General features: G+C 68.5%; 53 protein-coding genes and 3 tRNA genes (2 of these 56 only partly in view). 23 read left to right on the forward strand and 33 right to left on the reverse strand.

Annotated elements, in window-relative coordinates:
* On the forward strand, positions 1-589 hold the 3' portion of the coding sequence (locus tag C8K38_RS04170) for an FAD-dependent monooxygenase (protein ID WP_097210723.1). It extends 464 nt beyond the left edge of the window; the window shows 589 of its 1053 coding nt (coding positions 465-1053); its start codon lies beyond the left edge, outside the window; it ends in the stop codon at positions 587-589.
* Between the two features lie 514 nt (positions 590-1103).
* On the opposite strand, the gene C8K38_RS04175 is transcribed toward C8K38_RS04170, so the two are convergent.
* A tRNA-Leu gene (locus C8K38_RS04175) sits at positions 1104-1189 on the reverse strand.
* A gap of 162 nt (positions 1190-1351) precedes the next feature.
* Between C8K38_RS04175 and C8K38_RS04180 the strand changes: the two genes are divergently transcribed.
* The 7 genes from C8K38_RS04180 to pknB all read left to right on the forward strand — a co-directional run bounded on the left by C8K38_RS04180 (position 1352) and on the right by pknB (position 10966).
* Complete coding sequence (locus C8K38_RS04180; protein ID WP_097210724.1) at positions 1352-2644, forward strand: FhaA domain-containing protein; 1293 nt, start codon at positions 1352-1354, stop codon at positions 2642-2644.
* Between the two features lie 166 nt (positions 2645-2810).
* Complete coding sequence (locus C8K38_RS04185) at positions 2811-3275, forward strand: FHA domain-containing protein FhaB/FipA (RefSeq protein WP_077044015.1); 465 nt, start codon at positions 2811-2813, stop codon at positions 3273-3275.
* The gene (locus tag C8K38_RS04190) at positions 3272-4738 is read left to right on the forward strand and encodes a PP2C family serine/threonine-protein phosphatase (protein WP_097210725.1); all 1467 of its coding nucleotides are present in this window, start codon (positions 3272-3274) and stop codon (positions 4736-4738) included. Before C8K38_RS04185 ends, C8K38_RS04190 begins: the two co-directional genes overlap by 4 nt.
* A complete protein-coding gene (locus tag C8K38_RS04195; RefSeq protein ID WP_097210726.1) occupies positions 4738-6192 on the forward strand; it encodes an FtsW/RodA/SpoVE family cell cycle protein in 1455 nt (484 codons plus the stop codon). Before C8K38_RS04190 ends, C8K38_RS04195 begins: the two co-directional genes overlap by 1 nt.
* Positions 6189-7679 carry a peptidoglycan D,D-transpeptidase FtsI family protein gene (locus C8K38_RS04200; protein WP_097210727.1) on the forward strand — a complete coding sequence of 497 codons (1491 nt, stop codon included), beginning with the start codon at positions 6189-6191 and terminating at the stop codon, positions 7677-7679. Before C8K38_RS04195 ends, C8K38_RS04200 begins: the two co-directional genes overlap by 4 nt.
* Positions 7680-7682: 3 nt before the next feature.
* Positions 7683-9044: a serine/threonine-protein kinase gene (locus C8K38_RS04205; RefSeq protein ID WP_097210728.1), complete on the forward strand. Its 1362-nt coding sequence runs from the start codon at positions 7683-7685 to the stop codon at positions 9042-9044.
* Positions 9041-10966: a Stk1 family PASTA domain-containing Ser/Thr kinase gene (pknB, locus tag C8K38_RS04210; protein ID WP_097210729.1), complete on the forward strand. Its 1926-nt coding sequence runs from the start codon at positions 9041-9043 to the stop codon at positions 10964-10966. Before C8K38_RS04205 ends, pknB begins: the two co-directional genes overlap by 4 nt.
* Positions 10967-11058: 92 nt before the next feature.
* Here the strand turns inward: pknB and C8K38_RS04215 are convergent, their stop codons facing one another.
* Positions 11059-11616, reverse strand: coding sequence for a TetR/AcrR family transcriptional regulator (locus C8K38_RS04215; RefSeq protein WP_097210730.1), 558 nt, complete (start codon positions 11614-11616; stop codon positions 11059-11061).
* Positions 11617-11862: 246 nt separating this feature from the next.
* Between C8K38_RS04215 and C8K38_RS04220 the strand changes: the two genes are divergently transcribed.
* On the forward strand, positions 11863-13077 hold the full coding sequence (locus C8K38_RS04220; protein ID WP_097210731.1) for a cytochrome P450: 1215 nt from the start codon (positions 11863-11865) through the stop codon (positions 13075-13077).
* A 40-nt stretch (positions 13078-13117) separates the two neighbouring features.
* Complete coding sequence (locus C8K38_RS04225; RefSeq protein ID WP_097210905.1) at positions 13118-13495, forward strand: limonene-1,2-epoxide hydrolase family protein; 378 nt, start codon at positions 13118-13120, stop codon at positions 13493-13495.
* A 14-nt stretch (positions 13496-13509) separates the two neighbouring features.
* Here C8K38_RS04225 and C8K38_RS04230 read toward each other — a convergent pair whose 3' ends face one another.
* Together C8K38_RS04230 and C8K38_RS04235 are read right to left on the reverse strand one after the other, a co-directional pair.
* Positions 13510-14169: an aminodeoxychorismate/anthranilate synthase component II gene (locus tag C8K38_RS04230; RefSeq protein WP_077043331.1), complete on the reverse strand. Its 660-nt coding sequence runs from the start codon at positions 14167-14169 to the stop codon at positions 13510-13512.
* A gap of 83 nt (positions 14170-14252) precedes the next feature.
* Positions 14253-15005 carry a DUF881 domain-containing protein gene (locus tag C8K38_RS04235; RefSeq protein ID WP_097210906.1) on the reverse strand — a complete coding sequence of 251 codons (753 nt, stop codon included), beginning with the start codon at positions 15003-15005 and terminating at the stop codon, positions 14253-14255.
* Positions 15006-15228: 223 nt separating this feature from the next.
* On the opposite strand from C8K38_RS04235, the gene crgA reads away from it, so the two are divergent.
* Positions 15229-15492, forward strand: coding sequence for a cell division protein CrgA (gene crgA, locus C8K38_RS04240; RefSeq protein ID WP_097210732.1), 264 nt, complete (start codon positions 15229-15231; stop codon positions 15490-15492).
* 91 nt (positions 15493-15583) lie between these two features.
* Positions 15584-16063, forward strand: a complete 480-nt coding sequence (locus C8K38_RS04245) for a PH domain-containing protein (RefSeq protein WP_257017152.1) — start codon at positions 15584-15586, stop codon at positions 16061-16063.
* Positions 16064-16075: 12 nt separating this feature from the next.
* Here C8K38_RS04245 and C8K38_RS04250 read toward each other — a convergent pair whose 3' ends face one another.
* Positions 16076-16996 carry a rhomboid family intramembrane serine protease gene (locus C8K38_RS04250; RefSeq protein ID WP_097210734.1) on the reverse strand — a complete coding sequence of 307 codons (921 nt, stop codon included), beginning with the start codon at positions 16994-16996 and terminating at the stop codon, positions 16076-16078.
* A gap of 13 nt (positions 16997-17009) precedes the next feature.
* Entirely contained in the window at positions 17010-17570 is a 561-nt protein-coding gene (locus tag C8K38_RS04255; protein WP_179800473.1) for a peptidylprolyl isomerase, read from the reverse strand.
* A 16-nt stretch (positions 17571-17586) separates the two neighbouring features.
* Here C8K38_RS04255 and C8K38_RS04260 point away from each other — a divergent pair, with 16 nt between their 5' ends.
* Positions 17587-18075, forward strand: coding sequence for a hypothetical protein (locus C8K38_RS04260; RefSeq protein ID WP_143548392.1), 489 nt, complete (start codon positions 17587-17589; stop codon positions 18073-18075).
* Here C8K38_RS04260 and C8K38_RS04265 read toward each other — a convergent pair.
* The 21 genes from C8K38_RS04265 to dnaA form a co-directional block, all read right to left on the reverse strand.
* Positions 18002-18811 carry a CPBP family intramembrane glutamic endopeptidase gene (locus C8K38_RS04265; protein WP_143548393.1) on the reverse strand — a complete coding sequence of 270 codons (810 nt, stop codon included), beginning with the start codon at positions 18809-18811 and terminating at the stop codon, positions 18002-18004. The genes C8K38_RS04260 and C8K38_RS04265 overlap by 74 nt on opposite strands.
* A gap of 81 nt (positions 18812-18892) precedes the next feature.
* Positions 18893-20179: a lipase family protein gene (locus tag C8K38_RS04270; RefSeq protein ID WP_097210907.1), complete on the reverse strand. Its 1287-nt coding sequence runs from the start codon at positions 20177-20179 to the stop codon at positions 18893-18895.
* 321 nt (positions 20180-20500) lie between these two features.
* A complete protein-coding gene (locus tag C8K38_RS04275) occupies positions 20501-21157 on the reverse strand; it encodes a hypothetical protein (protein ID WP_097210738.1) in 657 nt (218 codons plus the stop codon).
* Between the two features lie 192 nt (positions 21158-21349).
* Positions 21350-21422, reverse strand: a tRNA-Ala gene (locus C8K38_RS04280).
* 7 nt (positions 21423-21429) lie between these two features.
* Positions 21430-21540, reverse strand: coding sequence for a DLW-39 family protein (locus C8K38_RS27345; RefSeq protein ID WP_209927981.1), 111 nt, complete (start codon positions 21538-21540; stop codon positions 21430-21432).
* A 27-nt stretch (positions 21541-21567) separates the two neighbouring features.
* A tRNA-Ile gene (locus C8K38_RS04285) sits at positions 21568-21641 on the reverse strand.
* A gap of 112 nt (positions 21642-21753) precedes the next feature.
* Positions 21754-23148, reverse strand: coding sequence for a DUF3566 domain-containing protein (locus tag C8K38_RS27350; RefSeq protein WP_097210739.1), 1395 nt, complete (start codon positions 23146-23148; stop codon positions 21754-21756).
* Entirely contained in the window at positions 23148-25661 is a 2514-nt protein-coding gene (gyrA, locus tag C8K38_RS04295; RefSeq protein WP_097210740.1) for a DNA gyrase subunit A, read from the reverse strand. Before gyrA ends, C8K38_RS27350 begins: the two co-directional genes overlap by 1 nt.
* 275 nt (positions 25662-25936) lie before the next feature.
* Positions 25937-26524 carry a GTP-binding protein gene (locus tag C8K38_RS04300; protein ID WP_097210741.1) on the reverse strand — a complete coding sequence of 196 codons (588 nt, stop codon included), beginning with the start codon at positions 26522-26524 and terminating at the stop codon, positions 25937-25939.
* Entirely contained in the window at positions 26505-26879 is a 375-nt protein-coding gene (locus C8K38_RS04305; RefSeq protein ID WP_077044017.1) for a DUF742 domain-containing protein, read from the reverse strand. The genes C8K38_RS04300 and C8K38_RS04305 overlap by 20 nt, the downstream gene beginning before the upstream one ends.
* A gap of 13 nt (positions 26880-26892) precedes the next feature.
* Complete coding sequence (locus tag C8K38_RS04310) at positions 26893-27303, reverse strand: roadblock/LC7 domain-containing protein (protein ID WP_077044018.1); 411 nt, start codon at positions 27301-27303, stop codon at positions 26893-26895.
* A 38-nt stretch (positions 27304-27341) separates the two neighbouring features.
* Positions 27342-30209, reverse strand: a complete 2868-nt coding sequence (locus tag C8K38_RS04315) for an ATP-binding protein (protein WP_097210742.1) — start codon at positions 30207-30209, stop codon at positions 27342-27344.
* A 313-nt stretch (positions 30210-30522) separates the two neighbouring features.
* Entirely contained in the window at positions 30523-32532 is a 2010-nt protein-coding gene (gene gyrB, locus C8K38_RS04320) for a DNA topoisomerase (ATP-hydrolyzing) subunit B (RefSeq protein ID WP_097210743.1), read from the reverse strand.
* 175 nt (positions 32533-32707) lie between these two features.
* Positions 32708-33661, reverse strand: a complete 954-nt coding sequence (locus tag C8K38_RS04325) for an alpha/beta fold hydrolase (protein ID WP_097210744.1) — start codon at positions 33659-33661, stop codon at positions 32708-32710.
* A gap of 16 nt (positions 33662-33677) precedes the next feature.
* Positions 33678-34784: a PDR/VanB family oxidoreductase gene (locus tag C8K38_RS04330; protein WP_373560235.1), complete on the reverse strand. Its 1107-nt coding sequence runs from the start codon at positions 34782-34784 to the stop codon at positions 33678-33680.
* A gap of 7 nt (positions 34785-34791) precedes the next feature.
* Positions 34792-35700: a metal-dependent hydrolase gene (locus C8K38_RS04335; protein ID WP_097210909.1), complete on the reverse strand. Its 909-nt coding sequence runs from the start codon at positions 35698-35700 to the stop codon at positions 34792-34794.
* Positions 35701-35804: 104 nt separating this feature from the next.
* Positions 35805-36392: a DUF721 family protein gene (locus C8K38_RS04340; protein WP_097210745.1), complete on the reverse strand. Its 588-nt coding sequence runs from the start codon at positions 36390-36392 to the stop codon at positions 35805-35807.
* 38 nt (positions 36393-36430) lie between these two features.
* Complete coding sequence (recF, locus tag C8K38_RS04345; RefSeq protein ID WP_097210746.1) at positions 36431-37621, reverse strand: DNA replication/repair protein RecF; 1191 nt, start codon at positions 37619-37621, stop codon at positions 36431-36433.
* On the reverse strand, positions 37622-38533 hold the full coding sequence (gene gnd / locus C8K38_RS04350) for a phosphogluconate dehydrogenase (NAD(+)-dependent, decarboxylating) (RefSeq protein ID WP_306455717.1): 912 nt from the start codon (positions 38531-38533) through the stop codon (positions 37622-37624).
* 34 nt (positions 38534-38567) lie between these two features.
* Positions 38568-39752, reverse strand: a complete 1185-nt coding sequence (gene dnaN, locus C8K38_RS04355) for a DNA polymerase III subunit beta (RefSeq protein ID WP_077043344.1) — start codon at positions 39750-39752, stop codon at positions 38568-38570.
* 745 nt (positions 39753-40497) lie between these two features.
* On the reverse strand, positions 40498-42078 hold the full coding sequence (gene dnaA, locus C8K38_RS04360; protein WP_257017159.1) for a chromosomal replication initiator protein DnaA: 1581 nt from the start codon (positions 42076-42078) through the stop codon (positions 40498-40500).
* Positions 42079-42671: 593 nt separating this feature from the next.
* On the opposite strand from dnaA, the gene rpmH reads away from it, so the two are divergent.
* From rpmH to C8K38_RS04385, 5 genes are read left to right on the forward strand one after another with little or no spacing between them, the layout of a single operon-like run.
* Positions 42672-42815: a 50S ribosomal protein L34 gene (gene rpmH, locus C8K38_RS04365; protein WP_077043345.1), complete on the forward strand. Its 144-nt coding sequence runs from the start codon at positions 42672-42674 to the stop codon at positions 42813-42815.
* Between the two features lie 21 nt (positions 42816-42836).
* Positions 42837-43214, forward strand: a complete 378-nt coding sequence (gene rnpA / locus C8K38_RS04370; protein ID WP_077039933.1) for a ribonuclease P protein component — start codon at positions 42837-42839, stop codon at positions 43212-43214.
* Positions 43211-43588 carry a membrane protein insertion efficiency factor YidD gene (yidD, locus tag C8K38_RS04375; protein ID WP_097210749.1) on the forward strand — a complete coding sequence of 126 codons (378 nt, stop codon included), beginning with the start codon at positions 43211-43213 and terminating at the stop codon, positions 43586-43588. The genes rnpA and yidD overlap by 4 nt, the downstream gene beginning before the upstream one ends.
* Positions 43589-43592: 4 nt before the next feature.
* Positions 43593-44675, forward strand: a complete 1083-nt coding sequence (gene yidC / locus C8K38_RS04380; protein WP_097210750.1) for a membrane protein insertase YidC — start codon at positions 43593-43595, stop codon at positions 44673-44675.
* Between the two features lie 20 nt (positions 44676-44695).
* On the forward strand, positions 44696-45277 hold the full coding sequence (locus tag C8K38_RS04385) for a Jag family protein (RefSeq protein ID WP_097210751.1): 582 nt from the start codon (positions 44696-44698) through the stop codon (positions 45275-45277).
* Between the two features lie 107 nt (positions 45278-45384).
* On the opposite strand, the gene C8K38_RS04390 is transcribed toward C8K38_RS04385, so the two are convergent.
* A complete protein-coding gene (locus C8K38_RS04390; RefSeq protein WP_097210752.1) occupies positions 45385-45798 on the reverse strand; it encodes a hypothetical protein in 414 nt (137 codons plus the stop codon).
* Between the two features lie 2812 nt (positions 45799-48610).
* Here C8K38_RS04390 and rsmG point away from each other — a divergent pair.
* From rsmG to C8K38_RS04410, 4 genes are all read left to right on the forward strand, one after another.
* Complete coding sequence (gene rsmG, locus C8K38_RS04395) at positions 48611-49282, forward strand: 16S rRNA (guanine(527)-N(7))-methyltransferase RsmG (protein WP_077039938.1); 672 nt, start codon at positions 48611-48613, stop codon at positions 49280-49282.
* A 67-nt stretch (positions 49283-49349) separates the two neighbouring features.
* The gene (locus C8K38_RS04400; protein WP_097210753.1) at positions 49350-50354 is read left to right on the forward strand and encodes a ParA family protein; all 1005 of its coding nucleotides are present in this window, start codon (positions 49350-49352) and stop codon (positions 50352-50354) included.
* Complete coding sequence (locus tag C8K38_RS04405) at positions 50351-51481, forward strand: ParB/RepB/Spo0J family partition protein (protein ID WP_097210754.1); 1131 nt, start codon at positions 50351-50353, stop codon at positions 51479-51481. The genes C8K38_RS04400 and C8K38_RS04405 overlap by 4 nt, the downstream gene beginning before the upstream one ends.
* A gap of 234 nt (positions 51482-51715) precedes the next feature.
* Positions 51716-52393, forward strand: a complete 678-nt coding sequence (locus C8K38_RS04410) for a hypothetical protein (protein WP_097210755.1) — start codon at positions 51716-51718, stop codon at positions 52391-52393.
* A gap of 32 nt (positions 52394-52425) precedes the next feature.
* Here C8K38_RS04410 and C8K38_RS04415 read toward each other — a convergent pair whose 3' ends face one another.
* From C8K38_RS04415 to C8K38_RS04430, 4 genes are all read right to left on the reverse strand, one after another.
* Positions 52426-53625, reverse strand: a complete 1200-nt coding sequence (locus tag C8K38_RS04415; RefSeq protein WP_097210756.1) for an N-acetylmuramoyl-L-alanine amidase — start codon at positions 53623-53625, stop codon at positions 52426-52428.
* A gap of 118 nt (positions 53626-53743) precedes the next feature.
* Complete coding sequence (gene trxA / locus C8K38_RS04420) at positions 53744-54067, reverse strand: thioredoxin (protein WP_072753054.1); 324 nt, start codon at positions 54065-54067, stop codon at positions 53744-53746.
* A 67-nt stretch (positions 54068-54134) separates the two neighbouring features.
* A complete protein-coding gene (gene trxB / locus C8K38_RS04425; RefSeq protein WP_097210757.1) occupies positions 54135-55124 on the reverse strand; it encodes a thioredoxin-disulfide reductase in 990 nt (329 codons plus the stop codon).
* Positions 55125-55168: 44 nt separating this feature from the next.
* Positions 55169-55789, reverse strand: a complete 621-nt coding sequence (locus C8K38_RS04430) for a TetR/AcrR family transcriptional regulator (RefSeq protein WP_097210910.1) — start codon at positions 55787-55789, stop codon at positions 55169-55171.
* Between the two features lie 280 nt (positions 55790-56069).
* Here C8K38_RS04430 and C8K38_RS04435 point away from each other — a divergent pair, with 280 nt between their 5' ends.
* Positions 56070-56360, forward strand: a complete 291-nt coding sequence (locus C8K38_RS04435) for a hypothetical protein (protein ID WP_097210758.1) — start codon at positions 56070-56072, stop codon at positions 56358-56360.
* Positions 56361-56368: 8 nt separating this feature from the next.
* Here the strand turns inward: C8K38_RS04435 and nox are convergent, their stop codons facing one another.
* Positions 56369-57379 carry the 3' portion of a 4,4'-dithiodibutanoate disulfide reductase gene (gene nox / locus C8K38_RS04440; protein WP_097210759.1) on the reverse strand. It continues 195 nt past the right edge of the window, so 1011 of the gene's 1206 nt are visible here — the last part of the coding sequence; its start codon lies beyond the right edge, outside the window; its stop codon occupies positions 56369-56371.

Raw genomic sequence — 57379 nt, forward strand, 5'->3', positions numbered from 1 at the left:
GATGGCCGCCTGGCGGGGCTGGGTGTCCGGCACCGCCGACAACTCCGCCGAGACCTGGGGCGACGGCGCGCTCTTCGGGATCAGCCCGCGCGACGGTGGCCTGACGAACTTCTTCGCCGCGGTCCGCATGAAACCGGACATCGCGGGAGTGGAGCCTGCGGAACGACCAGACAACTCCGACGGCGGCGCCGCCTTCCTGCGCGAGCGGTTCGGCAGCTGGCACCCCGAGGTCCGGGCGATCCTCGACCGGCTCGACACCGCCACGCTGCTACACCACGACCTCTACGAGAGCCCGGCGCTGCCGTCGTACGTACGGGGCAACGTGGCCCTGATCGGCGACGCGGCACACGCGATGGCACCGAACCTGGGCCGCGGAGCCTGCGAGGCGGTGGTCGACGCGGTGGCCCTCGGCAGGGCGTTGACCGAGAGCGCGGACGTGTCCGAGGCCCTGCGTCGTTACGACCGGCGCCGTCGGCGGCCCACCCGTGCGCTGGTACGCGCCTCGAGGACCATGGGGAAGATGGCGACCACCACCCGACTGACGCCGCTGCGGGATGTCGCGATCGGCCTGGCGACCAGGCTCGGATGACGCGGGACCGCGAAAGGACCCCGAAATGACGACTGACCGCAGCGATCAAGTCAGCTGCGGTCAGTGTTGACGTAACCATAGCGTGACCGGATCGTGACTCGCTGGATTGTGAGAGACGTCACGAGCTTTCGTGTCGATCACCGGAGTCGGAGCATCGGCGACATCGCAGGAGAACACCCCCGCGGCCGACGTGGAGCCCACGCGATACGTTCGCCCCGTGACGGGAACACCGTTGGGACACACTGCCGATCGGCGGAGCTTCCGACGTCGGCAAGAGCCGGGTCGCAGCCCAACTGGCCGATGAGTCAAAGGACTACGCCTCGCGGGAGCCCCGTAGCGGGGTGCAGCGGCATCGGGCGCAGCTCGCATCGGGCGGGTGTTGAACGCCCCATCTGACGCGATGAGTTCGGCCACGGCCTCTTGAGAGACATATGGGCCAAATCAACCAAAAAAACGAGGCCACGAACTCTTTCGAGTTCGTGACCTCGTTCGTCGCAGTTCATCGAACTGCTCATGGTGGGCGAAGGGGGACTTGAACCCCCACGTCCCGAAGGACACTGGCACCTGAAGCCAGCGCGTCTGCCATTCCGCCACTCGCCCGAGCGACGCCGGAAACATTAACACGTGGCGGTCGGGAATGACGATTCGCCCCTTCGACCTGCGAAGGAAGCGATCACCCACACCGGCATCGGGCAAAGGTAGATATCATGCAGTGGCGGCATCGAGGCCGCGACACGCCACCGGGACCGGAGAGGAGCCACGATGGGGATCGTCCAGCGATTCGAGCGCAAGCTGCAGGGCGCCGTCGGGGATGCCTTTGCCCGGGTCTTCGGAGGCGGCGTCATGCCCCAAGAGGTGGAATCCGCACTCCAGCAGGAGGCCACCGACCGGGTTCAGCACCTCGATGGCGGACACCTGCTGGCCCCCAACATGTACGTGATCACCATCAACGAATCCGATCACGACGAACTGGCGACGGACCGGGACTTGACAGTCAAGGCCTTCGCCCGACACCTTGAGGGCTTCATCCGCGACCAGGGATGGCAGACCTATGGCCCCATCACCGTGCGGTTCGAACCGAGCCCGGCGTTGCACACGGGCCAGTTCCGGACCAGCGGGACGGTGGACCCCGACGCGGGGCGGCCACCGGCTCGTAGCCCAGGCCCGGAAGTGCACGCAGTCCCGCTACCTCGACCCTCCGCTCATCCGAACCCAGGAGCTGGCCCCATGACGCAGAACTCAGGCTACGACGCCAACCGCGAGCCCGCGGACAACGAGGGCCGGCCCGAATACCAGCCGGCATACGCCTCGAACGGGTACGCCAACGGCAACAGCTACCCCAGCGAGCAGCCGCGCAACAACGGCTACGCGAGCGAGCAGCCGCGCAACGGCTACGAGCGCCCCTACGGCGGCGGCTACCAGGATCCGTACGCGCAGGGCGGCAACGACCCGTACGCCCAGCCGGCGAACGATCCCTACGCGCAGGGCGCAGGCGATCCCTACGCGCAGCAGGGCGGCAACGACCCGTACGCCCAGCCCGCCAACGATCCCTACGCGCCGCAGGGCGGCTACCAGCAGGGCGCGCCGGCCTACCCGCCGCAGTCCCCCGGGTACCCGCCGCAGCAGCAGGGCTCCGGCTACCCGGCCCAGCAGGCCCCGCAGAACTACGACTACCAGCAGGGCGCGTACGGCCAGGACTACCCGGCCTACGACCAGCAGCAGTACGGCGCGGGCGCGGGCGCGTACTCGGGCTTCGATGCCGACCGCACCTTCACGGTCACCCTGCAGCTCGAGGACGGCAGCGGCCGCAACTTCCAGCTCCGCGAGGGCCGCAACGTGATCGGCCGCGGTCAGGAGGCACAGTTCCGGCTGCCCGACACCGGAGTCTCGCGTCGCCACATCGAGATCCGCTGGGACGGCCAGGTCGCGATGCTCTCGGATCTCGGCTCGACCAACGGCACCACCGTGAACGGCGCCCCGGTTCAGGATTGGCAGCTCGCCGACGGTGATGTGATCCGCGCGGGCAACTCCGAGATCCTGGTCCGTATCCTCTGATCCGCCACGGCGGTAACAGCCGAACCAGCGGAAGCCTCTTCGGATTCCGTATGGTGGTTGCGCACCCATATAGCGATCGACACAGGCCGCATCGCCATAGGATGCTGCCTATAAAATGCAGGAGTTCGGGACCACCCGATCGCCACGAATGAGGAGGTGGACCGCCGTGCAGGGACTCATCCTGCAGTTGACCAGGGCGGGCTTCCTGCTGTTGCTGTGGCTGTTCGTCTGGGGCGTGCTCCGTGCCCTGCGCAGTGACGTCTACGCAGCCTCGGGTGTGCGTGTCCCGCCCCGGTATTCGCGGAGCGCCTCGGTGCTGCCCTCGTTCGGCAAGCCGAAGGTGGCCAAGTTCCTCATCGTCACGCAGGGCGCGCTGGCGGGCACCCGCATCACGCTCGGCGCGCAGCCCGTCCTGATCGGCCGAGCCGACGATTCCACCCTCGTGCTCACCGACGACTACGCCTCCACCCGGCACGCCCGGCTGTCCCAGCGCGGAACCGACTGGTACGTGGAGGATCTCGGATCGACCAACGGCACCTATCTGGACCGCGCGAAGGTGACCACCGCGGTGCGGGTGCCCCTCGGCACCCCGGTTCGCGTGGGCAAGACCGTGATCGAGCTGCGCCCGTGACCCTCGTCCTCCGTTACGCGGCCCGCAGCGACCGCGGCCTGGTGCGCTCGAACAACGAAGATTCCGTGTACGCGGGCGCCCGGCTGCTCGCGCTCGCCGACGGCATGGGCGGCCACGCCGCAGGCGAGGTCGCCTCCCAGCTGATGATCGCGGCCCTCGCGCATCTCGACGACGACGAACCCGGCGAGGACCTGCTGGGCAAGCTCGAGGCCGCCACCCGCGCGGGCAACGCCGCCATCGCCGATCAGGTCGAGGAGGAGCCCGAACTCGACGGCATGGGCACCACCCTGACCGCGATCCTGTTCGCGGGCACCAAGCTCGGCCTGGTGCACATCGGCGACTCGCGCGCATACCTGCTGCGCGAGGGCGTGCTCACCCAGATCACCCGCGACGACACCTTCGTCCAGTCCCTCGTCGACGAGGGACGGATCACCGCCGAGCAGGCGCACACCCACCCGCAGCGTTCGCTGATCATGCGGGCGCTGACCGGCAACGAGATCGAGCCGACGCTCACGGTCCGGGAGGCCCGCGCGGGCGACCGGTACCTGTTGTGCTCCGACGGACTCTCCGATGTCGTCAGCGACGAGACCATCTCGGAGGTGCTCGGCGAGGGGGAGCACGGCGAGTCCGCCGACCGGCTGATCGAACTGGCGCTGCGCAGCGGCGGACCGGACAACGTCACGGTGGTGGTCGCCGACGTCATCGACCTCGACTACGGCCAGAGCCATCCCATCGTGGCGGGCGCCGCCTCCCACGAGGACGAGGACGACTCCCCGCCGCCGGACACCGCCGCCGGACGGGCCGCCGCCATGCGCCCGCCGCGGGCGACCCCGCGCCGGGTGACCGGCCCGGTCGACACCGAGGCCGCGAAGCCGAAGCGACGACTGACCTGGATCCTGTTGGGACTGGGGCTGATCGCCGTCGTGGTCGTGGGACTCGTTGTCGGGCGCAGCCTGATCCGCAGCAACTACTACGTGGGTGCGGATGACAGCCGGGTGACCGTGCTGCGCGGCGTCCCCGGTTCCGTGTTCGGGTACTCGCTGCAGGAGGCGAACCTCGTCGGGTGCATCACCAACAGCGGCTCGCTGAGCCTGGTGACCCCGGACGCGGAGCCGACGAACTGCACCCTGCTGATGGTGGACGACCTGCAGCCCTCCGCGCGTGAACAGGTGCGCGCCGGCCTGCCGTCCGGGAGCCTCGACGACGCCAAGCGTCAGATGAGCCGTCTCGCCACCGCCGACCTGCTCCCGGTGTGCCAGAGCGTCACCGCCGCGCCCCCCGCGCCCCCAGCTCCCCCGGCGACCGGTGCCCCCGCCGCGCCGACCATCCCGGCCTCGCCGCCCACCCAACCGCCGCCGTCCGCGGCGCCGCCGACGCCCACCACCACCGCGGCGCCGCCGCTCAGCCCCTCCGAGTTGGCTCAGGCACAGGTGCCCGGGCAGAACTGCAGGACCGGCCGCTGATGTCTGTCTCCGCGGCACCGTCGGGGCCCTCCTTCCCGAGTCCGGCCGGAGGGTTCGCGCCCGCACCCGTGCAATCGAACCGACGCAACGTCGAACTGGTGCTGATCTGCTGCGCCATCGCGATCACCACCCTGTCGCTGATCCTGGTCGAGGCGAGCCAGGAGCAGAAGATCACCCTCGACCTGGCCAAGTACGCGCTCGCCTATGCGGTCCTGTTCGTCATCGCCCACCTCGCGGTGCGCAGGTTCGCGCCGCACGCCGACCCCTTGCTGCTGCCGATCGTCGCGCTGCTCAACGGTCTCGGACTGGTGCTCATCCACCGGCTCGACCTCGCCGACGCCGCGACCGCGGCCTCCTTCGGGTGGGAGATCCCCTCCCCCGACGCCAATCAGCAGGTGCTGTGGACCGCGCTCGCGATCGCCGGCTTCATCGCGGTGCTGGTGTTCCTCGAGGACTACCGACTGCTGGCGCGCTACAGCTACACCCTGGGCCTTGCCGGCCTGGTGCTGCTCGCACTCCCCGCGGTGCTGCCGTCGTCGATGTCCGAGGTGAACGGCGCGAAGATCTGGATCAAGTTGCCGTTCTTCAGCATTCAGCCCGGAGAATTCGCCAAGATCCTGCTGATCATCTTCTTCGCCTCCGTCCTGGTGTCCAAGCGCGAGCTGTTCACAACGGCGGGCAGGCATTTCTTCGGCATGGACCTGCCGCGCGCCCGTGACCTCGGGCCGATCCTCGTCGCCTGGATCGTCTCCATCGGCGTGCTGGTGCTCGAAAAGGACCTGGGCACCTCGCTGCTGCTGTTCGGCACCGTGCTGGTGATGCTCTACATCGCCACCGAACGGGTCGGCTGGCTGCTGATCGGCGGCGGGCTGCTCGCGCTCGGGTTCGTGTTCGCCTATCAGCTCTTCGGCCACGTCCGGGTCCGGGTGAACACCTGGCTCGACCCGCTCGGCGACTACAACAACACCGGGTATCAGATCTCGCAGTCGCTTTTCGGGCTCGCAACCGGCGGGCTCGCCGGAACCGGCCTCGGCAGCGGGCGGCCGTCCCAGGTCCCGTTCGCGAAGACCGACTTCATCGTCGCCACGATCGGCGAGGAGCTCGGGCTGATCGGCCTGGCCGCCGTGCTGATGCTGTTCCTGATCTTCGTCATCCGCGGGCTGCGGACCGCGCTGGCGGTGCGTGACAGCTTCGGCAAGCTGCTCGCCGCCGGGCTCTCGTTCACCGTGGCGATCCAGGTCTTCGTGGTCGTCGGCGGTGTGACCAAGCTGATCCCGCTGACCGGCCTGACCACCCCGTACATGTCGTACGGCGGCTCCTCGCTGCTGGCGAACTACCTGCTGCTGGCGCTGCTCATCAAGATCTCCGACTCCGCGCGGACCCCACCGAAGCCCACGAAGAAGGGACCCGCCCCCATCGCGGACGCACCGACCGAAATGCTGAGGCGCCCATGAACACGCCCCTGCGCCGCGTCGCGATGGCGGTCATGGTCATGGTGGTGGCACTCCTGGCCAACGCCACGTACGTGCAGGTCATCAAGGCCGACGACCTGCGCACCGACCCGCGGAACTCCCGGGTCCTGCTCGACGAGTACTCGCGTCAGCGCGGACAGATCTCGGCGGGCGGTCAGGTGCTGGCCGCGTCGGTCCCCACCGACGACCGGTACAAGTACCTGCGCACGTATCCGCCGAACCCGGCGGCACCGTCGAGCCCGTTCGCGAACGCGCCGGTCACCGGCTTCTACTCGATGCTCTACGGCAGCACCGGACTCGAACGCACCGAGGACCAGGTGCTCAACGGCTCCGACAACAGACTGTTCGGGCGACGGTTCTTCGACCTGGTCTCCGGCCGCGACCCGCGCGGCGGCAACGTGGTCACCACTCTCGACCCGGTCGTCCAGCAGGTGGCGTACGACCAGCTGACCGCCAAGGGCTACACCGGCTCCGTTGTCGCGATCCGGCCCAGCACCGGCGAGGTGTTGGCGATGGTGAGCACGCCCAGCTACGACCCGAACCTGCTGGCCAGCCACGACGGCGCGGTCAGCACCGAGGCCTGGGAGGCGCTGAACGAGGACGAGGACAAGCCGCTGCTCAACCGGGCCATCTCGCAGACCTATCCGCCCGGCTCCACGTTCAAGGTGGTGGTCACCGCCGCCGCGCTGAGCAACGGGGCAAACCCGGAGGAGCAGCTGACCGCGGCGCCGAACATCACGCTGCCCGGCACCAACACCACGCTGGAGAACTACAACGGCAGCACCTGCGGCGGCGGTCCGACCGCCTCGCTGCGGGAGGCCTTCGCGAGGTCCTGCAACACGGCGTTCGTCGAGCTGGGCATCCGGACCGGCGCCGACGCCCTCAAGGACGAGGCCGCCGGATTCGGCATCCAGCCCGATTCGCCCGGCATCCCGATGCCGGTCGCGGACGGCACCGTCGGATCGATCCCCGACGACGCCGCGCTCGGGCAGTCCAGCATCGGTCAGCGCGACGTCGCGCTGACCCCGCTGGAGAACGCCGTGATCGCCGCGACCGTCGCGAACGGCGGCGTCCGGATGCAGCCGCACGTGGTGGCCCAGCTGCAGAGTCCCGACCTGTCGAACCTGGCGACGACGCACCCCGAGTCGCTGGGTCAGGCGGTGTCCCCGCAGGTGGCCGCGACGCTCACCGACCTGATGGTCGGCTCGGAGAACAACACCGGCGGCGGCAACAAGATCCCCGGCGTCCAGATCGCGTCCAAGACCGGAACCGCCGAGCACGGCAACGATCCCCGCAACACCCCACCGCACGCCTGGTACATCGGGTTCGCCCCGGCGGCGAACCCGGAGATCGCGATCGCCGTGCTCGTGGAGAACGGCGGCGACCGCGCCCTGGCCGCGACCGGAGGCTCGGTCGCGGCACCGATCGGGCGGGCCGTCATCGAAGCCGGACTGCGGCAGGGGGGCTGAGTCATGAGTCTGAACAACGGCGCGGTGATCGCGAACCGATACCGGCTGCAGCGGCTGATCGCCACCGGCGGCATGGGCCAGGTCTGGGAGGGCGTCGACAACCGCCTGCACCGCCGGGTCGCGGTCAAGGTCCTCAAGTCGGAGTACTCGGCGGACCCCGAGTTCCTGGAGCGCTTCCGCACGGAGGCCCGCACCACCGCCCAGCTCAACCACCCCGGCATCGCGGGGATCTACGACTACGGCGAGACCCTCGACAGCGTCGGCCAGTCCACCGCGTACCTGGTGATGGAGTTGGTCAACGGAGAGCCGCTGAACGCGGTGCTGGGGCGTGTCGGCCGGCTGGCGCTGCCGCACGCGCTCGACATGCTCGAGCAGACCGGCCGCGCCCTTCAGGTGGCGCACGAGGCGGGCGTGGTGCACCGCGACGTCAAGCCCGGCAACATCCTGATCACCCCCGCCGGCCAGGTGAAGATCACCGACTTCGGCATCGCGAAGGCCGTCGAGGCCTCCCCGGTGACCCGGACCGGCATGGTGATGGGCACCGCCCAGTACATCGCGCCCGAACAGGCCCTCGGACAGGACGCCTCGCCTGCCAGCGACGTGTACTCGCTTGGCGTCGTCGGCTACGAGGCCCTCTCCGGCCGCCGGCCGTTCGTCGGCGACGGCGCGCTGACGGTGGCGATGAAGCACGTTCAGGAGGTGCCGAGCCCGCTGCCTGCGGATCTGCCGCCGAACGTGCGCGAGCTGATCGACATCACGATGGCCAAGGACCCGGCCGCGCGGTACGGCAGCGGCGGCGAATTCGCCGACGCGGTCGCGGTGGTCAGGTCCGGCGCGCGGCCGCCGCTGCCAGGGGCGGGCCTGCCGCCGCGGCCGATGACGGGGGCGGTGCCGCCCATCGTCGGGACCCAGATGTTGCCGACGTCCCAGCGCGAATATGCTGGCCCCGATTCCGGGTCGGTGCCGGCGGTGGCGACGGGCATGACCAAGGGACAGAAGATCCTCGCGTGGGGCGGCGGCGGCCTGCTGCTCGCGGCCCTGCTGATCTCCGTGTGGATTCTCCTGTCCGGCGGTGACGGAGCGCCGAGCAATCCGACGCCGCCGCCGGTGACGACGACGCGGCCCGTGGTCACCACCACCACCCGCCCGCCCGTGACCACCACGACGGAGCGGACGACCACGACCGAGGAACCGACGACCACCACGACGGAACCGACCACCACCACCACCGAGGAAACTACGACCACCACGGAGCCGACGACCACCACGACGGAACCGACCACGACCACCACGACAGCGCCCCGCACGACCACCGCCACGACCACGCCGGACGTCCTCGAACCGGCCCCGCAAGGACAGCCATGACCACACCCCGCAAGCTCTCCTCCCGCTACGAGCTGGGCGAGATCCTCGGCTTCGGTGGCATGTCCGAGGTGCACCTCGCCCGCGACATGCGCCTGAGCCGGGATGTAGCGATCAAGGTGCTGCGCGCCGATCTCGCCCGCGACCCCACGTTCTACCTCCGTTTCCGCCGTGAGGCGCAGAATGCGGCGGCACTGAACCATCCGGCCATCGTGGCCGTCTACGACACCGGCGAGGCCGAGACCGACGGCGGTCCGCTGCCGTACATCGTGATGGAGTACGTCGACGGCGACACGCTGCGCGACATCGTCCGCACCGAGGGCCCCATGCAGGCCCGGCGCGCGATGGAGGTCATCGCCGACGTGTGTGCGGCGCTCGATTTCAGCCATCGCAACGGGATCGTGCACCGCGACATCAAGCCGGCGAACATCATGATCAACCGCGCGGGCGCGGTGAAGGTGATGGATTTCGGCATCGCCCGCGCGATCTCCGATGCCTCCAGCCCGATGACGCAGACATCCGCGGTGATCGGCACGGCGCAGTACCTCTCGCCCGAGCAGGCGCGCGGCGAGCAGGTCGACGCCCGCTCGGACGTGTACTCGCTCGGCTGCGTGCTGTTCGAGATCCTCACCGGCGAGCCGCCGTTCAAGGGCGATTCCCCGGTGGCCGTCGCCTACCAGCATGTCCGGGAGGACCCGGCCCTGCCCTCGAGCGTGAATCCGAACGTGCCGCGCGAGCTCGACTCGGTGATCCTCAAGGCGATGAGCAAGAACCCGGCCAACCGGTACCAGAGCGCCGCCGACATGCGCTCCGATCTGGTGCGGGTGCTCGGCGGTCAGCGTCCGGGCGCACCGATGGTGATGAACGACGAGGACCGCACCACGATCCTCGGCGCGGTGGACGCACAGAACCGGTACGGCGCGGCCCCCGTCTCGCCCCCGCCGGTGGCGCAGGCGGCCGCGCCTGCGCCGGAGGACGGCCAGCCGCGTAGTCGTAAGGCGGTGCGCGCGGTGCTGCTGTCGCTGGCGGCCCTGGCCGTGATCGGCATCGTCGGCGCGTTCCTGTGGTCGCTCGGCCCCGGCTCGAAGGCCGCGCAGGTCACGGTCCCGAACGTCGCCAACCAGTCCGCGCAGGACGCCCAGAACGCACTGCAGGATCTCGGTTTCCGGGTACAGAGCCAGCCGAAGCCGAGCGATAACGTGGCCTCGGGCAACGTCATCGCCAGCATCCCCGTCGCGGGAACCAGGGCCGACGAAGGCACCACGGTGACTCTCGACGTGTCAACCGGTCCGCAGGAGGTGGAGGTCCCGACGCTGACCGGCATGACACAGGCGCAGGCGGCGCAGGCGCTGAACACGATCGGCCTGCAGTTGGACTCGACGGTGAGCACCGCCGCGTCGACGCAAGACCAGCTGGACAAGGTGGTCGCGCAGAAGCCGGAAGCCGGGTCGAATGTCGCGCTGGACGGCGCCGTGAAGATCACCCTCGGCAGCGGACCGGAACAGATCCGGATCCCGAACGTCGTCGGCCAGACCCTCGACGTCGCGCAACCGAACATCGAGGGCGCGGGCTTCAAGGTCCAGGTCGAGAACATCGACTCCGGCAAGCCCAAGGGCGAGGTCGTCTCCACCGACCCGACCGGCGGCAGCGCGGCGGCCAAGGGCGCCACCGTCAAGATCCGGGTGTCGAACGGCAACATGGTCACGATGCCCAACCTGAACAACCAGAGCGTGTCGCAGGCGCTGGACTCACTGCGGCGCGCGGGTTGGACCGGATCCTCGAGCCAGCTCGTCCAGCATCCGGAGGCCACCCTGGAGACCGATCAGGTCGGCAAGGTGGTCACGCAGGCGCAGCCGGCGGGCTCGGAGATCTCCAAGACCTCGACCATCTCGGTCGGGATCGGTCAGCTCGGCATTCCCCGGTAGCCGATAACCCGTTCCGTTGAGGGGCATCTTCGTGCGGTTCGACCGCGCGAGGGTGCCCCTCACGCGTAGGCGCGGCGTCCCGGACGCCACTGCTACCGAAAGGCCGGTTCGACGAACCGTTCGACGATCCGGCGTTCGGCCGCCGGGTCGCCTGCCGGCACGGTGAGCAACGAGATGACCACCCGCACGATCCACTGCGCGGCCTCCGCATCGGGCACGATGCCCGTCAACGCCGTGGCTACCCTGCCGAGTTCGGGAGACGACGCGAGGTAGTCGTCGCCGCGGCCGGTGCGGGAGTTCGTCAGCCACTGTGACAGCGCGGCATCCGCGCGCACGGCCGCGACGGAGATCAGGATCGCCTCGACGATCCGGCGGGAACCGCTCAGCGGTTCGACCTCGGCCGCGACCCGCAGGGCCACCGCCGCGGCGGCCGCGGAGACGACGCCCCCGACCAGAGCGGACTTGCCGCCGACGTAGCGGTAGAGCGTCGCGCGCGAACATCCGGCCCTGGCCGCGACATCCTCGACGCCGACCTGGTCGATCCCCCGCTCGAGGAACAGCTCGGCCGCTGCGGCATGGATCCGCTCAACCCCGATCGCGCGCCGGTTCCCGCCTGCCAGCCAGTCCTTGGCCGGATCCGATTCACGCACGGAACACCTCCTGGCGGCGTCTCACCGAAGTCTCACGGTGAGACGAAATTGTCTCTCAGTCTATAGCGGAGGCGGAGATGCAACGTCGTGAGCAGCGTGGGGCCGTCACCTTCTCCACGGCGTGAGATTTCCTGTTTGAGCAGGTCACGATGCCTGATCTCAACTTTTTCGAGCCCTTGACAGGCCACCGTCGGCAGGTGGACGGTGGTGGCGCTGAAACAGGTTCTACTAACGGTGGGAGATTCGATGACCGCGTTGCCACTCGAGGGGATCGACCTCTTCGATCCGGCGAATCTCGACGACCCGAACGGGCTGTACCGCACACTCCGAGAGAACTCACCCGTCCACCGGGTCCCGGGAACCGACTTCTATCTCGTCTCCACCTGGGTTCTGGTCACCGAGGCGGCGGCACGCGTCGACGACTTCTCCTCCAATCTGACCGGGGTCCTCGTTCAGCAGGCCGACGGGCCGCCGGTGACCTTCGACATGGACGGCGGCGGCCGGGCGGTGCACGTGCTCGCGACCGCCGACGACCCGACGCACGCCCACCACCGCAAGCTGGTGCTGCAGACGCTCGGCAAGAGGATCCGCGCGCTGGGCCCGACGGTCGATCTCCTGGTCGACCAGCTGTGGGCCGAGGGCGTGCGGGACGACCGGATCGACTACGCGACCGACATGGCCGACAAGCTGCCCCTCGCCCTCATCGCCCATCTCGTCGGCCTGCCCGAGAGCGACGTCCCGCAGCTCCTGACCTGGGCGTACGACAGCACGGAACTGCTCGGCGGAGTGGTCACCGCGGACCGGCTCGGGCAGCTCGTCACCTCGTCGGTCGAGCTCGCCGGCTACCTGCACACCCACTTCGTCCGGGCCAAGGACGATCCGAAGGACGACCTCATGGGTGTGCTGGCGCGCGCCTGCGCGACCGGTGACCTGACCGACGACGTCGCGGTGCTGATCCTCGTCCAGTTGGTCGGCGCGGGCGGCGAGTCGACGGCCGGGCTGATCGCCAGTTCGGCACGGCTGCTCGCCACCCACCCCGACGTCCAGCGCGCACTCCGCGACGATCCCTCCCTGATCGACCCCTTCCTCGACGAGGCGCTCCGGCTGAAATCCCCGTTCCGGGCGCACCACCGGCACGTCGTCGCGGACACCACGCTGGGCGGGGTCGCGCTACCCGCGGGCAGTCACGCCCTCCTGCTGTGGGGGTCGGCGAACCGCGATCCCGCCCGGTTCGAGCGTCCCGACGAGGTCGTCCTCGACCGCCCGGGCATCCGCTCCCATCTCGCCTTCGGCAAGGGTGCCCATTTCTGCATCGGGTCGGCGCTCGCGCGGATGGAGGCCCTCGCCGCCGTCACCCCGCTCCTCGAACGCAGCACCCGGATCTCCATCGCCGACGAGGCGAGCTGGGTGCCGAGCATCTTCGTGCGGCGCCACCTCCGGCTGCCGCTCCAGATCAGCTGACCGACAGCCCGACACGATCCCGACAGGACATCGAATGAACATCTCTCCGAGCGACCTCGTCACGGCCTTCTGCGCGGAATGGAAGGCGGGTGACGCGGCGTCGATCGCTGGATATTTCAGCGAAGACGCTGTCTACCACAACATTCCGATGGAACCACTGTTCGGACGCGCGGCCATCGCCGACTTCCTGGACGGCTTCATTTCGGCATTCGGAGGAATCGAGTTCACCATCCACCACCAGGCGTCGAACGGGACCGTCGTCCTCAACGAACGCACCGACCGGTTCACCCTCGGGGACAAGCACGTGGAATTGCCCGTGATGGGTGTCTTCGAGATCGAGGCGGGCGAAATCACTTCGTGGCGAGACTATTTCGACCTCGCCCCGATCACGGAGCTCATGTCCGGGCATGCCGACTGAGCTCGGCGCACGGCTCAGTTGTGGGTGAGCGCGGACCCCAGCGCCTGGGCGACCTCGGCCTCGAGCGTCGAGACGAGCGCCTCCGGCGGCCGCTGCCCGCACACCTCTAGCCAGTTCGCCAGCATCCGGTGGCCGCCCTGGGTGAGCACCGACTCCGGATGGAACTGGACGCCGTGGATCGGCAGCTCCCGGTGCCGCATCGCCATCACGATCCCGGTGTCGGTGTGCGCGGTGGCGATCAGCTCGTCCGGCATCGTCTCCGGCAGCACCGTCAGCGAGTGGTAGCGGGTGGCGGTGAACGGGTCGGGCAGCCCGGCCAGCACCCCGGTGCCGTCATGACTGACCTGGCTGGTCTTGCCGTGCAGCAGTTCCGGTGCCCGGTCGACGGTGGCGCCGAACGCTGCGCCGATGGACTGGTGGCCGAGGCACACCCCGAGCAGCGGGGTGCGGGCCGCCGCGCACGCCGCGACCAGGTCCATGCTCGCGCCCGCCCGCTGCGGCGTGCCCGGTCCCGGGCTCAGCAGCACCCCGTCGAACTGCGCCGCGACGGCGTCGCGGTCGGCCAGCTCCGGGTCGTCGTTGCGCCAGACAGTGGCCTTGGTGCCGAGCTGGCCGAGGTACTGCACCAGGTTGAACACGAAGCTGTCGTAGTTGTCGACGACCAGGATGCGCATTCCAGCAGGATATGCGGCTTCGTCGCCCGTGCGCGATCTGCACCCCACCTGGGGTACGGATCACGCACGAGCGGCGCGGCGGCCTAGTTCGCGAACTTGGTCCGCAGCTGACCGGTGTAGGCCGGCACGGTGAACGTCTCCGACGCCTCCTGGGTGTACCCAAGCCCGTAGCGGACCGCGTACTGCTTGAAGGTGCGCACGCCGGGCTCGGCGGCGAGCGCGGCCTCGATCCGGGCCGGGTCGCCGATCGCCGTCATCTGATACGGCGGGCTGTAGGTCCGCCCGTGCAGCAGCAGCGTGTTGCCGATACAACGCGGCGCCGAGGTGTTGACGATGCGCTGGTCCTGCATCCCGACCGCGACCGCCCCGCCAGCCCATAGCGCGTTCAGCACGCTCTGCACATCCTGCTGGTGCACGACGAGATCGTCGGGCGAGGCTCCGGCGGGGAACTTCCCGTCGGAGTCGCGGGGCGCGTCGGTGAGGGTCACCCGAACGCCGGGTCCGGTGACCGCAGCCAGGCCCGCCGCGGCCTCCAGCGCCCGGCTCTGCTCGAGGACGCCTGCGACATCGGAGTCGGAACCGGCCGCCTCGTCCTGGAGGGCGGCCAGCTGCGCGGCCAACCCGTCGCGCACCCCCGCCGCGTCATCCACGTCCGCCTGCGCGCTGCGCACGAGGTCGGAGAGCCTCGTGGTGTCTCCGCGCCGCAGCTCGTTGCCCTCCGAGACCGCGCGGGTGGTCGCCAACAGCAACCCGGTGACCACGCAGACCACCGGGACGCAGATCTTCCAGAAGAGTTGCCTGCGCGGCGCCGCGTGCGCCGCAGGCCGGTGGGACACGGTCGGATCGGGTGCGGTCGGATCGGGTGCGGTCGGATCGGGTTCGGTCACAGCCGCCCGCCTCCTCCCCTGTCCGCTCGCAGGTCCAGCCAGCAGACCCTGCCCGGGCACGTCTGTGCTCGGCTAGCGTGTACTCACCACCGGTAATCTCGAATCTACCTGGTGGGCGTCGACGCCGACGCCGACGCAATCGCACGATCCACACTGAACCAACGAGGACGTCATGCCCAAGTCGAAGGTCCGCAAGAAGACCGACTACACGATCAATCCCGCGAACCGCACGCCCGTGAAGGTCAAGGTCGGCCCATCCAGCACGCTCTACGTGTCGGTGATGCTCGGCTTCATGCTGGTCGGACTCGCGTGGCTGATCGTCTACTACCTGGCCGCGGACCAGATCACCTGGATGAACGACCTGGGGGCCTACAACTTCCTGATCGGCTTCGGATTCATGGTTGTCGGCCTCATCATGACGATGAGATGGCGCTGAGCTGGGGATATCCCCATTCTGACCGCGTCAATTACATCGTTGTCATTCATCCCCAATGTGGATAAACCCTGTGGATAACTGTGGAGAGCCTGTGCACAACCCCGAAAACCCTGTGCACAACCCCGAGCTCGCATGGTCCACACCCACCGGTGCGCTGATCGCGACCGGTGTCGGCGGGGTGGCCATGCTCCTCGCCGCCGCGGCGGTGGCGTCGGATCCGGCGGGACGGGTGCTGATCGGCCTCGGCGCGCTCGGGCTACTGGTGATCACCGCACTGGGGCTGCGCCAGCGGCCGCGGCTCGCCGTGCTCGACGGCGCGAGGGGGATCGCGGTGCAGCGGCTGACCGGACGCCACGAGTACCCGGCGTCGGAGCTGAGCCGGGTCCGGATCGTGCGCTATCCGCGGCTGGGCCGTCGGGTGCCGATGCTGGAGATCGACGTGCGCCCGCCCGGTGTCGACGACGACAAGCTGATGATCTTCGGTCGCTGGGACCTCGGTACCGATCCCACCGATGTCTTCGAGGCGCTCGCCGGCCGCGGGCTGGTGCCGCCGGAGCGGCCGCGCCCGTAGCCGGCGAGGCGACTACATCCCGAGTTCGGACCGCAGCTGCGCCATCCGCAGCGCGATGACGCCGACCGAGACGACGGTGACGGCGGCGAGGCCGCCCCAGCCGAGCGTGCGCGCCTTCTGGCGCTCCGCGGGGGTGCCGAGGCTGCCGGGGGCGAACATCAGCGCCGCGGTGGCGGCGGCGCCCGCGACGAGCCCGCCGAGGTGCCCCCACAGCGAGATCCCCGGGATCGTCACGCTGATGATCACGTTGAGGGCGATGATCGCCAGGACCGGGCCGGGGCTGCGCTTGAGCCGCAGCAGGATCACCGCCTGCGCGCCCATCAGTCCGAAGACCGCACCCGAGGCGCCCGCGGTGACGGCGTTCACCTGGAAGGCCATCACGGCTGCCGAGCCACCGAGGATCGAGACGAGGTACACCGCGACGTAGCGGGAGCGCCCGAGGATGATCTCGGTGTCGCGGCCGATCACCCAGAGCGCGAACATGTTGACCAGCAGGTGGACGGCACCGAAGTGCAGGAAGCCGCTGCCGACGACACGAACCAGGTCGCCGTCGGCGACCGCGGGCGGCCAGAGCGCCCAGCTGGTGAACAGCGGCGAGCCGAGGTGGTTGTTCGCCACGTTGCCGGACTGGAGCACCGTGATCGCGTAGATCAGGACGTTGAGCCCGATCAGGACGTAGGTGACGATCGGGGTCGGCAGGCCGGTCCGGAGCTGCGCACCGGCGACGGTGCGGGCCGAGCGGGTGGTCTTGGCGTCGGCGGCGATGCAGTCGACGCAGTGCTGGCCGACGGCGGCCGGTCGCAGGCACTCGACGCACGCGGGACGGCCGCAGCGGGTGCAGGAGAGCGCGGTGGGCCGGTCCGGGTGCCGGACGCACCGCGGTTGGGGCGGGGTGCCGTCACCGGCAACGCCACCCCAACCGGGGTTGGTCATCTCGCGGTACCGATCAGGAGATGGTGATGCTGTTGATGACGACCGCCTCCAGCGGGCGGTCCGTGCGGTCCACCGAGGTTCCGGAGATGGCGTCGACGACCTTCTTCGACTCCTCGTCCACGACCTCACCGAAGATGGTGTGCTTGCGGTTGAGGTGCGGGGTCTTGCCGGTGGTGATGAAGAACTGCGAGCCGTTGGTGCCCGGGCCTGCGTTCGCCATGGCCAGCAGGTAGGGCTTGTCGAACTGCAGCTCCGGGTGGAACTCGTCGCCGAACTGGTAGCCGGGGCCGCCACGGCCGGTGCCGGTCGGGTCGCCGCCCTGGATCATGAAGCCGTCGATGACGCGGTGGAAGACGGCGCCGTCGTAGAACGGTCCGGTCTTGCCGCCCGAGGCGTTCTCGGTGCTGTAGTTCTGGGTGCCGTCGGCGAGTCCGACGAAGTTCGCGACGGTCTTCGGCGCGTGGTTGCCGAACAGGGCGATCTTGATGTCGCCGCGGTTGGTGTGCAGCGTTGCGGTTGCGGTCTGATTCGGTGAGGTCACTCCACCATGGTGCCATTCCGCCGTACGGAACATGTGCGACAGTGGACAGATGACTCGCGCGACGAAGTCCACCCCGGTTTCTGTCCCCGCCCCGGCCGAGCAGGCGCCCACCCTCGAGGTGGTACCCCCCGCCCCCGAATCCACCACGCTCAGTAGCGCATTGAGGCTCGCGCAGCTCGCGGCGCTCGGGTTCGCCAGGGGAACGGGAGGTGTCGCGAAGGGCACCGGAGTGGTGGCCAAGGGCACCGGAGCGTTGAGCCTCTATCTCGGCCGTCAGGGCTACACCCTGGCCAGGAAGGCACTGTCGTCCCGGCCGAAGGCCGTCCCCGCCCTCGCGCTGGTGGACGAGCAGGCCGTGGCGGCCGTGGCCGCCGAGCAGGTCAAGGGTCGCGGCCGCAGGCGCGGCAGGCGTGCGCTGCTCGTCGTCGGTCTCGGTGCCGCCGTGGCGGCGGGCGCCGTGTACCTCAAGGAGCGTCGGCGCGAGGTGCCGCCTGTCGCCCCCGCTCCGCCGAGCCTGCAGGATTTCGAGAACTCCTGAGCGCCGCTGTCGCCGCGGCACAGCCCGCCGCGGCGACGGCCATCGACGACCACAGCATGGGCTCACGGCCGCCGGCGTCGCCGAACGCCAGCAGGCCGAGATTGACGGCCGCGTGGAACACGGTGGCGATCAACAGGCTGCCCTGACGCCCGTTGTCGAGGAGCACCGCGAGCAGGACGGACATCGCGATCGTCGCCGACAGGAAGGCCGCCGCATAGGCGGCGCCCGCCGCGAACACCTGCACGTGCCACACCCCCCAGACGGTCCCGACGAGCACGCCGGTGATCAGCATGGAGTGCCTCGTGCGCAGGTAGGGCTGCAGGAACCCCCGCCAGCCGAGTTCCTCCCCGTATGCCCCGACGCACTGCGCAAGGACCAGCAGGCCCAGCGGCGCCGCGCCGGCGCGGACGGCCGAGAAATCGGGGCCTGCGCCGAGGGACACGAGCACCGCCGCCGGCAGCGCCAGGATGATCACAACCGAGCCGCTCGCGGCCGCGAGGATGGCCGGGTCGGGCCGCCACAGGCTCACCGCGAGCGGCGGCCGCCATCTGCCCCGCCACACCAGCAGGACCGCCGCCACCGCGATCGCGGGTGCGAACTGCACCAGTTCGAGCAGGTCCGGGTCGGGGCCGGTCACTGCCTGGAGCGCCACGAGGACGCCGCCCGCGAGAAACGCCACCAGCACGTACACCGTCGTCGGCGCCCACCTGCGGGGCGGGGCTGCGTGGGTCGTCATGCCACGAGCATCGCGGCTCGCCGACGGCAGCACATCACCCCACGGTATCGGTGGCCCCTGCTACCGGAGGGCCAGGAGGCGTCAGGATGAACAGGTGCTCGGTGCCGGTCGATCGTGGAACCGGTCGACCATGTAGGTCAGTGCCTCGGGCAGTCCGAGGACAAGCGGCGCAGCGTGGTTGATCACGGAGCCAGGCAGGACGCTCGGGAGCGGGTTCTCGGTGAACTGCACCGTCGCGCCGCGACCGCACCAGGCCCCGGCCAGCTGTTCGGCCTGGCCGAAGGGCACCACGTCGTCGTGGTTGCCGGACTGGATCAGCACCGGCCCGGTCGGCGTCCTCGTGCCGATCCGCTGTCGCTCCAGCAGTTCCTTCGCCAACGGCAGCCGGTCGAGCACCACGGAGAGCGATTCGCCGCTGCGGGTGTACTCGTTGGTCTTCTGGAAGGCGAAGCGCGCACCGGTCTCGATGACGCAGTAGTTCCGCGTCTCCGCCAGCATCGCCTTGCCCTTCTCGTTGAGCTCCGCCTCGATGAGCGGCCGGGACTCGGGGTAGGCCTGGGCCAGACCGTTGATCGCGTAGCCGATCGCGCCGGTGAGGAAGGAACCGTCGATCTGCGCCAGGGTCGCGGCGAGGTCCGCGGGGGGCGCCCCGGCGTAGGTGCCCTTCACCTGCAGTTCCGGCGCGTAGTCGGCGGCGAGCTCGGACGCGGCCGCCGCGGCGCCGCCACCCTGCGAGTACCCCCAGAATCCGACCGGGCCTGCCGGGGTGATCGAGGTGCCGGGCAGGTTCTTGGCGGCACGGGCCGCGTCCAGCACCGCGTGCGCCTCGGCCGCGCGGTTGACGTAGGTGTGCATGCCCGGCGTGCCCAGGCCGTCGTAGTCGGTGACGACGACGGCGATCCCCTGCAGCAGCAGCCCGTTGATGCCGAGCACCTCGTACTCGGTCATCAGGCCGATCGGTGCCTGGTAGGTCAGGAGCTGGTTCAGCAGCTTGGAGGGGGCGCACTGGTCGCCCTGGCCGTGGGTGCCGACCGCGAGGCTGACCAGGGGCCGGGGTCCGGGGCCCTCCCACTGCCGCTGCGGCTCGAGGTAGGTGCCGGTGACCGCGTTGGCCGCGCCGTTCGCGTCGGTGCTGCGGTACATGATGCGCCGTCCGTCGGCGGGGAACGCTCCGTCTGTTCCCGGCACCCGGAGCGCGAGTTCGGACGGCTCGCTGCGGATCAGGTCGCCGGGTGCGCTCGCCGTCAGATCGGCAGGCGGCGTGTAGAAGTCCGCGGGCGCCGCGGCGGCGGCGGGCGCCGCGATCGCGGCCACGACCACCGACAGGGCGGCCGCCACGACCGCACCCCGCCACCCGATTGCGCGCACACTCTTGTCCACCGTCGACTCCGCCCCGTGTTCGTTGACTCCGAACACGAAGCCGTACGCACGGTAACACATACTTTTCGCGCGACGGTCGGGCCGATTCGGGCTCTCGGACATGCGACCGCGCGGCACCGAAACCAATTGCTGCACAGGTTTGTTCACAATTGCACAGGCACGGCACCGGTCGCCGAGTGTGCAGCTACCGTCCGCCCCTCTCGGCATTTACGCCGACACCTGCACACTCGGCGATGCACAGCGCACAGCCCGCGACCAGGAGCTGATCGCGGGCTGTGTGTTTGTCGTGTGTTGCTGTGCGGGCGCAAATCAGGGCGCCGCGGGTGCCGGCATCCCCGGCAGGGTCGGAAGCGGCCCGACGAAGTTGAAGAACGCCGCCCGCAACGGTTCCCCGCCGACCATGTCCAGCCCGATCACACCGCCGATGAGCGAGCCGATGAGCGATCCGGGGAAGCAGCCGGCGAGCACGCCCACCACGCAGCCGACGAGGAGCCCGATGATCCCGCCGACGGTCTGCCCGACGATCCCGCCCATCTGAGCCTTCTGGATCTCCCCCATCAGGCGCTGTTGGTCCGCGGGGTTGTCCCAGGCGACCGGTTGGACGGCCGAGGGAAGCAGTGTCGGCGTCAATGTCAGGCTCCGGCCGCCGTCACCGATCGCGGGCGCGATCGCGTGCGTCTCACCGTTCACCCGGTACGCGAGGGGAATCGTGCCGATGGACGATCCGTCGCCCCGGAGCACGCTGACCCCGGTCCCGTCGCCGGAGACCCGGAACACGCCCGCGTCGAGCAACGTGACGACCGAGTTCCCGCCCGGCGTGAGTCCCGTGGTGTATCCGACGCCCTGATCCCTGCCTTGCATCTGAGCACCGACCAGCGCGGCTGGGTCGGCGTGCGCGGTGACCGCCCCGGCGCCCATCGCGGCCGTCACGAACAGTGCAGTGGCGACAATCTTCCTGAGTTTCATGTCGGCTCCCGGGTTCGGTTGCGATTTCCCCCAGCCGAACAGTAGTCGAGCGCATGTGATCTCGAACACAATTCGATGAACTTGCCCCGGCATGCGATCCGCTCGTGACCTTCGCCCCTGTCAGCAAAAAACACCCCCCACCGGAGAGTGAGGGGTGTTGATGTGACGCTGTGTCCGATTGTGTTGCTGCTGTGGAGCCTAGGAGATTCGAACTCCTGACATCTGCCTTGCAAAGGCAGCGCTCTACCAACTGAGCTAAGGCCCCGTCCGCGCTAGCGGCTGGTGACCTCGTGCCATACATCCTGGCTGCGGCGCTGCGACCGCAGCTTCGTCAGCCCGAAGAGAACGGTCACAACGGCTGCCGCGAGAAGCAGTACCTTCATGCTCGAACCCTTCGTCGGCACGGGGAGTGGGCCTAGGAGGACTTGAACCTCCGACCTCTTCCTTATCAGGGAAGCGCTCTAACCGCCTGAGCTATAGGCCCTTAACCTCGGTCCGGGAGACGCATCGAACTTGTCTCCCTGAACCGAGGCATGAGATTACCCCACCGACCGGCCGCGACCAAAACCGGCCCGGCGGGGAACCGAAACCCGTGGTCAGTCGCGGTCGGCGAGGGTCACTTCGACCCCACCGACAAGGTCCGTGCAGAGGTTGTAGATGAACGATCCGATCGTCGCGAGGGCGGTGAAGAGCACCACGTTGATGGCACCGATCAGCGCGGCGTAGCCGAACACCTGTCCCGCGCTGACAAGGCCCTCGTCGCCCGTCTCCGAGACGATGTCGGTGAAGGCGTTGTTCAGGCGATCCCAGACACCCATGCCGTCGAGCACGACGTACAGGAATCCGACGGCGAACATCCACACGAAGAACAGCGCCACCGAGATCACCAGGGACACCTTGAGCGTCGACCAGGGGTCGACCTTGCGCACCTGGATGGTCGCGCGCAACGGGTCGCCCGCGACCGCATCGATCGGCACCGCAACGAGCGCGGGCTGCGCACCCGCCTTGGGGCCCGCGCCTGCTGCCGCCGCGGGGGCGTCGCCGGGCAGCGGATGCTTGACCGCGGACAGGTCCGGCAGGTCCTTCGCCAGATCGGAGCGGTCGATGTGCCGGGTGGGGCCGTCGATCACCGCCGACTTGGCCTTGGCGGCCTCCTTGCGGGCCGTCTTCGCCGCGTCGGCACCCGACGGAGCTCCCGCCGCGGGCTTACCGGCCGCAGGAGCACCGGGACTAGTGCCCTGGCCGCTCGGGGTCGAGACCGGACGCGTGGCGGGTGCGCCCGCCGGAGCACCCGGACGCGTCGCCGGACCACCCGCGGGCGTCGCGGGGCGCGCACCCGAACCGCTCGTGGGCGATGCCGGACGCGTACCCGGTGCACCCGCGGGGGCACCCGGACGCGTTGCGGCGCCGCCGGTGGGCGACGCCGGACGCGTACCCGGCGCGCCGGCCGGAGCACCCGGACGCGTGCCCGCGCCGTTGGCCTGGCCGCCGTTCTGCTGCGGACGCTGGCCGGGCGCCTGGGTCGGAGCCTGGGTCGGCCGGCCACCCTGCGGGGCGGCCGGTGCGGCGCCGCCCTGCGGCGGAGCACCTGCGGGCCGCGATCCCTGCGCGGGCGTCGCCGGTGTCGTGCCGGACGGCGGAGCCTGCGCCGGACGGGACGGTCCGGTCGGCTGCTGCCCCTGCGGCGCCTGCCCCTGCGGGCGCGGCGGTGTCTGGCCCGTGCCCTGTGCGGGCGGGGCCGGACGGTCCTGGCCGGGAGCCGTGGCGGGGGCCTGCTGCGCGGGGGCGGCAGGCTGTCCTGGTGCCGACGTCGCCGCCGCCGGAGCGTCGGTCTTGGCGGGCGCCTGCGCGTCGGGCTTGGCAGGCGCCGGGGTCGAGGGCGCCGGTGACGGAGTCCCGTTCGTCCCCTCCGGCTTACCTGCCTGCGGCTGAGCGCCCGGACCGGCAGGTGACCCCTGCCGGTCGCTGCCGGGCTGGTTGGGAGTGCTCACTAAGACTCCTTCGATCCGTCACTCGCGGCGGTGTCGGACTCATCGGGTTCATCGGCGTTGCGCGCGATCGCGAGCAGGGTGTCACCGTCCCCGAGATTCATCAACCGCACGCCCTTGGTCTGTCGGCCGGCCTTCCGCACCTGCTTGGCCGCGGTGCGGATCACTCCCCCGCCGGAGGTGATGGCGTAGAGCTCGTCGTCGTCGTCGACGATGAGCGCTCCGACCAGGGTGCCACGACGCTTGTCGTACTGAATCGTCAGCACGCCCTTGCCGCCGCGGCCCTGGACCGGGTAGTCCTCCATCGCGGTGCGCTTCGAGTACCCACCCGAGGTCGCGACCAGGAGGTAGGTGCCGTCACGCACGACGTTCAGCGAGAGCAGTTCGTCGTCGCCGTTGAAGCGCATGCCCTGCACGCCGGAGGTGGCGCGGCCCATCGGCCGCAGCGCCTCGTCGGTGGCGGAGAAGCGGATCGACTGACCCTGCGCCGACACCAGCAGCAGATCGTCCTCCGAGGAGGCGAGCACCGCGCCGACCAGCTCGTCCTCGCCGCGCAGGTTCACCGCGACGATGCCGCCGCTGCGGTTGGAATCGAAGTCGGTCAGCTTCGACTTCTTGACCAGGCCGTTGCGGGTGGCGAGCACCAGGTACGGGGCGTCCTCGTAGGTCTTGATCTGGATGATCTGGGCGATCCGCTCGTCCGGCTGGAAGGCCAGCAGGTTCGCGACGTGCTGGCCGCGTGCGGTGCGGCTGGCCTCGGGGAGCTCGTAGGCCTTCGCCCGGTACACCCGGCCCTTCGTGGTGAAGAACAGGATCCAGTCGTGGGTCGAGCTGACGAAGAAGTGCTTGACGATGTCGTCCTGCTTGAGCCCGGCGCCCTGGACGCCCTTGCCGCCGCGCTTCTGCGACCGGTAGAGATCGGTCTTGGTGCGCTTGGCGTACCCGGTCTCGGTGATGGTGACCACCACGTCCTCGCGGGCGATCAGGTCCTCGTCGTTGACGTCGCCGTCGGCCGCGATGATGCGGGTCCGCCGGTCGTCGCCGTACTTGTCGACGATCTCCTTGAGCTCGTCGCGCACGATCGCGCGCTGACGCTCCGGCTTGGCCAGGATGTCCTGGTAGTCCGCGATCTCGCGCTCGATCTCGGCGAGTTCGTCGATGATCTTCTGACGCTCCAGGGCCGCGAGGCGGCGCAGCTGCATCGCGAGGATGGCATCGGCCTGGATGTCGTCGACGGTGAGCAGCTCGATCAGCCCGGCCCTGGCGATGTCGACGGTCTGCGAAGCCCGGATGAGCGCGATGACCTCGTCGAGCGCATCGAGCGCCTTGACCAGGCCGCGCAGGATGTGGGCCCGCTCCTCGGCCTTGCGCAGCAGGTACTTGGTGCGCCGGACGATCACTTCGAGCTGGTGCGTGGTGTACAGACGGATCATCTGATCCAGCCGCAGGGTGCGCGGCACCCCGTCGACGATGGAGAGCATGTTGCAGCCGAAGCTGGTCTGCAGCTGGGTGTGCTTGTAGAGGTTGTTCAGCACCACCTTCGCCACCGCGTCACGCTTGACGGTGACGACGATCCGCATGCCGACGCGGTCCGAGGACTCGTCGTGGATGTCGGAGATGCCTGCGATCTTCGCGTCCCGCACCTGCTCGGCGATCGAGGTGATCAGGTTGTCCGGGTTCACCTGGTAGGGCAGCTCGGTGATCACGATCGTGGTGCGCCCCTTGGCGTCCTCCTCGATCTCCACCACGCCGCGCATCCGGACCGAGCCGCGGCCGGTGTGGTACGCGTCGCTGATGCCCTGGCCGCCGACGATCAGGCCCGCGGTCGGGAAGTCAGGTCCCTTGATCCGCTCCATCACCGCCGCCAGGGTGGCTTCCTCGTCGGCCTCGTAGTTCTCGAGCGCCCAGTAGATGGCCTCCGCGACCTCGCGCAGGTTGTGCGGCGGGATGTTGGTGGCCATGCCGACGGCGATGCCGCCGGAACCATTGATCAACAGGTTGGGGATACGGCTGGGGAGAACCGTCGGCTCTTGCGTCTTGCCGTCGTAGTTCGGCGCGAAATCGACGGTGTCGTGGTCGATTTCGCGGAGCATCTCCATCGCGAGCGGCGTGAGCCTGCACTCGGTGTAGCGCATCGCGGCCGCGCCGTCGTTGCCGCGGGAGCCGAAGTTGCCCTGGCCGTCGACGAGCGGGTAACGCAGCGACCACGGCTGGGCCATACGGACCAGGGTGTCGTAGATCGAGGTGTCGCCGTGCGGGTGGTAGTTACCCATCGTGTCGGCGACCGGTCGCGCGGATTTCACGTAGCCGCGGTCCGGGCGGTACCCGTTGTCGTACATCGCATAGAGCACGCGGCGGTGCACGGGCTTGAGGCCGTCGCGCACGTCCGGCAGAGCACGGCCCACGATCACGCTCATCGCGTAGTCGATGTAGCTGCTCTGCATCTCTTGCTGAATGTCGACGGGCTCGATGCGGTCGTGCCCCGTCCCCTCAGGCGGCAACGTGGTGTCGGTCATGAGCTCCTCTTCTACTCGGCTTCGCGTCTCCTCGCGGACTGGCCGCCTCGCAGGATGTCGCGCAACCACCCGAGTCTATAGGTGCAGGTCAGCTAGACCCGGCATCACTCGCGGATTGTCGGCAGTTACCACGGCGAACACACCGCGACGGCACTCGAGTCCGCAGGTCGATCGGCCGATCGCCGGGTCACCGAAGTCGGACCCGGCCCCCCGTCGAGGACGGGAGGCCGGGGTTGGCGCCGCGCATCGCGGCACCGAAACTGGCGTGAAGAGTGTTACCCGACCGGCTGACCGAGCCGACGCAGGGCGTACTCGGTGATCGCGACCAATCCGCCCTTGGCCGACTCCCGATCGCGGGCGTCGATGGACATGATCGGCACGTCGGCCGACACCGCGAGAGCCTGCCGGATGTCCTCGAGCGGGTAGCGCGGCGCATCGTCGAACTCGTTGACCGCCACCAGGAACGGCAGCTTGCGGGCCTCGAAGAAATCGACGGCGGCGAAGCTCTCGTCGAGCCTGCGGGTGTCGATCAGCACGATCGCGCCGATGGCGCCGCGGATCAGGTCGTCCCACATGAACCAGAATCGGTGCTGTCCCGGCGTCCCGAACAGGTACAGGACCAGGTCGTCGGCCAGGCTGATGCGGCCGAAGTCCATCGCGACGGTCGTGGTGGCCTTCTGCGGGACCCCGGTGAGGTTGTCGACGCCGTCGGAGGCGTTCGTCACCAGCGCCTCGGTCCGGAGCGGCACGATCTCGGAGACGGCCCCGACCAGGGTTGTCTTGCCCACGCCGAATCCGCCGGCGATCACGATCTTTGTCGAGGTGACCCGATTCTGCTGGGCGCTAGATTTGGCGAAGTCCACCGAGGACCCTTTCGATGAGTTCCCGACGCTCGCTGTCGCTCGCGTCTTCTTGCAGAGTGGCCAGGATTCGCAGGTGGCCGGCCTCGACGAGGTCCGCCACCAGCACTCGCGCGACCCCGATGGGGACGCCAACCCGGGCGGCGATCTCCGCGAGGGAGGGCGATTGCGCGCACAACACCACGATGGTCGCCTCGATGTCGCCCAGCTCCCAGTTCCGGTTCTCCGGATCGGGCAGAACCTGGATCAGCGCCTCCAGCGCCAGCTCCACCGCGGGTTTCGTGCGCCCTGATGTGAGGGAGTACGGCCGGACCAGGCTGGGCCCGGTCCCCGTCTCTGCGTTGTGCTGCTCGTCCATGGCCACCTCGGAATCAGGTCCCGATACCGGCTCGCGGCGTCGCCTGCACCGAGGCGCCGACGCGATCGACCAGGAGTGCCATCTCGTAACCGACCTGGCCGATGTCGCAACCCGACGAGGTCAGCGTGGCGAGGTGTGAGCCGTCACCGACGCTCATCAGCAGCAGGTACCCGTGCTGCATCTCGACGACGGACTGGAGGACGCCGCCGCCCTCGAACAGCCGGGAGACCCCGGCCGACAGGCTCGCCAGCCCCGACGTGACCGCCGCGAGCTGCTCGGCGCGGTCCAGCGGCAGGTGCGCACTGCCGGCCATGAGCAGGCCGTCCGCCGACACCAGCACCGCGTGCGAGACGCCCGGCACCTCACGCGCGAAGTTCGAAACCAACCAATCGAGCGAGTAGCCGCCCGCGGATCCCTGATCCATGTTGAGCGCGGATCCCTGATCCATGTTCATCTGTCTCCTTAGATGCTGTTGCGTTCGGCATGGCTGGCGGCACGACCGTCGCGGATGCCCTTTTGGTGGCGGCTGAGCTTCTCGCGGATGGCGTCCGGGTCGCGCAGCTTGGCAGTGATCTTGTCAGCCCCGTTGACTCCACCCGGAACCAACTGGTGTCCCGGCTGCCGCTGCGGGAGTCCGGACTCGGTGTGAGCCTCCACGCGAGGGGCGCTGGCGCGCTGTGCGGCGTTCCAGCCCTCGTCCGCGGCCGAGGTCCAGTTCTTGCTCCCCTCCCCCGGCGTCGGCGTCGCCAACCAGTCCGAGACGATGCCGGTCGAGACCATGCCACTGAAGATCGGCGTCGTCTCCTGCGGGTGCAGGATCGGGCGCAACGGCTCGACATTCGCGCGCGGCTGGAAGAACGACGCGGTCTTCTGCGAGTTGACGCGGTAGCGGTGCTGCGTGGTGCCCGCGGGCTCCATCCCCTCCGCCATCGTGGCCGGTGCGGCCGGCGCCGATTCGACGACCGGGGTGGGCGCGGCTGCCGGGGCCGGAGCGCTCACCTCCGGATTGAGCTGGGGCAGACCGGTCGTCGCGCCGGGGGTGCGCTGCGGCAGACCGCTCGCGCCGGGGGTGCGCTGCGGCAGACCGGCGGTCGGGGCCAGCGGGCTCGGCTGCGGCGACGGGCTCGGTGCGGATGTAGCGGATGTACTCGGTGCGGACGGGCTGCTCTGAGCCAGATCCTCCTGTGCGGCCGAGGCGCGCTGCGCCAGAACCCCCAGCATCGCCGGGGTACGCCGCGGCAGTCCGTTCGGCTCGGCCGGAGTGCGCTGGGGCAGACCGCTCGGCTCGGCCGGAGTGCGCTGCGGCAGCCCGCTCGGCTCGGCCGGAGTGCGCTGCGGCAGCCCGATCGGACCAGTGGTCAGCGGTCCCGGACCCACGGTGACGGTGACAGGGACGGCAGGTTCCGCAACGGCGGGCTGCTCCCCGGTGACGGGGTAACCGTCGGAATCGACCACGCTCTGTGGACCCGTCATCCCCATCGACATCGGCGAGACGAGTGCGCTGTGCGGGACGTGCACACTGACCGTCACGCCCTGATTGCGGGCGGTGTCGAAGGTCGGTCGCATCCGCACCGTCAGGCCGTGGTGGTCCGCGAGCCGGCTGGCCACGAACAGACCCATGTGGCGGGCCGTCTCGGGGCTCACCTCGCCACCCGAGGCGAGGCGGTCGTTGATGGCCGCCATCTCCGCCGCGGGGATGCCGATTCCGCGGTCGGTGATCTCGAGCAGGAGCCCGCCGTCGACGGCACGCGCGAAGTTGAAGGTCACCTTGCTGTCCGGCGGGGACGCCCGCAGCGAGTTGTCCAGCAGCTCGGCGAGCAGGTGCACGACGTCGATGGCGACGGTGCCGCTGATCGCGCCCTGCGGCGTGGCCTTCACCTCGACCCGCTGGTAGTCCTCGACCTCGGACATCGCGGCGCGCACGACGTCACCGACCTGAACCGGAGCGGAATGGCCGCGACGGGTCCTGGTGCCCGAGAGGATCAGCAGGTTCTCGCCGTTCCTGCGCATGCGGGCGGCGAGGTGATCGAGCCGGAACAGGCTCTCCAACCGCTTGGGGTCCTTCTCCTCGAACTCCAGGTTCTCGATCAGTCCGAGCTGCTGGTCGACGAGCGACTTGCTGCGTCGGGCGAGGGTCTCGAACATGTCGCCGATCTGCAGGCGCAGGTGTGCCTGCTCGCCGGCGAGCTTGAGCGCCTGACCGTGCATGTCGTCGACGGCACGCGCGAGCTGTCCGATCTCCTCGTTGGTGTGCACCGGAATCGGTTCGAATTCGGTCACCGCCGTGACGTCGCCGACCTTGATCTGCTCGATCGCCTTCGGAAGGTCCTCGTTCGCCACCTGGAGCGCCCCGCGCCGGAGTCGGCGGATCGGGCGGATCAACGATCGGGCAACCAACAGGCCGAGCGCGATCGTCGCGAGCAGCGTTGCGAGCACCACGGCGGCGTCGCGCATCGCCGCGGAACGGGTCTCGCTCGCCTTCGCGGCGACCTTGTTGGTGATCGAGCTCGTCGAGTTCTTGATCAGGTTGGTGTAGATCTGCTGGCTGGCGATCATCGAATCGCGCAGCTCGAACAGGGGCGGCTGACCGGAGGGCGCGGCGGACACCATGTCGGTGCGGTCCTTGACCGCCTGACGCAGCGTGGTCAGGGTCGGGTCGTCCTCTGGAAAGTACCGGGCCAGGACGTCGATGAGGGCCAACTCGGAACCGTTGGCCGAGATCAGCGCGGTATTGGGGGCCTTCGGGTTCTCGACGAGCGCGAGGATCGCCATCGTCTGTCCGAAGAGGCGGCGCTGCGCGGCCCAGGCGTCGACGAGCCGGTTCCCCTCTTTGAGGATCGTGTCGTCACCGATGGGGGAGATGACATCCGAGACGGTCTTGGCCGCGTCGTCCTGGATCGCGACAGTGCGGGCCGCGACCTCCTCGACGCCCATGTTCGCGATCTGCCCACGGAGCGCCTCGGTCTCGTCGATCAACCGTTCCACGTTGGCCACCACGGCGGGGTCCAGGTCGGGGTTCGCCGCCGTCTCGCGCATCGCGGCCATCATCTCGGTGACCTGTTCGGCGTCGGACGGGGATCCCGTGCGCGAAATGGCACCGCCGACGTACAGACCGAATGCGGTGTCCATGGCCAGCAGCGGCGCGACGATGGAGGTCTGGTCCGCCGCCTCGCTGAAGTGGGCGGCGGCGCTGAGCTCTTCCTGTACTCGGAGGGCACCGAGCACCATGGCGACGGTGACCGGGATCGCGACGACCGCGGTGACCTTCCAGCGCAGGCGCCATCCCTCGAGGTTCCACAGCCTGTTCGGCGGCGGCGTCTCAGTGTTCATGTTGCAAACTCACTTTCCTCCCAGGTCCGGCACGACGGCCTGCATTCGTGCCGTACGCCCGATCGCGGAAAGCGAGTTCGCCGGGGTACGAGTCGAGACAGACGCCTAGGCGGTACAGAAGTGTAGATGCCCAAGCGTTACACGTCGACATTTGAATGTTCCCAAGAAGTTATCGTTTCGTTATACAGGTAGTTGAAGCCGAGAAAATTGCGGCGTAACCGGCATCACTGACACCACTGGCACCACAACCAAATCAGCCGGGTCATGCGTTGTGACTCACATCACTATGCATGACCCGGCCGATGGGATGAAATCAGACGTCGAGGAAGCGGACATCCTTCGCATTTCGGGTGATGAAGCTGCGCCGGGCCTCGACGTCCTCGCCCATCAGGACGCTGAACAACTCGTCGGCGGCGGCTGCGTCGTCGAGCGTCACGAGACGGAGCACCCGGACGCTCGGGTCCATCGTGGTCTCCCACAGTTCCTTGGCGTTCATCTCGCCGAGGCCCTTGTAGCGCTGGATGCCGTCGTCCTTGTTGATCTTCTTGCCCGACTGCATGCCGGCCTCGAGCAGGCCGTCGCGCTCACGGTCGGAGTACGCGAATTCCGGCTCGGACCGCTGCCACTTCAGCTTGTACAGCGGCGGCTGCGCGAGGTAGACGTGGCCGTGCTCGATGAGCGGCCGCATGAAGCGGAACAGCAGCGTCATCAGCAGCGTCGAGATGTGCTGGCCGTCGACGTCGGCGTCGGCCATCAGCACGATCTTGTGGTACCGCAGCTTCGCGATGTCGAACTCGTCGTGGATGCCGGTGCCGAACGCCGTGATGATCGACTGGACCTCGTTGTTCTTGAGGACGCGGTCGATACGGGCCTTCTCGACGTTGATGATCTTGCCGCGCAGCGGGAGGATCGCCTGGTACATCGAGTCGCGGCCGGACTTGGCCGAGCCGCCTGCGGAGTCGCCCTCCACGATGTAGATCTCGGACTTGCTCGGGTCATTGGACCGGCAGTCGGCCAGCTTGCCGGGCAGACCGCCGAGGTCGGTCGCACTCTTGCGGCGAACCAGCTCGCGGGCCTTGCGGGCCGCCAACCGGGCCTGCGACGAGGAGACGGCCTTGTTCACGATCGTCTTGGCGTCCGCAGGGTTGGACTCGAGCCAGTGCGAGAGGTGCTCATTGCACGCCTTCTGCACGAACGACTTGACCTCGGTGTTGCCGAGCTTGGTCTTGGTCTGCCCCTCGAACTGCGGCTCGCTGACCTTCACCGAGATGATCGCCGCCAGACCCTCGCGGATGTCGTCGCCGGAGAGCGCCTGGTCCTTCTCCTTGACGAGCTTCTTCTCCTTGGCGTACTTGTTCACCGTCGCGGTCAGCGCGGCGCGGAAACCCTCTTCGTGAGTGCCGCCCTCATGGGTGTTGATGGTGTTGGCGAAGGTGTGCACGGACTCCGAATAGCCGGAGTTCCACTGCATCGCGACCTCGAGCTCGTGCCCTGTGCCCTTCGCGGTGAACCCGACCACCGAGTTGTGGATCGACTGCTTGGTGCGGTTGATGTGCCGCACGTAGTCCTCGAGACCGCCGGGGTAGTGGTAGGTGCGGGTACGCACCGACTGCACCTCGGGCGTCTTGGTCTCGCCCGTCTCGTACTCGACCTCGGCGGCGACCTCCTCGTCGGTGATCCGCTCGTCGGTGAGGGTGATGGTCAGGCCCTTGTTGAGGAAGGCCATCTCCTGGAGCCGTCGGGCGACGGTCTCCGCACTGTAGGTGGTGGTCTCGAAGATGTCCGGATCCGCCCAGAACCGGGTGGTGGTGCCGGTCCGCGAGGTGGCCTCACCCTGGACCAGCTCGCCTGGCACCGCCATCGAGTAGGTCTGCGACCACTCGTGACCGTCGCGCGCGATGGTGAGCTCGACCTTGGTCGACAGCGCGTTCACCACCGAGATACCGACGCCGTGCAGGCCGCCGGAGACCGCGTACGAGTCGGAGTCGAACTTGCCGCCGGCGTGCAGCTGGGTCATGACGACCTCGACGGTGGGGACACCGGAGGCGTGCATGGCGACCGGGATGCCACGGCCGTCGTCGACGACCTGGATGCCGCCGTCCGCCAGGAGCGTGACCCCGACGGAGGTGGCGTAGCCCGCCATCGCCTCGTCGACCGAGTTGTCGACGACCTCCCAGATCAGGTGGTGCAGGCCCCGCTCACCGGTGGAACCGATGTACATGCCTGGGCGCTTGCGCACCGCCTCGAGCCCCTCGAGAACGGTGATGGAGGAGGCGCCGTAGTCCTGGTTGGGAGTGCTCTTGTCTGATTTCTGGGCAGCCACGGGCGGGTTGCACTCCTTCTCGTCTCCAAGGCGGTCGCGGCCTGTCGAGCGTCGGCCGCGGGGTTCCCGGCCCATCTTACTGTCACGTGCGTGGTCGGGGCCGCCAATGACACCCCTGACGTCCCCGTGGGCGCATTTTCGACCTCTCCGGTAGGTCGGAAGCTGGGTGGCGCGATCAGGAGTTGGCGGCGGTACCGTCCTCGCTGTCCCGGTCGCTGACAGCGTCGATGAACTCCACGCTCAGCCGGGCGAGGTCGGCCGCGTGGGAGATCGGGGACCAGTGACCGGCCGGGATCTCGCGGCGCCGCAGGTCCGGCACCCACCGATCGATGTCCTCGTAGCCGACGGGACGCACCGCGCGGTCGCGCGTGCTCAGGATCAGCTGGACCGGAACGGCGGTGCGCCGCTCCGCCGGGTGTCGCAGCTTGGGCCGGATGTTGGCCCGGTACCGCTTGAGTCCGGTGATCATGTCCGAGCGCAGGGTCGGAGCGGGGTGCACGAGCGCCGGGTCCAGGCCATCGAAGAACCGCAGGAAGGCCGGCCAGATCCGCCACATGCCGAGACGGAACGGCAGCGGTCCGAGCCCCGGCGTCTGGAACAACACCGTGTAGGCCGAGGCGACGGCCTGGGTCAGGCGCTTGTAGACCCCTCGCGGGGTCGGGTTGGTGAACCCGGCACGCAGCCAGGTCCCCAGGTGGTCGAGGTTGGGCCCCGAGACGGAGGTGTACGACGCGATCCGGCGCTCGGCGCCCGGCTCGCACACCGCCTGCCAGCTCTCCACCGATCCCCAGTCATGGGCCAGCAGGTGCACGGGCCGATCGGGGCTGACGGCATCGAGCACCGCGAACAGGTCCTGTGCCAGGAATTCCAGCCGGTAGTCCGCGACCGCGGTCGGCACCGTGGACCGGCCCGAGCCGCGGGTGTCGTAGCTGACCACCCGGAACCGGTCCGTCAGCTGCGGCACCACGTGCTCCCAGAGTTGGTGGGTGTCCGGCCAGCCGTGCACCAGCACAAGCGTCGGTCCGGCCGGATTGCCCTGCTCGAATACCGCCAGCTCGACCGAACCGCTGCGGACGGTGCGGGCAACCGCCGGCCTGATCGAGTGAGAATCATTGGCACTGTTGGTCATTGGGTAGTCCTTACCGTCAGAGATCGAGGACCAGGCGCTCGGACCCGGTCGATCGGGACACGCAGATCAGCATCGAATCCTCGCGCTCCTCGTCGGTCAGACGGGTCTCGCGATGGTCCGGTTCGCCCGAGATGACCCGGACCTTGCAGGTGCCGCAGAATCCCTGCTGGCACGAGTACCCGACGCCGGGCAGCCGCTCCTTGATCACCGACAGGGCGGATTCGTCGGCCGGCACGGTGAGTACCTCGCCCGTCCTCGCGAGCTGGACCTCGAACTCGGATCCGTCCAAAACCGGTGGCGCACCGAACCTCTCGAAGTGCAGCGAGGTCGCAGCGCTGTCCATGAACGCCCTGCGCACGGTCTCGAGCATGGGGGTCGGGCCGCAACAGTAGACGGCCCCTCCCGCGACCGCGCGACCCAGCAGATCCTCTTCTGTCGGGATCCCGTACTCGTCATCCGGTCGTACGAAAACCCTTGTCGGATCCCATGATTCGATCTCATCCAGGAAGGGCATCGACTCCCGCGAACGGCCGGAGTAGACGAACTGCCAGTCCATCCCGATCTCGCGGGCGGCCCGCACCATGGCCAGGATCGGCGTGATGCCGATGCCGCCCGCGATGAACAGCGCCTTCCCCTCACCGACGAACGGGAACCCGTTGCGGGGGCCGCGGACGGTCACCGTGGTCCCCGGCTGCAGTCCGTGCATCTCGATCGAGCCGCCACCTCCGTCCGGAATGGAGCGCACTGCGATGCGGTAGTGGGTCCGGTCCGCCGGGTCCCCGCAGAGCGAGTACTGCCTGCGACGCCCCGACGGCAGGTGGAAATCCAGGTGGCAGCCGGGCTGCCACGCCGGCAGCTCGGTGCCGTCCGGTGCGGCGAAGGTCAGCGCCGCGACGTTCTCGTCCTGGGCCACGATGGTCCGGTCGGACACCACCAGGGTCATCGCGGTGTCCGGGTTGTGGCCGGCGTGCTCCGGCTTGTAGTCGAAGCGGGCCACCACACCGAGGTACCTGTCCACGAACGAGCCGAGGGCCGTCATCACCCGGTCGTTGCGGTCACGTCCGCGCAGGTCTCGCGGCCTGCCCTCGATGTTGCGTGCCCGTTCCGCGCTCATCGTCGTCATCTCGGCGCTACTTGGCCGCGGCCTGGGCGGCGGGCGAGGAGGCGAGGTAGGCGACGGCCTGCGCGGTGGACCCCTCCTGCGACGGGTGGTACGAGCGGCTGAAGTAGCGCCCCATCCGCACGGCGAGCTCCCTCGGGCCGGGCAGGACACCTCGCCTGCCCGCGGCCAGGTAATCGGAGAGGTGAGGCTTGCGCCGGTGCGGCGCCCACTGGGCGAGCTCGGGATCGTTCGCCATCAGGAACCGGGTGCCCCGAACCCAGAGGTACACGATCGCCGGGGTGGCCACGAGCTGGGTGCGCAGACGACGGGATTCGCGCTTGTCGAAGTAGCGCATCAGGTCGTAGGCGACGCTGCGGTGCTCGACCTCCTCCGATCCGTGCCAGCGCAGCAGGTCGAGCATGGTCGGGTGCGGGTGCGCCCGGTCCAGGCCCTTGGCGTTGAGCACCCAGTCGCCGAGGAAGGCGGTGATGTGTTCGATCGCCGCGATCAGGGCGAGGCGCTCGATCAGGTAGTTCTCTTCGCGCCGGGCGGTGAACGGCCGCGGTCCGAGCAGCCAGAAGAACACCCATTCCATCTGGGACGTGAAGGGGGTGGGGTCGAGGCCCTGCTTCTTGAGGTGCTCGAGGACGCCCGCGTGCGACTGCGAGTGCATGGCCTCCTGGCCGATGAAGCCGGCGACGTCGTCCCGCAACTTCTCGTCCTCGATCAGCGGCAGCGCTTCCTTGAACGTCTCGACGAACCAGTCCTCCCCCGCGGGAAGCAGCAGGTGCAACACGTTGAAGACATGGGTGGTGAACGGATCCCCCGGGATCCAGTGCATCGGCAGGTCAGACCAGTCGAATTCCACATCACGGGCCTGCAAAAGGATGTGATCCGGCTCGGCGACGGCGGTGACGTGCACGCTCTCGATGGACATCGGAATCTCCTCCGGCACCCGATCCCGGGCTGCCTGTGACACGGGTCATTCACTGTATGGCAAAGTAACCGTAACACGGAGTTATACGTACATCTAGGGGTCGATCAGCCGTAGGTGTCCCGCGGCCCGCGGCCCTTGATGTGCCGATCCCCCTTGCGCCAGCTCGGAGCGCTCGGCCCGGTGATCCGCAGGCTCGTCACGATCCCGTCACCGACCGCAGCGGCGATCTTCGCCAGGATCTGGGACTGCATCATCCGCAGCTGGGTGGCCCAAGCCGTCGACTCGGCGGAAATGCTCAGCACGCCCTCACGCAGCGCGACCGGTTCGGCATGCGCCGAGATGTCCTCGCCGACGACCTGCGGCCAACGGCCGAGGACCGTGCCCTCGGCCACTCGCGGCGACCAGCCCCGGTTCTTCGCGACCAACCCCGTCAACGCCCCGAACGGCTGCGGATCCCGTCCGTCCGGTCCCGCGCCCGACCAGCCCCGTCGACCGGTGCCCGCTCGCAGCCGCGGCTTCGGCGAGGACCTGCCCTGCCCGACGGACTTCCCACTCGCCTTCGCGGCCGCGCGCGCCTCTTCCAGCGCCCGCCGGGCGAGGTCGATTCCGCGCAGCTCGGGCACCGGTTCGGTGCTCGCGGGCTGTCCCGGTTCCGGCACCGGACCCCCGGTCGGGCTCGACTCGTCTGTCATCCGCGCTCGCCTCCGTTCGTCCGTCGATGATAGGGGGCTCACACGAGTCGTGAGATTCTCCCGGCCGCGGTGCTGACCGCCTCGATGCCGAACCGTCGCGCATCCAGTTCCGCGGGCACATCCTCTGCGACGGCCGCGGTGATGAGAACCTGCTCCGCGTCCGCAGCCACCGCGGCAAGCGCGGTCCGCCGGGTGCGGTCGAGCTCGGCGAAGACATCGTCGAGCATCAGCACCGGATCGGCGCCGTCGGCGCGCAACAACGCGAACGCCGCGAGCCGCAGCGAGAGGGCGAACGACCAGGACTCGCCGTGGCTGGCGAAGCCCTTGGCCGGCTGATCACCGAGATGGAGCTCGAGGTCGTCGCGGTGCGGTCCGACCAGGCACACCCCCCGATCGATCTCGCGCTGCCTCGACACGGCCAGCTCGTTGAGAAAGCTCGCCTCGAGCAACTCGACGTCGTCCCTGATCCAGGGGTGGTCCGGATCGACGAGCTCGGGCGGCATCGAATCGCCGAGGCTGCTCCGGTACCGGATCGCGGCCGGCCGGGACTCCGGGGCGATGCCGCGATAGGAGCTCGCGACGTGCGGGCCCAACTCGGCGACCAACCGCAGCCGGCCTGCCAGCAGTTCCGCCCCGTGCGCCGCGAGGTGACCGTCCCAAACATCAAGGGTGGCAAGGGCACTCGCACCATCGGTCGATCGGGTACCGCGCCGCAGCGCGCCGCCCGCGGTCTTGAGCAGGGCGGATCGCTGCCGCAACACCTTCTCGTAGTCCGCCTTGACCGCGGCCATCCGCGGCAACCGGGAGCAGAGCAGTTCGTCGAGATAGCGGCGCCGATCCCCCGGGTCGCCCCGCACCATGGACAGGTCCTCGGGCGCGAACAGCACGCTCCGCAGGACGCCGAGGATCTCGCGCGGCCGGCGCACCGGCGATCCGTTCATCCGCGCGCGGTTGGCCCGGCCGTCGTTGATCTCGAGGTCGATCGTCAGCTCGCGGCCGTCGTTGACGACCGCCGCACCGATCTGGGCCTGGGTCGCGCCCGACCGGATGAGCGGAGCATCGGTGGAGACGCGGTGCGAGGACAGCGAGGACAGGTAGCCGAGTGCCTCGAGCAGGTTGGTCTTGCCGTGCCCGTTCGGCCCGACGAACAGGGTCACCCCTGGTCCGGGTTCCAGCGCGATGGCGTCCCAGGAACGGAAATCCCGGAGCGTGAACTTACGAACGAACACCTATCCGGATTCCGACACCCGCTGTACCGCGTGACCACCGAACTGGTTGCGCAGTGCCGAGACGGCCTTCATCGCGGGCGAGTCCGACTGCCGCGAGGCGAACCGGGCGAAGAGCGCCGCGGAGATCACCGGGGCCGGCACGGCATGGTTGATCGCTTCCTCGACGGTCCAGCGACCTTCGCCGGAATCCTCTGTGTAGCCAGAGATTTCGGCAAAATTGGGGTCTTCGTCCAGTGCCTTGACCAGGAGATCGAGCAACCAGGAACGGACGACGGTGCCCTTGGTCCAGGCCCGCAGGACGCCGTGGACGTCGGTGACCAGGTCTTCGGCCTCGAGCAGTTCGAAGCCCTCGGCATAGGCGTGCATCAGGCCGTACTCGATGCCGTTGTGGATCATCTTCGAGTAATGCCCGGCGCCGACCGGGCCGGCGTGGACGAATCCATCGGCCCGCTCACCCTCGGGCCGGAGGGCATCGAAGATCGGCATCACCCGGGCGACGTCCTCGTCCGAGCCGCCGACCATCAGGCCGTATCCGTTCTCCAAACCCCAAATGCCACCGGACACACCACAATCGAGGTACCCGATGCCGTGTTCTGCCAGCAGGTCGGCATGGATCTTGTCTTCGGTGAACCGGGAATTGCCGCCGTCGATCACCAGGTCGCCCGCGTCGAGGACGGTGGCCAGCGCGGTGATGGTCTCGCGGGTCACCGTGCCGGAGGGGACCATCACCCAGACCACCCTTGGTGTCTGCAGCGCGCCGGCCAGTGCGGCCAACGACTCGACGTCTGTCACCTCGGGACGCGGGTCGTAACCGATCACCTCGTGACCGCGCGCGCGCAGCCGATCGCGCATGTTGAAACCCATCTTGCCCAGACCGACCAGTCCCAGCTGCATTGTTCGGTGTCCCTTCACTCGCGGTCGGTGCTGCTACGGCGGCCTTCCCGGATCAGCCGGGCAGGCGGACGGGCATCAGCAGGTAGGTGTAATCGGTTTCGGGCGCAGCGAACGTGCCGGATTCACCCGGCACCGGCTCCTCTTCGGGGGCCGGTCGCAGCACGGCGGGCCTGCTGGGGGTGGTGAACCCGAACGAGACCCGCTCGGTGTGCAGTGAACCGAGGCCGTCGATCAGGTATCCGGGGTTGAAGGCGATGGTGAGGGGTTCGCCCAGGAACTGGGCCTCGAGTGCCTCCTCGGCGCGGCCTGCGTCATCGCCACCGGCGGCGAGCAGCAGCCCGTCCGCGGAGAACTGCATCCGGACCTGGGCACCACGCTCGGCGACGAGGGACACACGTTTGATCGCCTCGACCAGCGGCGTCACCTCGACCGTGGCGATGGCGGTGTGTTCCGTCGGCAGCAGCTGGCGGAACTTCGGGAACTCGGCGTCGAGCAGGCGGGTGGTGGTGCGCCTGCCCTCGCCGACAATGCCGAGCAGACCTTCGGATCCGACCGAGGAACCCACGCCAAATGCGAGCTCAACCGGCGAACTCGAGACTCCACCAAGGGTTTTCGCGGACTCGGAGAGGGTTTTCGCCGGGATCAGCACGGCCGCGGAGGTATCGGGGTTTGCCGGGGTCCACTCGATCTGCCGTACCGCGAGACGGAACCTGTCGGTCGCCGCGAGCACCACGTTGGTGCCCTCGATCTCGACCCGGATACCGGTCAGCATGGGCAGGGTGTCGTCCTTGCCCGCGGCGATCGCGACCTGGCTGATGGCCTCGGAGAAGACATCGACCGGCAACGATCCGGTCTGCTGTGGCAGTTCCGGCAGCTGGGGGTAGTCCTCGACCGGCATCGTGGGTAGCGAGAACTTGGCGCTGCCACAGGAAATGAGAACTCGGGTGCCATCGACGGTGACATCGACCGGCTTCGCAGGCAGCGAGCGGGTGATGTCTGCGAGCAGCTTTCCGGAGACCAGGGATTTTCCTGGAACGGATACCTCTGCGGAGATCCGTACCTGCGCGGAAACCTCGTAGTCGAAGCCGGAGATCGTCAGACCCTGGTCATCGGCTGCGATCAACACACCACCGAGAACAGGTACCGGAGGCCTGGACGGGAGGCTGCGGGCCACCCACGCGACGGAATCCGCGAAATCCTCCCGAGCGACACGAAACTTCATACTTCCAAGCTCCATCGCTCGGCTGATCCTCTCCGTAGGCATGGACATCTGCGGATGCCAGCAGTGTGACACGGCAGAAGCACACCGTATGCCCTTCGCGGCGAAGTTGAAAGCCGAAAGCCACGCCGGAAGCGGGGTCGGCGGGCCGGTTCGGTCGGGTGTGAGCAGCCGTGGTCCACAGGACCTGTTTTCAAAGAGCGAATTACAAGTAGAGATCAGCAGTAGTAATAGGCACTGTGGATTCTGTGGACGAAGCCTGTAATCCGCTGGTCCGCCGGTGTGGCGCCGTGGGGATCAGTCCAGGTACGAAACGTGGACAGATCGGGGTCTGCTGTGGATGAGATTTTGTTGTTCACGACTCGACCCCGATTCATCCACAGGTTCACGGGGTTGTCCACATGTTTGTCCACAGGTGTGAGTACTTTTCATGAAGATCACAAAAGACGGCGAGTCGCGGGCTCGGCGGGTCCGCGGACAGGCGACGGGAACGGTCGAACGCGCCGCGGCGGGTGAATGACCGTTTCGGTGGAGGGCTGTCATTCCTGTGACGACACGGAGTTGCCCAGGTGACACGGATCCGGCGGAAAGAGGTGTGGGGCGTGCGACCCCCTGCGGCGCACGCCCCACCTATAACGATGGTCGTCATCGTGGGGGCGCGGCGCACGCGTAGTGCACTACCTGTTCCGCGGCCGGACTACCTGCGGGCGCCGTGCGGGTAGTCCGGTTTCCGCACGTGGCGGGATCACCTCAGGGGGGAGCGTCAGCGCTTGGAACGCTGCTTGACCCGGGCCGTCAGCTCCTGGACCTGGTCGTATACCTTCCGCCGTTCGGTCATCTCCTTGCGGATCTTCTTGTCCGCGTACATCACCGTGGTGTGATCGCGGCCGAACGTCTGACCGATCTTGGGCAGCGAGAGGTCGGTCAGTTCGCGGCACAGGTACATGGCGATCTGCCGGGCCTGGGCGAGCGGGCGGGCCTTGCCGGGACCGCACAGGTCCTCGATGCTGATGGTGAAGTACTCGGCGGTCACCGCCATGATGGTCGCCGCGTTGATCTCGAGACTCGTCGAATCCGGCATCAGGTCACGCAGGACCACCTCGGCCAGGGTCAGGTCGAGCGGCTGCCGGTTCAGCGACGCGAACGCGGTGACGCGGATGAGCGCGCCCTCGAGTTCGCGGATGTTGCGCTCGATCCGGCTGGCGATCAGCTCGAGGACGTCGTGCGGCACGTCGAGGCGATCCATCCGCGCCTTCTTGCTGAGGATCGCGATGCGCGTCTCGAGCTCGGGCGGCTGGACATCGGTGATCAGGCCCCACTCGAACCGGGTCCGGAGCCGGTCTTCCAGGGTCGCCAGCTGCTTCGGCGGGCGGTCCGAGGACACAACGATCTGCTTGTTCGCGTTGTGGAGGGTGTTGAAGGTGTGGAAGAACTCCTCCTGGATACCCTCCTTGCCCTCGATGAATTGGATGTCATCGACGAGCAGCACATCGGTCTCGCGGTACCGGCGCTTGAAGGCGACCTTGCGGTCGTCGCGGAGGCTGTTGATGAAGTCGTTGGTGAATTCCTCGGTGGAGACGTACTTGACCCGCATCCCGGGGAACAGTCGCTGCGCGTAGTGACCGGCGGCGTGCAGCAGGTGGGTCTTGCCAAGACCCGAGGCGCCCCAGACGAACAGCGGGTTGTAGGCACGGGCGGGCGCCTCGGCGATGGCGACCGCGGCGGCGTGGGCGAATCTGTTCGATGCGCCGATGACGAAGGTGTCGAAGGTGTACTTCGCGTTGAGGCTGTTCCCGCCGGAGGCGGCGGGGGCGTCGGCGGGCGGCTTGGTGAAGTACGACGGCCACGATTCGTTCACACTGGCGATGGCCTCGCGGTCCTCGTCGAATTCCTCGTAGTCCAGCGTCTCGGACTCGGACTGGTCGGACTCGGCCGCGCTCATGCGCCGGCGGCGGAACGTCGGCACGCTCGGGGTGGAGTCCTCGCCCGACACCTCCTCGGCGACCGGTGGCGCCGGGGACGCGGGCACGGGCTGAACCGATTCGACAGGGTCGGCGGACGGCGGCGCGATGCGGACACCGAGCCCCTCGACGCCCGCAACGATATGCCGGTTGAGTGCTTGCAGGATCGGTTCGCGCAGGTCCCGCTCGATCGCCTCCTGGACGAACGACGACGGGACCGAGAGCAACGCGAATCCCTGCGCCAGGGTCAGCGGGCGCACCAGCGCCAGCATGGCCTTCTGCGCCTTGGTCAGCTGTGGCCCGCCTTCGGGGGGTTCATCCGACGTCAACTCGGTGAGCACATCCACCCAGACCTGTTCCAGGGTGATTGCTTCCTCGGTCAACTTCGTCCCTCCCCACATCGTGTGGGAGGGAGACGCACAGGGCTCATCACGATGTTGGCCGAGCTCTCCCACCCTGGGGATAACTTCCCCGCACAGAGTTACGAATATGCCACCTGATCTGTAATTCCACACAATTATCCACAGATGTGGATAAAGCACAGGGCTGTGAGTAGAGGCTGCCCCTCGCGCGGTTGATCTTGAACTGCACGTACCTCACCTGCGACGATGGCGGCAGTCGGGCGATCCTGTCGTCCGGCCGAGGGGCGGCGTCCGGGCCGATTCGCGGATTCGCGGGTGTTAGTTGGCTTACAGGGCCCGGGCCGTCGTGGTTGCGGTTCGGGTGGGCGGGGTGACGGCACACTCGGCGGTCGAACACAAGCATCCTCGGGGGCGTGGCGTGTCCCTGGGCGTCCGGGTTTGACCTTGCGTCCGGCGCTGCGTACCCTCGTACAGTCACCCGAAGTCGAGGTGGCGGTTGCCTGCTGGCCATCTCGGTCTGCTGGACATCCGCCGGGATTTCGTCGCCGGGGACCACCAATTTTCAGTTACAGATGGCGTCGAACGGCGCCGATTATCTATGAGGAGTGTTCACCGTGGCCAAGGGCAAGCGGACGTTCCAGCCGAACAACCGACGCCGCGCGCGTGTTCACGGCTTCCGTCTCCGTATGCGTACCCGTGCCGGGCGCGCCATCGTTTCTGCGCGTCGCCAAAAGGGCCGCGCTACCCTCACCGCCTGATCCAGACTTCGGGAGCTCGGGGTGCTACCTGAGCCGCACCGGTTGCGTCGGAAGGCGGACTTCGCGTCCACCGTTCGGCGAGGTCAGCGGGCGGCCCGGCGAGATGTGGTTGTCCACGCTCTCGCCGGGGCGAATGCTGACGCACTGGTGAGTGACCCGGGTCCGCGATTCGGACTGGTGGTAAGCAAGGCTGTCGGGCCGGCGGTGATTCGACATCGAGTCGCACGCCGGCTTCGTCATATCTGTGCGGGCCTCGTGCACGAGATGCCCGAGGGTGTCAACGTGGTGATCCGTGCGCTTCCCGGCGCCGCGACCGCGTCCTCCGCGGACCTGGACCGGCAGTTGAGGTCCGGTCTTCGTAAACTCAACCTTCTTGTCAGCGTGGGTAATTCGGTATGACCGAAGCTTCTGGTGGCCCCCCGTCCTGGTGGACGGCGGTGCGGCGTGCCCCCGCGCGAACACTCATCTTCGTCATCGAGCTGTATCGCAGCTATGTGTCGCCCCTGCGCCTGCCAACCTGCCGGTTCACCCCCACCTGCAGCGAGTACGCGGTCGACGCCCTGCGTGAGCGCGGAGTCGTGATCGGCCTCGGACTGACCACGGTGCGCCTTCTCAAATGCGCGCCCTGGCACCCTGGAGGCTGGGATCCTGTTCCGCCGCGCAGGCCCCGTCGTGAGGAAACCCTTGCGACCGTCGGAGCCGCGCGATCCGGTAGAGATACTGGCAAGCAACCCCACTGTCTGATCGAAGTGGACGAACAGAGGAGTACATAGAGCCGTGCTCGACTTCATCTACTATCCGGTGTCCGGGATCCTGTGGGTCTGGCACAAGGTGTTCGGCGCGATCCCGTTCCTGGGGCCGAACAGCGGCATCACGTGGGCGCTGTCCGTCATGTTCCTCGTGTTCACGCTGCGTGCCATCCTGTACAAGCCCTTCGTCAAGCAGGTGCGCACCACCCGCCAGATGCAGGAGTTGCAGCCCCAGATCAAGGCGCTGCAGAAGAAGTACTCCAAGGATCGCCAGCGGATGGCGCTGGAGATGCAGAAACTGCAGAAGGAACACGGCTTCAACCCGATCATGGGTTGCCTTCCGGTACTGCTGCAGGCCCCCGTGTTCATCGGCCTGTTCCACGTGCTCCGTTCGTTCAACCGCACCGGCACCGGCTACGGCCAGCTCGGTATGTCGGTCGAGGACAACGCCAACACCGCGAACTACTTCTTCAGCCCCGCAGACGTCCAGTCGTTCCTCGAGGCCCGACTGTTCGGCGCGCCGATCTCGGTGGCGATCACCACGCCCCAGGCACAGCTCGAGACGTTCGGTCAGTACGGCACCGTCCCGACCGTGCTCAACATCGCGGCCGTCGCGATCCCGCTGATGGTGATCGCGTCCATCGCCACGCACTTCAACTCGCGTGCCTCGGTTGCCCGGCAGAGCGAGGCCGCCGCGGCCAACCCGCAGTCCGCGATCATGAACAAGCTTGCGCTGTGGGTCTTCCCGCTCGGCGTGCTCGTCGGTGGTCCGTTCCTGATGATCGCCATCCTGCTGTACTGGGTGGCCAACAACATCTGGACCTATGCACAGCAGCACCTGGTCTTCCGTCGCATCGATGCGGAGGAAGAGGAGAAGAAGAAGGCAGCGCTCGAACGTCGCGCCGACAACGCACCGAAGCCCGGTGCACGACCGGACCAGGCGAAGAAGCGTAAGTCCGCGTCCGTGGCCGAGTCCTCCCCCGACACCGAGCCGGCAGACGAGGCCGACGCGGGCAGCGGTACCACCGCGGCCCCCGGCCAGGCCCCGAAGCCGGGGGCGCGCCCGCAAGGAAATCGCGGCAAGACCACCAAGCCCAAGCGCAAGCGCTGATTCAAGGAAAGTAGACGACGATGGCGAATGATCCGGAAATCGGACAGGACGGGGTAGACGAGGTCGTGTCGGACGTGGTGGTCGAGACCGAGCGCGAGGTCGTGGAGCCCGAGGTCGTGGAGTCCGAGGCAGTCGATGCCGAGGACGAGCTGATCGAGGAGGGCGAGATCGCGGGCGATTACCTCGAGCAGCTGCTCGATGTCCTCGACTTCGATGGCGACATCGATCTCGATGTCGAGGGTGATCGCGCGATGGTCAGCATCGACGGCGGTGACGACCTGTCGAAGCTGGTGGGGCGCAAGGGTGAGGTCCTCGACGCCCTGCAGGAACTGACCCGTCTGGCTGTGCAGCAGGTGACCGGCGAGCGCAGCCGGCTGATGCTCGACATCGCGGGCTGGCGTGCGGGCCGTCGGACCGAGCTCAGCGAGATCGGCGCCGCTGCGGCGAAGCGGGTGCTGGAGTCGGGCGAGCCGGAGTCGCTGACGCCGATGACCCCGTTCGAGCGCAAGATCGTGCACGACGCCATCGCCAAGATCGACGGCGTCTCCAGCGAGAGCGAGGGCGCCGAGCCCTCGCGCCGCGTGGTCGTTCTCAAGGATTGATCGGTCCGCATCGATGGATGCGGCCTGAAGTTGGTGGGCCCCCGCTTCCGAGTGGGGGCCCACCGTCGTTTTCCGGCCTCCAGGCGCGGGCTGAGCGCCCGAATTCCTTAGGGTGCCACCGGATCATCATCCGGGACCGCGGGCGGCATACCGGCGCCGTAGGGATCGAGAATCGCGGCGACCTGCCTCCCCCACCGCTCATGGGCAGACTGTCGCGTCATCCCCGTCGCGCGCCCGATGGTGGCCCATGTTGCCCCGCAGCGCCGCAGGCTCATGACCGTCTCGACCGTATCGATCCCGGCGCCCAGTTGGATGCGGAGACAGACGAGTTGCCACGCGAGTTGCCTCTCGGCGGGGATGTCGGTCCCCTCCTCCGCCAACCACTCATCGGATCCGGGAAGAGGACCGGTCCCCACGATGAGGTCGGCCTGGCGACCGGCCTCCAGGACGCCGGCTGCGACCACCGCCTCGGAGGCGCCCCCGACGTCTGCCGTGACCGCCCTGTCGATGAGATCACTCATCCTAGTTCCGCCTTCCCGAGTAGTTTCTGATGTCAGGTAAATCCTGACATCGATGGAATTGCTTGTCAAGCTTTACCTGACACCATCGTCGCGCCTCGCGTGCGCGCCTGTCGTCGACCGGCCGGAGGTGGGCAATGGTGCGGCTCGCGCGGTCGATTTTTGGGTTCCCACCTGAGGTCTTGGCCACCACGGCCCTTTCGTCACACTGACGAATCTGGTCACGCGGTACCGGTTCGCCGCGTCTCCCCTGCCGGGCATCCCGGACGCGTTCGGTGCTGGATCCGATCCTCGGCGAGGGTCCCTGCGGTGAGGTGGTGCCGGTGTACTGCGGGGCGGGCCGGTGCACCCTTCGCCCCTCGATCCGGGCTGACGAACGTCTGGTCATTCGGCCTTGCCGACCCCACGTGTACGAGGTTTCGCAAGTTATCCACACTCGGTGGATCAATCTGTTGGTGGATTGCGTTCCCCGTGGTCCAGGGCGTGCCGCGGATCGGGTGCGTGGTCATGAGAACCGCCGCCGGCGTTCGTTTCCGCGTATCGAGGGCGCCGTGTACCGCGGCCGCCCCGCCGACCGTTTCACGTGAAACGGTTGGCGGGGCGCCCGATAGGGTTCTCTACCGCAGCGCCGCTCACCGGTTCGGCACCGGACCCCTCCCCTCCCCCGCCGGGAGGCCGGGCCTGGCTCCACGGACCCGCCGGTGTCGGGACCGCCGGAGAGCGGTCCAGTCCTCTCGGTCGGCGTCCCGCGGCCCCGGGATCGACGGGGACGCGTGCCGCCGCCCGCCGTGGGAAGCACTCCCCTCCCCCGCCGCGGCTACGGCTGTGCCGATCGGTCGCGCCCGATGGGAGCCGTCCAGCGATCCCATCCTGTGTCCGGGACTGGTCAGGATGGGAGTGTCGCCCGTCCCTTCCGGAGGTTCGGAGTGCGTCCGGCCGCAGGGCTAGGTTCACACGACTCGGGGCGGCAGAGCGCTCGTCGGTCTCGGTCGGAAGGCGGGCATCGGGAATTCGGCGCCATTCCGTGGTCGCGAGGGAGCCGCCCCACGAGGCGACGTCGCGGCGTGGATCGAATTCGCCCGCCGGCGCGCTCGTTCCCGGCACGGCGGTGTCCGGGCGACCGCGCATCGGATGAGACGTCGGTCCCGCGGAGATCTCGACTGGTCGGGTTCACGTGAAACATCGAGATCGAACCCGCGGGTTGGATGGTGCGGGAGGCGGGCGCCGATCGCGGATCCAGGCCTGATGTGGTGACGCCGCGCGACGAACCGAGACAGGTCCCCCAACCGCGCCTGCCCACCGGGGTGGCCGTTCGGCGGACAGTCGGGTCGAGGCGAGCCTCCGCGCGGGCGTAGGGCGCCGGGATGTCGCGGATCCCGCGCTAGACGCGCGGCGGATGTTTCACGTGAATCCCGCCGCCCCGATTCGGACTACGAACGAGTCGCGCCCTGCGGCGACCGACGGGCGATCCGTTCGCACGAGTGCGACCGCCGATCGTCGAGTTGCTGCGGCTGCGCATGGGAACCGGGCGCCGACTCGTGCTCGTCGTCGACGGAACCCGGCGATGCCGGGGCGGCGGGCATTCCGCATGGGACCGCGCTCGTCGTGCCGGGGCAGGCGCAGAGCCAGCTCGAGAAGCTCGCGCGCGAGGGCGAGCGACTGGCCCGGTCTTCATCGTGAGAGATCTTCTCGAGCAGGGTGGATCGGGACGGTCGAGAATCGGGAGCAGCGGTGACGTTCGCCCGACCCGAAGCGAGCGGAGTCCTGGCGACCGTCCCGATGTGGTCGATCCGATGTTTCACGTGATCCGGGCACGGCCGACCGACCTCCGCCGTTCGGTTGCGTGCGTAACTGGTTTCAGGACACCCGGATTCGTCCCAGCCGGTCCTACGCGCCCGAGGCGGCTGCTCTCCCTGGCAGATCGTGTCGGGTGCTGCTGCCGGGCGACTGGATGGATCGCGCATATCTACCCCGCAGGTCGTGGATTGGACGGCCAAATCCGAGGCCGATGTACCGGCGGCCCAAAGATGAATCACGACCCGCTTCGCAGCCTCGAAGTCGAAGCCTGCCTCGAGGTGCATTGTTCACCCGGATGATCCGGGCGTTCAGGGACGCCGTGGCGCTGCTGTCCGTGTCGGGTGTCGGGGCACCGGTACTCGGTTGTTTCACGTGAATCCGCCGAAGGTCGGAACACTCCCCGCAGAGGGGGCGATGTGTGGGGCGAGAGAGCGGATGGGCGTCACCGCGACTCGGGCGGACCAGAGGCATCGGGGCGATCGCTCACGGAGTGCGTGTGACAGGTGCTCGGTCCAGACGATCTCCGGATTCACGTGAAACATTCGAACCGTCCAGCGGAGTGGAACGGAGGACGCGAAGCGCCCCACTCCCCCACACCCGGCAACCGCCCGCCGGACACAATGCCGGGAGGAGAACTGTGTGCCCTCCACCCGTACTGCGATGGTTCGATCACGGCGTCCGAGCCGATGTCCTGTGCTCGACACCTCCCCCTCCTCTCTGGTGCGGGATCGGCTGGGAGCGAGCCCGGTGACCCCTCCCCTCCCCCGGTCTCCGGGCAGGGTCGATCGTCGGTGTCTTGCCCACGATTCGCACCCGGGTTTGCCGTGTACCCGTCGGGCGGTCCCGGATCCGGGGCGCCCTGGATCCGTCGCCCGAGCGCCATTCGGTACGGACTGGCATCCGGACGGACCCGAGTCGCGCACTCTCTCCTTTCGGCGGCGCGTAAACCGGCCTTTGCGTCCGATGCGGTGCAGAATCACATCGTCAGGGTTTGGGGAATCGCGGGCGTCACGGGAGGATGTTTCACGTGGAACACATCGAGTCCGAGGACCTGCCTGACGCCGCTCGCACGATCTTCGGAGACCGCCTCGAACTCGCCGAGAAGTACCATCTTTCGCTCGCCACCGATGGCGTGGAGCGCGGCCTGATCGGCCCTCGGGAGGTCCCCCGGCTATGGGAGCGGCACCTTCTCAACTGCGCGGTGATCGGCGAGCTGATCGAGGAGGGAGAGTCGGTGGTGGACGTCGGCAGCGGTGCCGGGCTCCCCGGCATCCCCTTGGCGATTGCGCGCCCCGATCTCCGGATCACCCTCGTCGAGCCGCTCCTGCGACGATCGGTCTATCTCGCCGAGTTCGCCGAATCGGTCGGGCTGGACATCCTCGTCGTGCGCGGTCGTGCGGAGCAGCCGGGCGTGATCAAGGAGGTCGGGGGTGCCGATGTCGTCACCTCGCGTGCGGTCGCACCCCTGGAGAAGCTTGCGCGGTGGTCGATTCCGTTGATTCACGAGGGTGGTCGGATGCTCGCCATGAAGGGTTCCAGTGCGGCCGAGGAGATTTCCCGGGATCGCGCTTCCCTAACCCGCATGGGTGCTGGCAAGCTAGAGATCGTCGAGTGCGGTGTCGACCTTCTTCCCACTCCGACCACTGTGGTTCGGGCGGAGCGTGTCTCCCGGCGATCTCATCGCCGATGACAGAGTCACCGTGCGCTCGTGTGCGAATGCGACGATCCAACAGGCATGTCCAGTGAAGGAGCAATCTATGTCGGGTGGACCCGAATCAACTGTTTCACGTGAAACAGATCACGACGCCTCGAGTTCCACCACCGACAACACAGAGAACCCGTACTCGGCCCCCGCCGCCGCGTACGCCGGCATCTCCCCGATGGACACCCCGATCGGTGCCGCAGCACAACGGGCCAGCCAGGTTCTGCACCCGCACACGGTGACACTCCCCCGGCCGAAGACCCGCCGGATGCTCACCATCGCCAATCAGAAGGGCGGGGTCGGTAAGACCACGTCGGCGGTGAACCTGGCGTCGGCTCTGGCCGTGCAGGGGCTGCGGGTTCTCGTCGTCGACCTTGACCCGCAGGGCAACGCCAGCACCGCGCTGGGCGTACCGCACCACTCGGGCACCCCGTCCAGCTATGAGCTGCTGATCGGTGAGGTCACCGCGGCCGAGGCCATCCAGCAGAGCCCGCACCACGAGGGCCTGTTCTGCATCCCCGCGACGATCGATCTCGCGGGCGCCGAGATCGAACTGGTCTCCATGGTCGCGCGCGAGGGTCGGCTGAAGAATGCGCTCTCCGAGAAGGCGCTCGCCGCGATCGATGCCGACTTCATCCTGATCGATTGCCCGCCCTCACTCGGGTTGCTGACGGTCAACGCCCTCGTGGCTGCGAACGAAGTCCTGATCCCCATCCAGTGCGAGTACTACGCACTCGAGGGTGTCGGTCAGCTGCTCCGCAACATCGAGCTGGTGCAGTCCCACCTGAATCCCGATCTGCACGTGTCGACCGTGCTGCTGACCATGTACGACGGTCGGACCAAGCTCGCGGATCAGGTCGCCGAGGAGGTGCGCAGACACTTTGGCGACAGGGTCCTGCGCGCCGTCATCCCACGCAGCGTGAAGGTCTCGGAGGCGCCCGGATTCGGGATGACCGTCCTCGACTACGACCCGGGTTCGCGGGGTGCAATGAGCTATCTCGACGCCGGGCGGGAACTCGCAGCCCGGACCGCAACGACCAACTCGCAGGAGCAGCAGTGAGCCAGAGAAGCAAGGGCGGACTCGGGCGGGGCCTCGCCGCGCTGATTCCCACCGGTCCTGAGGCGGGACCGCGCCTCGGTAGCGCCGCCGCCGACGTCATCATCGGCAATGCGACCGCACCGATCGCGGTGAAGCCGGCGCCGGTCGTCGAGACGCCCGAGACCCCGGAGACCCCCGATGCGCCGGCGAAGCAGGGGGCTCCCGCGAAGCAGGAAAAGTCGGAGCCGCCCACCACCACCGCGGCGTCGTCCACCGCTGCCGCGGTCACGCCGGTCGACGGCGCGGAGGTGGCGGACGGACCCGACCTCTCCCCCGTCGGTGCCGTGTACCGCGAGATCGACGCGGCCCAGATCGAGCCGAACCCCAAGCAGCCCCGCCACGTCTTCGACGAGGAAGCACTCGGCGAACTCGTCCACTCGATCCGCGAGTTCGGCCTGATGCAGCCCATCGTGGTCCGCCGTGTCGCCGCCGACCGCTACCAGCTCGTCATGGGCGAACGCCGGTGGCGAGCCAGCCAGGAGGCCGGGCTCGAGCGGATTCCCGCCATCGTGCGGGAGACGAACGACGGGTCGATGCTTCGCGACGCGCTGCTGGAGAATATCCACCGGGTGCAGCTGAACCCGCTCGAAGAGGCCGCCGCCTACCAGCAGCTCCTCGAGGAGTTCAACGTCACCCACGACGAGCTGGCCACCCGGATCGGTCGCTCTCGACCGGTGGTGACGAACATGATCCGGCTCCTGAAGCTGCCGATCCCCGTGCAGCGCCGCGTCGCCGCCGGGGTGCTCTCGGCCGGCCACGCCCGGGCGTTGCTGTCGCTCGAGGCGGGTCCAGAAGCGCAGGAACAGCTGGCCGCCCGGATCGTGGCGGAGGGCCTGTCGGTGCGCGCCACCGAGGAGGCCGTCACGCTCGCGAACCGGGACGGCGAGCCGGTGCCGGCACCCGCCGCCAAGCGCAAGCCGATTCAGATGCCCGGTCTCCAGGACGTCGCGGAACGGCTCTCCTCCTCTTTCGACACCCGCGTGACGGTGAGCCTGGGCAAGCGGAAGGGCAAGATCGTCGTCGAATTCGGCTCGGTGGAGGATCTCCAGCGGATCGTCGAGATGATGGAGTCCCAGTCGCCCGGATAGGTCCGATTCTCCGGGTACAGACACCCGCGGTCGATACGTCACTGTGACAGTACGGTCGCCGGGTCGCGGGTGTCTGACTCCGGGTCCATCGAAATCCATTGCGTGCAAGTAGCTTTCGGATCTCATCCAGTGAAGGACGCCGGCCGGACGCGGATCGCCTATCCTGGATGACAGAGAACGTGTCACGCGGGGACTCACAGCCTCCGCAGTAGGTGTTTTGGAGGCGGAGTCAGGGTGTCGATGCGCATCAGCCCGCTCACCCTCGACGGTTTCGATCTACTCCCCCGTCATTCTCGGCGGTGCGTCTTCTGGGAGATGGACCCGGCCGCCGTCCGCAGCTCCCGCGACTTCTCCGATCCCGAGTTCGAGAAGGAAGCCTGGCTGTCGATGGTCATGCTGGAGTGGGGATCCTGCGGTCAGGTCGCTACCCTCAACGGCACCCCAGCCGGCTGCGCGCTCTACTCGCCGCCCGGTGTGGTGCCGCGCGCCAAGCTCTTCCCCACCTCCCCCGTCAGCCCGGATGCGGTCCTGCTGACGACGATGAGGCTCGAACCGGCCGCGGAGCTGGATGGGGTGGGCCCGAGTCTCATCCAGGCCGTGGTGGGCGATCTGGTTCGTCGTGGCGTGCGTGCCCTGGAGGCATTCGGGATCCGCGATGTGCAGGACGATCCGGTGGCCGGACGGCGCGGCCAGGAATGCACCCCTGCCGATTGCATGATCGATGCCGAGTTCCTCGCCGACATGGGATTCGAAGTGGTTGCCGCGCATCATCGCTACCCGCGGATGCGGCTGGAACTGGACCGGGATCACGGGTGGAAGGCCGACGTGGAGTCGGCATTGGAACGGCTGCTCGCGGTGGCGACGCTGACCATGACCGACATCGAACAGAAGTCGACCGTCGGGGTTCTCTGACCGCGTCGCTCACGTACGGCGACGGCGGGCTCCTAGGCCTGGTCGGCCTTTGAGAGCTCCTCGGCCAGCAGTTCGGCGAAGGTGAATGTGCCGGTGGGCTGATCGTCCTGCCCGAGCAGGTAGAGGCGCTTCACTGCGATCAGGATGGACTCGGCGATGATGTCGCGGTTGCGCGGATTGGCGAGCACGCTGACATCGGATTCGTTTGTGAGATAACCGATGTCGACCTGCACGGTCGGCATGTTGGTGAGCCGCAACAGATCCCAGGTGCGGCCGTGGGTCCGGCAGTCCTGCAGCGAGGTCCGGGCCACGATCTCGCGCTGGATGAAGCTGGAGAGAACCTGTCCGATCCGGGAGGTGGCACCGTGCGAGTTCCCGAAGTGGAAGCTGGCCACGCCATTCGCGTGCGGGCTGGTGCTGGCCGAGCACCGCAGCGAGATCATCAGGTCCGCCTCGAACGTGTTGGACGTCTCGGCGCGCTGCGCGGGCGACGGGTTCTGATCGTGCGGGCGGGACAGGAATGTCTCCATGCCGGTCGCCGCCATCCGGCCCTCGAGCCGGCTGGCCAGGTCCCAGAGGATGTCGGACTCGGTGATCGGACCGAACGCCGAGTCGAGCACGATGCCGGTCTCGCCGCCGCCGAGGTCGGGGTCGATCACGATGCGCTTGCCGCTGAGCTGCGGGCCGGAGCGGCGGACCAGCTCCTCCTCGGTGATGGCGTGCGGCGAGCCGCCCGTCACCCGGGTGCCGAGCAGATCGAGCGACCGCAGCGTCTGCGGGCCGCAGATGCCGTCGGAGGCGATGCCGATCTCACGCTGGAACGAGGACAGACCCTCGTGGGTCTGCGGTCCGAAGTAGCCGTCGACGCGCCCCGGGTAGAAGCCGAGGTCCTGCAGCTTGGTCTGTAGCGCCGCCACGTCGTCGCCGTACAGCGGCGCGGACAGCTGGTAGATCAGCGTGCGGGCGCCGAGCCGGTACGAGGCCTCCTTGAGCGACCGGTAGGTCGCGGTGCCGACCACTCCGTCGACCAGCAGGCCTCGCTGCTGCTGGAAGGCCCGCACGGCGCTGTCGAGGTGGTGGTCGAACACCGCATCGGGCGCGATCCACTGCGAACCGTTGATCGCCTCACGCGAGGTGATCGACACCCCGTTGTGCAGGAAGCCGAGCGTGGAAAGGGTGCCTCGAACCTCGGCAACGGCGGGACCGTGGTCGCCGTGACGGAGTCGATGCATTCTTCCCGGCCCTTTCGTCAGTTCCTGACGGCGCACCAAGGCGCCGCGCGTCGCACGTGTCGATCGATTGTCGCAGAAGCCCCCGAGAAACAGTCAATCTCGGGGGCTGCGATGTGACCTACAGGACGTCGGACAGGTCCTTGAGCAGGGCGGCCTTGCCCTTGGCTCCGACGATCTGCTTCACCGGCTTGCCGCCCTGGAACAGGATCATCGTGGGGATCGACATGACCTGGAAGTCGCGCGCGGCGGCCGGGTTCGCGTCGATGTCGAGCTTGGCGACGGTGAGCTTGTCGCCGTGCTCGCCCGCGATCTCCTCGAGGACGGGGGCGACCATCTTGCAGGGGCCGCACCAGGTCGCCCAGAAGTCGACGAGGACCGGCTTCTCGGAGTCGAGGACGTCCTGCTTGAAGGAGTCGTCGGTGATGGTGATCGTGTTGGACATGGTCTGTCTCCTCGGGTGGCTGGTCGGGGTACGCGGGCGAATCAGGCCTCGCGGGCTACTCGGGACATCACGCGTCGACGGCGACCGGCGCGCCGGCTGCCTCGAGGGTGTTCGCGGTGATGTCGCCGCGCTCGGCGAGCCAGCGCTCGGCGTCGATCGCCGCGGAGGCACCGGTGCCCGCCGCGGTGATGGCCTGGCGGTAGGTGTGGTCGACCAGGTCGCCCGCCGCGAAGACACCGTCGAGCGAGGTCGCGGTGGTCGGCGACTGCACGCGGACGTAACCCTCGTCGTCGATGTCGACCTGGCCCTTGACCAGCTCGCTGCGGGGGTCGTGACCGATCGCGACGAACAGGCCGGTCACGGGCAGCGTCGACTGTTCGCCGGTGACGGTGTCGCGGACGACCAGACCGGTGACGCTGTTCTCGCCGACGACCTCGATAGGCTCCGCGTTGGTGACGAACCGGATCTTCTCGTTGGCCTTGGCGCGCTCGAGCATGATGCGGGAGGCGCGGAACTCCTCGCGGCGGTGCACCAGGGTGACCGAACGAGCGAACCGGGTCAGGAAGGTGGCCTCCTCCATCGCGGAGTCGCCGCCGCCGACGACCGCGATGTCCTGGTCCTTGAAGAAGAAGCCGTCGCAGGTCGCGCAGGCGCTGACGCCGCGGCCGAGCAGCCGCTCCTCCCCCTCGATGCCGAGGTAGCGGGCCGCGGCGCCCATCGCGAGCACGACAGCGTGTGCGTAGTAGGTCTCGCCGTTTGCGACGACCTTCTTGACCGGACCGGCCAGGTCGATCTCGTCGACGTCCTCGGTGCGGATGTCCGCGCCGAAGCGCTTGGCCTGCTCACGCATCTCGTCCATCAGGTCCGGGCCCATGATGCCCTCGCGGAAGCCCGGGAAGTTCTCCACCTCGGTGGTGGTCATCAGGGCGCCACCGAACTGGGTGCCCTCGAAGAGAAGGGGTTCGAGCTCCGCTCGAGCGGCGTAGACGCCTGCCGTGTATCCGGCGGGTCCGGAGCCAACGATGATGAGGTCGCGGACGGAGGTCGGAGTAGTCATGCGGGCCTTCCGAGGTAGTGGACGTTATGTGCGTCAACAACAGCCTAAGGGGTGTTGTTCCCGCTGTTCGTGGGTATGCCGCGGGCGGCGGCACGCTCGACGTACGGTGCGATCAGTTCCTCCGTGCGCCGGCGGACGGCCTCCGCGTCGGCACCCTTCTCCAGCTGACGGGTCGCGGCGTGCACCACCGCGTTGATCAGGTCCGCCATGGCGGCCGGGTCCTGCGCACCCAGTTCGGCGAGGGCGGCGGCCAGCGGGGCGATCAGCTGCCGGTGCATCGTGGCGCTGGACTCCGCGATCACATCACGGGGCGCGATCGAGGCGATGGCGGCGGCGATGGCGTGTTCGCCGTCCGCGACCAGATCGAGGTTCGCGCGCACATAGGCGAGCACCCGCCGGTCCGGGGCACCCGCCTCGGCCATCGCGGCCTCCACCCTCTCCGACCAGCGCGGGAAGGCGTCCTCGATCAGCGCGGTGAGCAGGTGCTGACGGGACCGGAAGTACTGGTACATGCTCGAGCGGGCCAGCCCGGCCCGGGCCGCGACCTCGGCAAACCCGGGGATCTCGGTGGCCCCCTCGGCGAGCACCTCCCGGGCGGCGTCGAGCAGCGCGCGCTCCTGGGCCTCGCGGTGTTCGGCGACGGTGGGCGCGGTGATCCGGGGCAACGGGTCTCCCTTCGCCCTGTGCGTCCGCTGCTGCGGGCCGTACATCAGCCGGTCACGATCTACGCCGGACATCGTAATCGTGCCGCTCCGGAGGCATGCGTCGACCGGCGACCCGGCCTCTCGCCGTCGCCTCCGTGCCCGCGTCTCTCCGCCGTCGTCGCGTCGATTTCCACCCTGTGATCTCTGTACAGGAGGCCCGTTTCGGGGGCATCCTGATCGTGAAGCCCGCTCGCAGGGTCACCGGAGGTCCGTCATTCCTTTCCACACCGCAGCTCGCGCATTGCTCGTCTCCATCGCCGCGATCGTTCTCACCGTCGCAGGCAGCGGCGGGGCGGGGGCGGCTGCGTCCGGCACCGCCCAGGCCCCGTCGACGCCCGCCCCGACCACCACCGAGCACGAGCCGGGGGCCGCCACTCGGTACGTGAGCAATCCCCCCGACAACCCCGGCGATCAGGCCTACTGCAACCTGCAGGCCGACCGGGCGAACGCCATGGCCGACAGCGATCCGGCGAGTGCGAAGTGGATCGTCGAGTCCGCCAACTCCAACGGTTGCAAGATCGTCAAGGCCTGACGGCCCGCTCAACCGATCAGCTGTTGCGCTTCGCGCACCACGCAGCGGGTGCCCGTGTAGATGGTCGGCATGCACTTGTTGCAGTGGATGCAATGGCCCTCGGTCGCGGTCTCGTCGCGAAACCTGTTGACCAGATCGGGTTCTCGTAGCAGCGCCCGTGCCATCGCGACGAACTCGAACCCCTCGTCGAGGGCGCCGACGATGGTGTCCATCCGATTGATGCCCCCGAGCAGGATCAACGGCATCGACAGGATCTCTCGGAACTGCCGGGCGAACGGGAGGAAGAAGGCCTCCTCGAACGGGTAGGTCGGGAACAGGTGCGGCCCGTACACCTTGAGTCCGAGACCGACCAGCTTCGGTTGCGACGCAACGAATTCCGCCATCGGAACCTCACCACGGAAGAAATACATGCCGTTGAGGAGGGAGCTTCCGCCGGTCAGCTGCAACGCGTCGAGGTGCCCGTCGGATTCGAGCAGCTTTGCGATCTGCATGCTCTGGTCGAGCCACAGTCCCTTCGGCACCCCGTCGGACATGTTGAACTTCGCGGTCACTGCGACCTTGTCCCCCGCCGCGGCCCGGACCCGTTCGAGCACCTCGCGGGGGAACCTGGCCCGGTTCGCGACGCTGCCTCCGTAGCCGTCCTTGCGCTTGTTCAGGTTGGGGCTCATGAAGGAGCTCAGCAGGTAGTTGTGACCGAGGTGCACCTCGATGGCGTCGAACCCGGCCTCGACCGCGACCCTCGCCGATCGCTCGAAGTCCGCGGTCACCTCCGCCAGCTGGTCCGGCGTCGCGCCGCGCACCAGACCCATTGCGGGAGCGCTGATCCGGGTCGAGGGAGCGAGGGTGGGTCGCTTGTTCGACAGCGTGTTGGCGACGAGGCCGGCGTGGCCGATCTGGGCGGCGGCCAGCGCCCCCTCGGCGTGCACGGCGTCGGTGAGCCGGGTCAGGCCCGCCAGACTCGACTCGTCGAGGACCAGGGTGTTGCGGTGGACTCGGCCGCCCTCGGACACCGCGCAGTA

Source organism: Rhodococcus sp. OK611, from assembly GCF_003050885.1.
Classification (GTDB): Bacteria; Actinomycetota; Actinomycetes; order Mycobacteriales; family Mycobacteriaceae; genus Rhodococcus_G; species Rhodococcus_G oryzae.

Excerpts from the sequence above, each read along its gene's own strand:
- C8K38_RS04390 (WP_097210752.1), bottom strand. The coding sequence starts at position 45,798 with ATGAGTGATCTCATCGACAGGGCGGTCACGGCAGACGTCGGGGGCGCC.
- C8K38_RS04305 (WP_077044017.1), bottom strand. The coding sequence starts at position 26,879 with ATGGACGAGCAGCACAACGCAGAGACGGGGACCGGGCCCAGCCTGGTC.
- pknB (WP_097210729.1), top strand. The coding sequence starts at position 9,041 with ATGACCACACCCCGCAAGCTCTCCTCCCGCTACGAGCTGGGCGAGATC.
- C8K38_RS04205 (WP_097210728.1), top strand. The coding sequence starts at position 7,683 with ATGAGTCTGAACAACGGCGCGGTGATCGCGAACCGATACCGGCTGCAG.
- C8K38_RS04220 (WP_097210731.1), top strand. The coding sequence starts at position 11,863 with ATGACCGCGTTGCCACTCGAGGGGATCGACCTCTTCGATCCGGCGAAT.
- rsmG (WP_077039938.1), top strand. The coding sequence starts at position 48,611 with ATGTTTCACGTGGAACACATCGAGTCCGAGGACCTGCCTGACGCCGCT.
- C8K38_RS04400 (WP_097210753.1), top strand. The coding sequence starts at position 49,350 with ATGTCGGGTGGACCCGAATCAACTGTTTCACGTGAAACAGATCACGAC.
- trxA (WP_072753054.1), bottom strand. The coding sequence starts at position 54,067 with ATGTCCAACACGATCACCATCACCGACGACTCCTTCAAGCAGGACGTC.
- C8K38_RS04195 (WP_097210726.1), top strand. The coding sequence starts at position 4,738 with ATGTCTGTCTCCGCGGCACCGTCGGGGCCCTCCTTCCCGAGTCCGGCC.
- C8K38_RS04230 (WP_077043331.1), bottom strand. The coding sequence starts at position 14,169 with ATGCGCATCCTGGTCGTCGACAACTACGACAGCTTCGTGTTCAACCTG.
- C8K38_RS04340 (WP_097210745.1), bottom strand. The coding sequence starts at position 36,392 with ATGACAGACGAGTCGAGCCCGACCGGGGGTCCGGTGCCGGAACCGGGA.
- C8K38_RS04250 (WP_097210734.1), bottom strand. The coding sequence starts at position 16,996 with ATGACCAACCCCGGTTGGGGTGGCGTTGCCGGTGACGGCACCCCGCCC.
- trxB (WP_097210757.1), bottom strand. The coding sequence starts at position 55,124 with ATGACTACTCCGACCTCCGTCCGCGACCTCATCATCGTTGGCTCCGGA.
- C8K38_RS04265 (WP_143548393.1), bottom strand. The coding sequence starts at position 18,811 with ATGACGACCCACGCAGCCCCGCCCCGCAGGTGGGCGCCGACGACGGTG.
- crgA (WP_097210732.1), top strand. The coding sequence starts at position 15,229 with ATGCCCAAGTCGAAGGTCCGCAAGAAGACCGACTACACGATCAATCCC.
- C8K38_RS04180 (WP_097210724.1), top strand. The coding sequence starts at position 1,352 with ATGGGGATCGTCCAGCGATTCGAGCGCAAGCTGCAGGGCGCCGTCGGG.
- dnaN (WP_077043344.1), bottom strand. The coding sequence starts at position 39,752 with ATGGAGCTTGGAAGTATGAAGTTTCGTGTCGCTCGGGAGGATTTCGCG.
- C8K38_RS04325 (WP_097210744.1), bottom strand. The coding sequence starts at position 33,661 with ATGACCAACAGTGCCAATGATTCTCACTCGATCAGGCCGGCGGTTGCC.
- C8K38_RS04255 (WP_179800473.1), bottom strand. The coding sequence starts at position 17,570 with ATGTTCCGTACGGCGGAATGGCACCATGGTGGAGTGACCTCACCGAAT.
- C8K38_RS04385 (WP_097210751.1), top strand. The coding sequence starts at position 44,696 with ATGGCGAATGATCCGGAAATCGGACAGGACGGGGTAGACGAGGTCGTG.
- C8K38_RS04200 (WP_097210727.1), top strand. The coding sequence starts at position 6,189 with ATGAACACGCCCCTGCGCCGCGTCGCGATGGCGGTCATGGTCATGGTG.
- C8K38_RS04415 (WP_097210756.1), bottom strand. The coding sequence starts at position 53,625 with ATGCATCGACTCCGTCACGGCGACCACGGTCCCGCCGTTGCCGAGGTT.
- gyrA (WP_097210740.1), bottom strand. The coding sequence starts at position 25,661 with ATGACCGACACCACGTTGCCGCCTGAGGGGACGGGGCACGACCGCATC.
- C8K38_RS04310 (WP_077044018.1), bottom strand. The coding sequence starts at position 27,303 with ATGGATCAGGGATCCGCGGGCGGCTACTCGCTCGATTGGTTGGTTTCG.
- C8K38_RS04335 (WP_097210909.1), bottom strand. The coding sequence starts at position 35,700 with ATGTCCATCGAGAGCGTGCACGTCACCGCCGTCGCCGAGCCGGATCAC.
- C8K38_RS27345 (WP_209927981.1), bottom strand. The coding sequence starts at position 21,540 with ATGAAGGTACTGCTTCTCGCGGCAGCCGTTGTGACCGTTCTCTTCGGG.
- C8K38_RS04275 (WP_097210738.1), bottom strand. The coding sequence starts at position 21,157 with ATGAAACTCAGGAAGATTGTCGCCACTGCACTGTTCGTGACGGCCGCG.
- yidD (WP_097210749.1), top strand. The coding sequence starts at position 43,211 with ATGACCGAAGCTTCTGGTGGCCCCCCGTCCTGGTGGACGGCGGTGCGG.
- C8K38_RS04330 (WP_373560235.1), bottom strand. The coding sequence starts at position 34,784 with ATGACGACGATGAGCGCGGAACGGGCACGCAACATCGAGGGCAGGCCG.
- C8K38_RS04315 (WP_097210742.1), bottom strand. The coding sequence starts at position 30,209 with ATGAACACTGAGACGCCGCCGCCGAACAGGCTGTGGAACCTCGAGGGA.
- C8K38_RS04260 (WP_143548392.1), top strand. The coding sequence starts at position 17,587 with ATGACTCGCGCGACGAAGTCCACCCCGGTTTCTGTCCCCGCCCCGGCC.